Origin of the sequence: Pseudomonas sp. UBA5666 (assembly GCF_002420785.1) — a bacterium.
GTDB lineage: Bacteria > Pseudomonadota > Gammaproteobacteria > Pseudomonadales > Pseudomonadaceae > Aquipseudomonas > Aquipseudomonas fulva.
In genome coordinates this window covers 109684-164546 of the sequence record NZ_DIIQ01000025.1, presented here as the reverse complement: position 1 = coordinate 164546, position 54863 = coordinate 109684, and the positions used below count along the sequence as shown (strand labels likewise).

60 protein-coding genes and 1 riboswitch (2 of these 61 only partly in view) are annotated in these 54863 nt (G+C 63.2%); of the genes, 19 read left to right on the top strand and 41 right to left on the bottom strand.

The window, feature by feature from the left end:
- The 10 genes in view from B2Y33_RS13425 to cobO are tightly spaced (at most 1 nt apart) and all read right to left on the bottom strand, a layout consistent with a single transcriptional unit that may run on beyond the window.
- Positions 1-20 carry the 5' end (the start) of an adenosylcobinamide-GDP ribazoletransferase gene (locus B2Y33_RS13425; protein WP_027913934.1) on the bottom strand. It extends 703 nt beyond the left edge of the window, so 20 of the gene's 723 nt are visible here — the first part of the coding sequence; the start codon lies at positions 18-20; its stop codon lies beyond the left edge, outside the window.
- A gap of 1 nt (position 21) precedes the next feature.
- On the bottom strand, positions 22-588 hold the full coding sequence (gene cobC, locus B2Y33_RS13420) for an alpha-ribazole phosphatase family protein (RefSeq protein WP_027913933.1): 567 nt from the start codon (positions 586-588) through the stop codon (positions 22-24).
- Positions 585-1640: a nicotinate-nucleotide--dimethylbenzimidazole phosphoribosyltransferase gene (cobT, locus tag B2Y33_RS13415; RefSeq protein WP_027913932.1), complete on the bottom strand. Its 1056-nt coding sequence runs from the start codon at positions 1638-1640 to the stop codon at positions 585-587. Before cobT ends, cobC begins: the two co-directional genes overlap by 4 nt.
- Positions 1637-2158: a bifunctional adenosylcobinamide kinase/adenosylcobinamide-phosphate guanylyltransferase gene (cobU, locus tag B2Y33_RS13410; RefSeq protein ID WP_028686861.1), complete on the bottom strand. Its 522-nt coding sequence runs from the start codon at positions 2156-2158 to the stop codon at positions 1637-1639. The genes cobT and cobU overlap by 4 nt, the downstream gene beginning before the upstream one ends.
- A gap of 1 nt (position 2159) precedes the next feature.
- Complete coding sequence (locus B2Y33_RS13405; protein ID WP_110607021.1) at positions 2160-3614, bottom strand: cobyric acid synthase; 1455 nt, start codon at positions 3612-3614, stop codon at positions 2160-2162.
- Positions 3611-4603, bottom strand: a complete 993-nt coding sequence (gene cobD, locus B2Y33_RS13400; protein ID WP_206405794.1) for a threonine-phosphate decarboxylase CobD — start codon at positions 4601-4603, stop codon at positions 3611-3613. Before cobD ends, B2Y33_RS13405 begins: the two co-directional genes overlap by 4 nt.
- Positions 4596-5504, bottom strand: a complete 909-nt coding sequence (cbiB, locus tag B2Y33_RS13395) for an adenosylcobinamide-phosphate synthase CbiB (protein ID WP_027913928.1) — start codon at positions 5502-5504, stop codon at positions 4596-4598. Before cbiB ends, cobD begins: the two co-directional genes overlap by 8 nt.
- On the bottom strand, positions 5501-6151 hold the full coding sequence (gene bluB, locus B2Y33_RS13390; RefSeq protein ID WP_376743999.1) for a 5,6-dimethylbenzimidazole synthase: 651 nt from the start codon (positions 6149-6151) through the stop codon (positions 5501-5503). The genes cbiB and bluB overlap by 4 nt, the downstream gene beginning before the upstream one ends.
- Positions 6148-7443 carry a cobyrinate a,c-diamide synthase gene (locus B2Y33_RS13385; protein ID WP_206405793.1) on the bottom strand — a complete coding sequence of 432 codons (1296 nt, stop codon included), beginning with the start codon at positions 7441-7443 and terminating at the stop codon, positions 6148-6150. The genes bluB and B2Y33_RS13385 overlap by 4 nt, the downstream gene beginning before the upstream one ends.
- The gene (gene cobO / locus B2Y33_RS13380; RefSeq protein ID WP_027913925.1) at positions 7440-8051 is read right to left on the bottom strand and encodes a cob(I)yrinic acid a,c-diamide adenosyltransferase; all 612 of its coding nucleotides are present in this window, start codon (positions 8049-8051) and stop codon (positions 7440-7442) included. The genes B2Y33_RS13385 and cobO overlap by 4 nt, the downstream gene beginning before the upstream one ends.
- Positions 8052-8171: 120 nt before the next feature.
- Positions 8172-8392, bottom strand: a riboswitch (cobalamin riboswitch).
- Between the two features lie 153 nt (positions 8393-8545).
- On the opposite strand from cobO, the gene B2Y33_RS13375 reads away from it, so the two are divergent.
- Positions 8546-9862: a PQQ-dependent sugar dehydrogenase gene (locus B2Y33_RS13375; protein WP_206405792.1), complete on the top strand. Its 1317-nt coding sequence runs from the start codon at positions 8546-8548 to the stop codon at positions 9860-9862.
- A gap of 6 nt (positions 9863-9868) precedes the next feature.
- On the opposite strand, the gene B2Y33_RS13370 is transcribed toward B2Y33_RS13375, so the two are convergent.
- The 5 genes from B2Y33_RS13370 to B2Y33_RS13350 all read right to left on the bottom strand — a co-directional run bounded on the left by B2Y33_RS13370 (position 9869) and on the right by B2Y33_RS13350 (position 14364).
- Positions 9869-10408: a C40 family peptidase gene (locus tag B2Y33_RS13370; RefSeq protein ID WP_027913923.1), complete on the bottom strand. Its 540-nt coding sequence runs from the start codon at positions 10406-10408 to the stop codon at positions 9869-9871.
- 141 nt (positions 10409-10549) lie between these two features.
- The gene (locus tag B2Y33_RS13365) at positions 10550-11188 is read right to left on the bottom strand and encodes a C40 family peptidase (RefSeq protein WP_027913922.1); all 639 of its coding nucleotides are present in this window, start codon (positions 11186-11188) and stop codon (positions 10550-10552) included.
- A 126-nt stretch (positions 11189-11314) separates the two neighbouring features.
- Complete coding sequence (gene hda, locus B2Y33_RS13360) at positions 11315-12022, bottom strand: DnaA regulatory inactivator Hda (RefSeq protein WP_027913921.1); 708 nt, start codon at positions 12020-12022, stop codon at positions 11315-11317.
- Positions 12023-12181: 159 nt separating this feature from the next.
- A complete protein-coding gene (locus B2Y33_RS13355; RefSeq protein WP_042139556.1) occupies positions 12182-13285 on the bottom strand; it encodes an AI-2E family transporter in 1104 nt (367 codons plus the stop codon).
- A gap of 11 nt (positions 13286-13296) precedes the next feature.
- Positions 13297-14364, bottom strand: a complete 1068-nt coding sequence (locus B2Y33_RS13350) for a DUF2066 domain-containing protein (protein WP_206405791.1) — start codon at positions 14362-14364, stop codon at positions 13297-13299.
- A gap of 286 nt (positions 14365-14650) precedes the next feature.
- Here B2Y33_RS13350 and purM point away from each other — a divergent pair, with 286 nt between their 5' ends.
- From purM to B2Y33_RS13330, 4 genes are all read left to right on the top strand, one after another.
- Positions 14651-15709, top strand: coding sequence for a phosphoribosylformylglycinamidine cyclo-ligase (purM, locus tag B2Y33_RS13345; protein WP_027913919.1), 1059 nt, complete (start codon positions 14651-14653; stop codon positions 15707-15709).
- Positions 15709-16362, top strand: a complete 654-nt coding sequence (purN, locus tag B2Y33_RS13340; RefSeq protein ID WP_027913918.1) for a phosphoribosylglycinamide formyltransferase — start codon at positions 15709-15711, stop codon at positions 16360-16362. Before purM ends, purN begins: the two co-directional genes overlap by 1 nt.
- An 8-nt stretch (positions 16363-16370) precedes the next feature.
- Complete coding sequence (locus B2Y33_RS13335; RefSeq protein WP_028686870.1) at positions 16371-17081, top strand: DUF3108 domain-containing protein; 711 nt, start codon at positions 16371-16373, stop codon at positions 17079-17081.
- A 215-nt stretch (positions 17082-17296) separates the two neighbouring features.
- Positions 17297-17479 carry a hypothetical protein gene (locus B2Y33_RS13330; RefSeq protein ID WP_023534042.1) on the top strand — a complete coding sequence of 61 codons (183 nt, stop codon included), beginning with the start codon at positions 17297-17299 and terminating at the stop codon, positions 17477-17479.
- A 122-nt stretch (positions 17480-17601) separates the two neighbouring features.
- On the opposite strand, the gene B2Y33_RS13325 is transcribed toward B2Y33_RS13330, so the two are convergent.
- From B2Y33_RS13325 to cysM, 5 genes are all read right to left on the bottom strand, one after another.
- On the bottom strand, positions 17602-18141 hold the full coding sequence (locus B2Y33_RS13325) for a DUF2058 domain-containing protein (protein ID WP_023534063.1): 540 nt from the start codon (positions 18139-18141) through the stop codon (positions 17602-17604).
- Positions 18142-18167: 26 nt separating this feature from the next.
- Positions 18168-19001: a nucleoside triphosphate pyrophosphohydrolase gene (mazG, locus tag B2Y33_RS13320; protein WP_027913916.1), complete on the bottom strand. Its 834-nt coding sequence runs from the start codon at positions 18999-19001 to the stop codon at positions 18168-18170.
- Positions 19002-19086: 85 nt separating this feature from the next.
- Complete coding sequence (gene relA / locus B2Y33_RS13315) at positions 19087-21327, bottom strand: GTP diphosphokinase (RefSeq protein WP_027913915.1); 2241 nt, start codon at positions 21325-21327, stop codon at positions 19087-19089.
- Between the two features lie 96 nt (positions 21328-21423).
- Positions 21424-22782: a 23S rRNA (uracil(1939)-C(5))-methyltransferase RlmD gene (gene rlmD / locus B2Y33_RS13310; protein WP_206405790.1), complete on the bottom strand. Its 1359-nt coding sequence runs from the start codon at positions 22780-22782 to the stop codon at positions 21424-21426.
- The gene (gene cysM / locus B2Y33_RS13305; protein WP_027913913.1) at positions 22783-23682 is read right to left on the bottom strand and encodes a cysteine synthase CysM; all 900 of its coding nucleotides are present in this window, start codon (positions 23680-23682) and stop codon (positions 22783-22785) included.
- Positions 23683-23952: 270 nt separating this feature from the next.
- Here cysM and B2Y33_RS13300 point away from each other — a divergent pair, with 270 nt between their 5' ends.
- From B2Y33_RS13300 to B2Y33_RS13285, 4 genes are read left to right on the top strand one after another with little or no spacing between them, the layout of a single operon-like run.
- Positions 23953-26709, top strand: coding sequence for a response regulator (locus tag B2Y33_RS13300; RefSeq protein WP_027913912.1), 2757 nt, complete (start codon positions 23953-23955; stop codon positions 26707-26709).
- A 48-nt stretch (positions 26710-26757) separates the two neighbouring features.
- Positions 26758-27747, top strand: coding sequence for a 2-hydroxyacid dehydrogenase (locus tag B2Y33_RS13295; protein ID WP_206405789.1), 990 nt, complete (start codon positions 26758-26760; stop codon positions 27745-27747).
- 31 nt (positions 27748-27778) lie between these two features.
- Entirely contained in the window at positions 27779-28216 is a 438-nt protein-coding gene (locus B2Y33_RS13290; RefSeq protein WP_027913910.1) for a hypothetical protein, read from the top strand.
- Complete coding sequence (locus tag B2Y33_RS13285) at positions 28213-28617, top strand: META domain-containing protein (protein ID WP_027913909.1); 405 nt, start codon at positions 28213-28215, stop codon at positions 28615-28617. The genes B2Y33_RS13290 and B2Y33_RS13285 overlap by 4 nt, the downstream gene beginning before the upstream one ends.
- A 75-nt stretch (positions 28618-28692) precedes the next feature.
- Here the strand turns inward: B2Y33_RS13285 and B2Y33_RS13280 are convergent, their stop codons facing one another.
- The gene (locus B2Y33_RS13280; RefSeq protein WP_027913908.1) at positions 28693-29157 is read right to left on the bottom strand and encodes a TlpA disulfide reductase family protein; all 465 of its coding nucleotides are present in this window, start codon (positions 29155-29157) and stop codon (positions 28693-28695) included.
- 85 nt (positions 29158-29242) lie between these two features.
- On the opposite strand from B2Y33_RS13280, the gene arsC reads away from it, so the two are divergent.
- From arsC to B2Y33_RS13265, 3 genes are read left to right on the top strand one after another with little or no spacing between them, the layout of a single operon-like run.
- Positions 29243-29596, top strand: coding sequence for an arsenate reductase (glutaredoxin) (gene arsC / locus B2Y33_RS13275; RefSeq protein WP_027913907.1), 354 nt, complete (start codon positions 29243-29245; stop codon positions 29594-29596).
- Positions 29593-30198 carry an NAD(P)H:quinone oxidoreductase gene (gene wrbA / locus B2Y33_RS13270; RefSeq protein ID WP_027913906.1) on the top strand — a complete coding sequence of 202 codons (606 nt, stop codon included), beginning with the start codon at positions 29593-29595 and terminating at the stop codon, positions 30196-30198. Before arsC ends, wrbA begins: the two co-directional genes overlap by 4 nt.
- Positions 30191-30604, top strand: coding sequence for a DUF2069 domain-containing protein (locus B2Y33_RS13265; protein ID WP_104926476.1), 414 nt, complete (start codon positions 30191-30193; stop codon positions 30602-30604). The genes wrbA and B2Y33_RS13265 overlap by 8 nt, the downstream gene beginning before the upstream one ends.
- Before the next feature lie 25 nt (positions 30605-30629).
- On the opposite strand, the gene B2Y33_RS13260 is transcribed toward B2Y33_RS13265, so the two are convergent.
- Positions 30630-31301, bottom strand: a complete 672-nt coding sequence (locus B2Y33_RS13260) for a DNA-3-methyladenine glycosylase I (protein ID WP_028686875.1) — start codon at positions 31299-31301, stop codon at positions 30630-30632.
- Between the two features lie 3 nt (positions 31302-31304).
- Entirely contained in the window at positions 31305-32129 is an 825-nt protein-coding gene (gene ttcA, locus B2Y33_RS13255; RefSeq protein ID WP_023534071.1) for a tRNA 2-thiocytidine(32) synthetase TtcA, read from the bottom strand.
- Positions 32130-32297: 168 nt separating this feature from the next.
- On the opposite strand from ttcA, the gene B2Y33_RS13250 reads away from it, so the two are divergent.
- Positions 32298-32810 carry a SprT family zinc-dependent metalloprotease gene (locus B2Y33_RS13250; protein WP_255212322.1) on the top strand — a complete coding sequence of 171 codons (513 nt, stop codon included), beginning with the start codon at positions 32298-32300 and terminating at the stop codon, positions 32808-32810.
- A 79-nt stretch (positions 32811-32889) separates the two neighbouring features.
- On the opposite strand, the gene fpr is transcribed toward B2Y33_RS13250, so the two are convergent.
- Positions 32890-33669, bottom strand: a complete 780-nt coding sequence (fpr, locus tag B2Y33_RS13245) for a ferredoxin-NADP reductase (protein WP_023534074.1) — start codon at positions 33667-33669, stop codon at positions 32890-32892.
- A 121-nt stretch (positions 33670-33790) separates the two neighbouring features.
- Between fpr and B2Y33_RS13240 the strand changes: the two genes are divergently transcribed.
- On the top strand, positions 33791-34717 hold the full coding sequence (locus B2Y33_RS13240; protein WP_027913902.1) for a LysR family transcriptional regulator: 927 nt from the start codon (positions 33791-33793) through the stop codon (positions 34715-34717).
- 32 nt (positions 34718-34749) lie between these two features.
- On the opposite strand, the gene B2Y33_RS13235 is transcribed toward B2Y33_RS13240, so the two are convergent.
- From B2Y33_RS13235 to B2Y33_RS13225, 3 genes are all read right to left on the bottom strand, one after another.
- Complete coding sequence (locus tag B2Y33_RS13235; RefSeq protein ID WP_027913901.1) at positions 34750-35118, bottom strand: diacylglycerol kinase; 369 nt, start codon at positions 35116-35118, stop codon at positions 34750-34752.
- Between the two features lie 73 nt (positions 35119-35191).
- A complete protein-coding gene (gene erdR, locus B2Y33_RS13230; protein ID WP_027913900.1) occupies positions 35192-35842 on the bottom strand; it encodes a response regulator transcription factor ErdR in 651 nt (216 codons plus the stop codon).
- A gap of 175 nt (positions 35843-36017) precedes the next feature.
- Positions 36018-36728 (bottom strand): tRNA-uridine aminocarboxypropyltransferase, encoded by a 711-nt coding sequence (locus B2Y33_RS13225; protein WP_027913899.1) that lies wholly within the window; start codon positions 36726-36728, stop codon positions 36018-36020.
- Positions 36729-36938: 210 nt separating this feature from the next.
- On the opposite strand from B2Y33_RS13225, the gene B2Y33_RS13220 reads away from it, so the two are divergent.
- Complete coding sequence (locus tag B2Y33_RS13220) at positions 36939-37358, top strand: quorum-sensing-regulated virulence factor family protein (RefSeq protein WP_206405788.1); 420 nt, start codon at positions 36939-36941, stop codon at positions 37356-37358.
- 118 nt (positions 37359-37476) lie between these two features.
- A complete protein-coding gene (locus tag B2Y33_RS13215) occupies positions 37477-38586 on the top strand; it encodes a TIGR00730 family Rossman fold protein (RefSeq protein ID WP_049695539.1) in 1110 nt (369 codons plus the stop codon).
- A 15-nt stretch (positions 38587-38601) separates the two neighbouring features.
- Here B2Y33_RS13215 and recX read toward each other — a convergent pair whose 3' ends face one another.
- From recX to B2Y33_RS13200, 3 genes are all read right to left on the bottom strand, one after another.
- Complete coding sequence (gene recX / locus B2Y33_RS13210) at positions 38602-39069, bottom strand: recombination regulator RecX (RefSeq protein WP_027913897.1); 468 nt, start codon at positions 39067-39069, stop codon at positions 38602-38604.
- Between the two features lie 20 nt (positions 39070-39089).
- Complete coding sequence (gene recA / locus B2Y33_RS13205; protein WP_023534161.1) at positions 39090-40157, bottom strand: recombinase RecA; 1068 nt, start codon at positions 40155-40157, stop codon at positions 39090-39092.
- 102 nt (positions 40158-40259) lie between these two features.
- On the bottom strand, positions 40260-40742 hold the full coding sequence (locus tag B2Y33_RS13200; protein WP_027913896.1) for a CinA family protein: 483 nt from the start codon (positions 40740-40742) through the stop codon (positions 40260-40262).
- Between the two features lie 199 nt (positions 40743-40941).
- Between B2Y33_RS13200 and mutS the strand changes: the two genes are divergently transcribed.
- Positions 40942-43515 carry a DNA mismatch repair protein MutS gene (gene mutS, locus B2Y33_RS13195; RefSeq protein ID WP_023534160.1) on the top strand — a complete coding sequence of 858 codons (2574 nt, stop codon included), beginning with the start codon at positions 40942-40944 and terminating at the stop codon, positions 43513-43515.
- A 139-nt stretch (positions 43516-43654) separates the two neighbouring features.
- Complete coding sequence (fdxA, locus tag B2Y33_RS13190; RefSeq protein ID WP_023534129.1) at positions 43655-43978, top strand: ferredoxin FdxA; 324 nt, start codon at positions 43655-43657, stop codon at positions 43976-43978.
- A 654-nt stretch (positions 43979-44632) separates the two neighbouring features.
- On the opposite strand, the gene rpoS is transcribed toward fdxA, so the two are convergent.
- The 8 genes from rpoS to B2Y33_RS13150 all read right to left on the bottom strand — a co-directional run bounded on the left by rpoS (position 44633) and on the right by B2Y33_RS13150 (position 51807).
- Entirely contained in the window at positions 44633-45637 is a 1005-nt protein-coding gene (gene rpoS / locus B2Y33_RS13185) for an RNA polymerase sigma factor RpoS (protein WP_206405787.1), read from the bottom strand.
- Positions 45638-45745: 108 nt separating this feature from the next.
- Positions 45746-46603, bottom strand: a complete 858-nt coding sequence (locus tag B2Y33_RS13180; RefSeq protein ID WP_206405786.1) for a peptidoglycan DD-metalloendopeptidase family protein — start codon at positions 46601-46603, stop codon at positions 45746-45748.
- Positions 46604-46795: 192 nt separating this feature from the next.
- Positions 46796-47434: a protein-L-isoaspartate(D-aspartate) O-methyltransferase gene (locus B2Y33_RS13175; protein WP_161780410.1), complete on the bottom strand. Its 639-nt coding sequence runs from the start codon at positions 47432-47434 to the stop codon at positions 46796-46798.
- A 35-nt stretch (positions 47435-47469) separates the two neighbouring features.
- Entirely contained in the window at positions 47470-48219 is a 750-nt protein-coding gene (gene surE / locus B2Y33_RS13170) for a 5'/3'-nucleotidase SurE (protein WP_033694933.1), read from the bottom strand.
- On the bottom strand, positions 48207-49265 hold the full coding sequence (truD, locus tag B2Y33_RS13165; protein ID WP_028686878.1) for a tRNA pseudouridine(13) synthase TruD: 1059 nt from the start codon (positions 49263-49265) through the stop codon (positions 48207-48209). Before truD ends, surE begins: the two co-directional genes overlap by 13 nt.
- The gene (gene ispF, locus B2Y33_RS13160; RefSeq protein ID WP_027913891.1) at positions 49262-49735 is read right to left on the bottom strand and encodes a 2-C-methyl-D-erythritol 2,4-cyclodiphosphate synthase; all 474 of its coding nucleotides are present in this window, start codon (positions 49733-49735) and stop codon (positions 49262-49264) included. Before ispF ends, truD begins: the two co-directional genes overlap by 4 nt.
- 96 nt (positions 49736-49831) lie before the next feature.
- Positions 49832-50686, bottom strand: a complete 855-nt coding sequence (gene fghA / locus B2Y33_RS13155) for an S-formylglutathione hydrolase (protein ID WP_288633006.1) — start codon at positions 50684-50686, stop codon at positions 49832-49834.
- 8 nt (positions 50687-50694) lie between these two features.
- Positions 50695-51807, bottom strand: coding sequence for an S-(hydroxymethyl)glutathione dehydrogenase/class III alcohol dehydrogenase (locus B2Y33_RS13150; protein ID WP_023534027.1), 1113 nt, complete (start codon positions 51805-51807; stop codon positions 50695-50697).
- Between the two features lie 107 nt (positions 51808-51914).
- Between B2Y33_RS13150 and B2Y33_RS13145 the strand changes: the two genes are divergently transcribed.
- Entirely contained in the window at positions 51915-52808 is an 894-nt protein-coding gene (locus B2Y33_RS13145) for a LysR substrate-binding domain-containing protein (protein ID WP_145280653.1), read from the top strand.
- Between the two features lie 69 nt (positions 52809-52877).
- Here B2Y33_RS13145 and ispD read toward each other — a convergent pair whose 3' ends face one another.
- From ispD to eno, 3 genes are all read right to left on the bottom strand, one after another.
- The gene (gene ispD, locus B2Y33_RS13140; protein ID WP_027913888.1) at positions 52878-53585 is read right to left on the bottom strand and encodes a 2-C-methyl-D-erythritol 4-phosphate cytidylyltransferase; all 708 of its coding nucleotides are present in this window, start codon (positions 53583-53585) and stop codon (positions 52878-52880) included.
- Positions 53582-53863, bottom strand: coding sequence for a cell division protein FtsB (gene ftsB / locus B2Y33_RS13135; RefSeq protein ID WP_023534037.1), 282 nt, complete (start codon positions 53861-53863; stop codon positions 53582-53584). Before ftsB ends, ispD begins: the two co-directional genes overlap by 4 nt.
- Positions 53864-54021: 158 nt before the next feature.
- Positions 54022-54863, bottom strand: the 3' portion of a protein-coding gene (eno, locus tag B2Y33_RS13130; protein ID WP_023534096.1) for a phosphopyruvate hydratase. The gene runs 448 nt beyond the window's last position; 842 of the gene's 1290 nt are visible here — the last part of the coding sequence; its start codon lies off the right edge, out of view; its stop codon occupies positions 54022-54024.

The following is a 54863-nucleotide window of genomic DNA, read 5'->3' as shown; positions in this document are numbered from 1 at the left end:
GCAATCCAGAATGGCTGCATGCTAACCCTCCTCAACCAGCTGGCCATCCTCGCCGACTTGCAAGCGCACCCGTGCGCCATGGCCGACTTCCACCTGCAACAGCTGCGCCCTGGGCAGGCCCCGGGCGCGGGCCAGCAGCAGGCGCATGACACCCCCATGGGTGACCAGCAGTACGCGCTTGCCGGCATGCTGGCGGTACAACCCCTCGATGGCTGTCAGGACGCGCTGCGCAAACGCCTGGACCGGCTCGCCATTGGGCGGCGTATAGCCATAGGGGTCAGCCCAGAACTGCCCAAGCGCCTGTGCGTCGTGTTCCATGATCTGCAACGCCGTACGCCCTTCCCAATCGCCGAAATGCAGCTCTTGCAATGCAGGCTCGCGCTGCACGGGCAGGCCCAGCCTAGCGCCCAATTCATCGGCGAATCGGCCACAGCGCTGCAACGGCGAACTGACCAATGCCTGCCAAGGCCCTGCGTCGGCCACGGCAGCGCGCATTTGGGCCCAGCCCTTTTCGGTCAGGGCGTCATCGAGGCTGCCACGCAGGCCACCTTGCTCGGTTTCCCCGTGGCGCAGCAGGTCGAGCCTCATGCCGGGCGGTCCTCCACGGCAGCCTCGGCAAAGGTCGCCATCTGCGCGTGTAGCGCGCAGGCCAGCCGCAGCAAGGGCACGGCCAGCGCGGCACCGCTGCCCTCACCCAGGCGCAGCCCCAGGGCCAACAGAGGCTCGGCCTGCAAGGCGCTCAGCACCGCCTGGTGACCAGGCTCCGCACCTTGGTGGGCGAACAACAGCCAAGCGCGGCACTGCGGGTTGAGGCGCACGGCCACCAAGGCCGCCACGGTGCAGATGAACCCGTCCACCAGCACCGCCACACCCGCCTGGGCGCATGCGAGATAAGCGCCGACCAGCGCCGCCAGCTCGAAGCCCCCCACACAGCCCAGCGCACGCAGCGGCTCATCGGCCGCCAGGCGGTGCAAGGCCAGGGCTCGCTCGATGACGTACGCCTTGTGCTGCACGCCGGCGCTGTCCAACCCGGTGCCTGGCCCGCTCAATGTGGCTGGCGGACAGGCGAGCAGTACGCTGGCCAGCGCCGCCGCTGCGGTGGTGTTACCGATGCCCATTTCGCCGCCGATGAACAGCTGTGCACCGTGGGCCGCCGCCCGCAGCGCGCTGTCACGACCTGCCTGCAGGGCGGCTTGCAGTTGTGCCTCGCTCAGGGCGGGCTGTTGGGCAAAATTAGCCGTACCGGGGCCAAGGTGCATGTGGCGAACGCCCGGCAATGCGAGCGTCGGGTCGACAGTGCCGAGGTCGACCACCTCCAGGGTGGCGTGCAGTTGGCGCGCCAGTACGCTGATGGCTGCACCCCCACCGACGAAATTGCGCAACATCTGGCCTGTCACGGCCTGAGGGTACGCCGAAACGCCCTCCTCGACCACGCCGTGGTCGCCCGCGAACAGGCTGATGGCGACGTGCTCCAGCGACGGCCGTTCGCAGCCCTGCAGGCCTGCCAACTGAATGGCGAGCGCTTCGAGCTGGCCGAGCGAACCGGCAGGCTTGGTCAATTGTTGCTGCCGCTCGCGTGCTGCGGCCATGGCCGCCTCGTCAAGGGGCTGGCAGGGCATCTGCCACCAGACAGGGTTCATGATGCAGGTCCTTTGAGCGTGAGTGGGAGGCCGGCGACCGTGAGGATCACCTGCTGGCAGCGTTCGGCCACCGCCTGATGCACGACACCGGCCAAGTCGACGTAACGTCGCGTCAGCTCGCCCATGGGCACCACGCCCAGGCCGGTCTCGTTACTGACCAGGATGATGTGGCCGGGCAGGTGCTCAAGGCAGCCCAACAAGGCATCAAGCTCCTCGGCCAGCCGGCGCGGGTCGTCCAGCATGAGCAGGTTGGTCAGCCATAGCGTCAGGCAGTCCACCAGCAGGCAGCGGTCAACGGCCGCTTCGGCCTTCAGTACGGCGGCCAGGGCCAAGGGTTCTTCGATCAACCCCCACTCCACTGGCCGGCGCTGGCGGTGCAGCTGCACCCGCTCATCGAGTTCGCCGTCCAGCGGTTGACTGGTGGCGATATAGGTCACGGGCAGGCCGCAGGCGGCTGCCCGCTGCTCGGCCAGGCGGCTCTTGCCAGACCGGGCTCCGCCGATCACGAACGTACGCACGTCAAGGTACTCCACACAATTGGCGCAGGCGCTGGGTGTCCAGGTGCTTGTCCACCAGGTCAGCCAGGCGTTCGATGTCGCGCTCGCGCAAAGCCTCGTAGTCGATCTGTTGCACGTCTTCAAGCCCAGCCCAGCGCAGCAGGGCCGCGCAGGAGGCGCTGCCCTCGAACAACCCGTGCAGGTAAGTGGCCAACACCTGGCCGTCCGTGCTGATGGCACCCTCGCAGCGACCGTCGGCCAGGCGTATCGCTGGTTGCGCCAGCGCAGGGCCAGTGGTGACACCGGCATGGATCTCGTAACCGGTCACAGGCGATGCATCCAGGTGCAAGGTCCCGGCGACGTTGCGCAACTGCTTGTCGGCTTCCAGCACCGTGGCGTAGTCCAGCAGGCCGAGCCCGGGGCTGGAGCCTGCAGCGCCTTCCAGGCCCAGCGGATCGTGCACCTCGCGCCCAAGCATCTGCAGGCCGCCGCAGATACCGATCACCTTGCCGCCATAACGCAGATGGCGTTCGATGGCCTTGTCCCAGCCGCGCGCACGCAGTTGCGCCAGGTCGCCACGGACACTCTTGGAGCCTGGCAGGATGATCAGGTCCGCTGGCGGCACCGGTTGACCGGGGCCGATGAACTGCAGGTCGACCTGCGGGTGCAGGCGCAGCGGGTCGAAGTCGGTGTGGTTGCTGATACGTGGCAGCACAGGCACGATCACCTTGAGCACACGCTGCTGCTTTTCGCCCTGGCGCCGGTCGATGCCGTCCTCGGCTTCAAGGTGCAGGTCGGTGACGTACGGCAGCACGCCGAGCACGGGTTTGCCGGTGCGCTGCTCCAGCCAGTCGAGCCCGGGTTGCAACAGGGCGATGTCGCCCCTGAAGCGGTTGATGACGAACCCTTTGACGCGCGCCTGCTCGCTGGGCGACAGCAGTTCGAGGGTACCGACCAGGTGGGCGAACACACCCCCGCGGTTGATGTCGGCGACCAGAATCACCGGGCAGTCCACAGCCTCGGCAAACCCCATGTTGGCAATGTCGCCAGCCCGCAGGTTGATCTCGGCCGGCGACCCTGCGCCCTCCACCATGACCACCGGCCAGCCCTGGCTCAGGCGCTGGTGCGAGGCCAGCACGGCCTGCATGGCGATGGCCTTGTAATCATGGTAGGCAACCGCGTTCATGCTGGTCACCGCACGGCCATGGATGATCACCTGGGCGCCGGTGTCGCTGTTGGGTTTGAGCAGCACCGGGTTCATGTCGGTGTGCGGCGCCAGGCGACAGGCTTGGGCCTGCACCGCCTGGGCCCGGCCGATCTCGCCGCCGTCGGCGGTCACGGCGCTGTTGAGGGCCATGTTCTGCGGCTTGAACGGCACCACGCCGATGCCCTGGCGCAGCAGCCAGCGGCACAGGGCAGTCACCAGGGTGCTCTTGCCGGCGTCGGAGGTGGTGCCTTGCACCATCAGGGTCGTCATGTAAGGTCCTTGCGGTAGGCACTGAGGGCTTGGGCCAATCGTCGTTCGTCCGCCTGGCTGGGCGGTAACCCGAAACGCAGGGCCGCCGGCTGCTCGAACAGGCGCACCAGCACCCCGTGTCGTGCGAGGTGATCGTGCAACCGGGCGGCATGCTCGCACCGCACGTACTGGAACAGGTCACAGCCGCCGGCGGGCGCCAGCCCTGCATGGGACAGCAAAGCCGCCAGGCGTTCGCTGGCGCCTGCACAGCGCTGGCGCTGCAGCTGCTGCGTGGCCAGGTCGGTCAGGCTGGCCTGGGCCAGCACCCGGCTGGGGCCGTTGATGGTCCACGGGCCGAGCAATTCGGCCAGGCGCTGCAGCACGCTGTGCTCTGCGGCCACAAAGCCCAGGCGCACACCGGCCAGGCCGAAGAACTTGCCGAACGAGCGCAGCACTATCAAGCCCGGGCATTCGGCACGTTTGATCACAGTGTTTGCGGGGCTGTTGTCCATGAAGGCTTCATCGACCACCAGCCAGCCGCCGCGTGCTGCCAGGCGCTGATGCCACCCCAGCAGTGTGGGCGCAGGCACGACGCGGCCGGTGGGGTTGTTCGGATTGACCAAGACCAGCACGTCGAGGTTGTCGATCGCGTCGTCGACCTGGTGCTCATCCAGCTCAAGCAACGTGTGCCCAGTCCGCTGCCAGGCATAGAGGTGCTCGGCATAACAGGGTGTCAGCACTCCGACTCGGCTCGGGCTGCGTAACAGGGGCAGGGCCTGGATGGCAGCCTGTGAGCCCGCCACGGGCAGCAGTCGCGTGGCGCCGTAGTAGCTGCACGCCGCCTGCTCAAGGCCATCGTCTGTTTCCGGCAGGCGTGCCCAGGCTTCGATAGGGATCGGCGGTATCGGGAAGGACCAGGGCGCAATGCCACTGGACAGGTCCAGCCACTGCTCGCGGGCGATGCCATATTGCCGAACCGCACGCAGCAGCCGGCCTCCATGTTCAAGCATTCAAGTAAGCTCCCAGACACAACACCAACAGCCACAGCCATACCCCACGCTGCACCAGTGTCCAGCCGCCCTCGATGGCATCGGGGCTGGCCGCAGGGCCGTCGCCCAGGCGCGGGCGGTCGTGCAGTTGGCCGTGGTACACCGCCGGCCCGCCCAACTCGACACCCAGTGCCCCTGCCCCGGCCGCCATGACCGGGCCAGCATTGGGGCTGTCCCATAGCGGCCCCTGGCGGCGCCAGCAGGCCAGCGCCAGGCGGGTTTTGCCCAGCACTGCGTAGGTGAGTGCGACCAGGCGCGCCGGCACATAGTTAAGTACGTCATCGATACGCGCCGCGCACCAGCCGAAGCGCTCGAAGCGTTCGTTTCGATAGCCCCACATGGCATCGAGGGTGTTGCTCAGTCGATAAAGCACCACCCCTGGCGCCCCGGCCACGGCAAACCAGAACAAGGCGGCGAACACGGCATCGCTGCCGTTTTCCAGCACCGACTCGGTGGCCGCCCGCGCCACCGCCGTCTCGTCCAGCTCACGGGTTTCACGGCTGACCAGATACCCCACTCGCCGCCGTGCTTCTTCCAGATCGCCCTGGCGCAAGGCCGTGGCCACCGGCAGCACATGTTCGCCCAGGCTACGCAGCCCCAGGGCGCAGTACAGCGCCAGCACATCGACCAGCCAGCCGATCACCGGCAGCCAGGAGAGCATGAGGGCCAGCAAGGTCAGCGGCACCACGGCCAGGAACCAGGCGCTCACGCCATGACTGCGCCAACCGCGCCCGCCGGCATTGAAGCGCCGCTCCAGGCTGCTGGCCATGTTGCCGAAAGCAACCAGCGGGTGGCGCCGCCGCGGCTCACCGAGCAACGCATCCAGGGCCACACCGGCCACGCTCAGCAACGCCACGCTCATGCGCCTTCTCCCCACCGGTTTTCAAACAGCATCTCGTGCAACGGTCGTTCTTCGGCCCAGCTCTGCATGACCAGCATGGGCGCAGGATAGAATGCCGCCACCGGCCCCAGGCACAGCACGGCCACGGGTTTGGCGCCGCTGGGCATGCCAAGCAACGCTGCCAGCGCCTGGGGATCGAACAGCGATACCCAGCCCATGCCCAGCCCTTCGGCACGGGCGGCCAGCCACAGGTTCTGGATCGCGCAGGCGAGCGAGGCCAGGTCCATTTCAGGCAGGGTGCGGCGCCCGAAAATGTGAGGCTCACGGTTGTCCATCAAGGCGGCGACCCATAGTTCGGCGCAATCGTTGATGCCCTCTACCTTGAGCCTCATGAATTCGTCCGAGCGCTCGCCCAGCGCTTGTGCAGTCAACGCCCGTTCGGCCTCCACCAGGGCCTGGATGCGCCCACGCAGGGCCCGCTCGGTGATGCGGATGAACCGCCATGGCTGCATCAAGCCCACGCTCGGTGCCTGGTGGGCTGCGCTGAGTAACCGTGTCATGACCTGCGGCGCCACCTCCCCTTGAGCGAAATGGCGCATGTCGCGCCGCTCGCCGATGGCGCGGTAGACCGCGGCACGCTCCTGGTCGCTGAACGCATGCTCGTTCATGGGCAGAGCAGCGCTGCGGCTGCCTCCGGGTTGGAGGGGAAGTAGAAGTGCACGTAGGACGCGGTCAGGCGGCCCAGGCGATAGACCGCTTCGTTGCCGCGCCCACCGTTGGGGCTCAACCCACGTGCCAGCGGCTCGAGCGCGGTGCTGGTCAAGGAGTGGTGGTAGGTATGGCCGCGCAGTATGCCCTCGGGCAGTTCGACCGCCTGCAGAGCCAGGGCCGCCAGGCGCTTTTGCATGGTCGCCTCCCCCGGCAGCAACCCAAGCAACTCGACCCTGTCCCCGGCCACGTCGGTCAGTGCGTCGAGCAGATACAGCATGCCGCCGCATTCGGCGAGCAACGGCTTGCCCTGGGCATGATGGGCGCGGATGGCCTGGCACATCGAGGTGTTGCGCGCCAAGGCATGATGGTGCAGCTCGGGGTAACCGCCGGGCAGGTACAGGCTGTCCACTGGGGGCAATTCGACGTCATGCAGGGGGGAGAAGAACTGCACCTGTGCGCCTAGACGGCGCAACAGGTCCAGGTTAGCGCTATAGAGGAAGGCAAAGGCTTCGTCGCGGGCCACACCGATACGTACGCCCGCCAAGGTGGCCTGGGCGGGTAACGGATCGGCCGGTTCGAAGGTGACCGCCGGTGGCAAGGCGGCATCGCAACTGGCGCCCAATGCCTGGGCGGCAGCGTCCAGGCGTGCGTCCAGGTCGTTCAACTCGCTGGCCTGCACCAACCCCAGGTGACGGCTGGGCAGTTCGATGCCGCGCTCGCGGGACAAGCCGCCATACCAACGCAGGCCCTCGGTGAGGCTGCCTTCGAGCAGTTGCGCATGACGCAGGCTGCCCACCCGGTTGGCCAGCACCCCGGCGAACGGCAGATCCGGCTGATAACGCGCCAGGCCCAGGGCCAGCGCGCCAAAGGTCTGGGCCATGGCCGTACCGTCGATAACCGCCAGCACCGGCACGCCGAAGTGACGTGCCAGGTCGGCGCTCGAAGGGGTGCCGTCGAACAGCCCCATCACCCCTTCGATGAGGATCAGGTCGGCTTCACCTGCCGCCTCCCAGAGCAGCCGGCGGCTTTCCTCGGCACCGATCATCCACAGGTCCAACTGGCAGACGGGGGCATCGCTGGCGCGTTCGAGAATCATGGGGTCGAGAAAGTCAGGCCCGCATTTGAACACCCGCACCTTGCGGCCCAGATTGCGGTGCAGGCGCGCCAGCGCGGCAGTGACCGTGGTCTTGCCTTGGCCAGAAGCCGGCGCGGCAATCAGGACGGCGGGGCAATGGCGGGCCTGGCTCACAGCTCGACGCCCTTCTGGGCACGGATACCGGCCTGGAAGGCGTGCTTGAGCATGCCCATTTCGGTCACGGTGTCGGCCAGCTCGACCATTTCCGGCTTGGCCGCGCGACCGGTGACGATGACGTGCTGCATGGGGGGGCGAGCCTGGATGTCCGATAGCACCTGGTCCAGATCAAGGTAGCCGTGCTTGAGCGCAATGTTGAGCTCGTCGAGCACCACGAACTGCACCGCAGGATCCTGCAGCAGTTGCCTGGAGACGGCCCATGCCGCTTCTGCCGCCGCAATGTCACGCTGGCGGTCCTGAGTTTCCCATGTGAAACCCTCGCCCATCACGTGATAGCGCACCTGTTCGGGAAAGCGCCTGAAGAACAGCTCTTCGCCGGTACTGTTGCGGCCCTTGATGAACTGCACCACCCCGCACTGCATGCCGTGGCCCAGGGCCCGGGCCAGCATGCCGAAGGCCGAGCTGCTCTTGCCTTTGCCATTGCCGGTGAGCACCAGCAGCAGGCCGCATTCGTTGGGGGAATTGGCAATGCGTTCGTCGATGACCGCTTTCTTGCGCTGCATCCGTGCCAGATGGCGTTCGTCGCGCTCGGTGGCGTCGCTCATGGGAGGTTCTCCGCTGGCTGACACCACGATCGAGCGCCGTGTCAGGGAATGGGCAGGCAAACGGAGCGCGCGCAGGGGCATTGGCCAAGGCCAGTGGTCACCGCGCATCACCCTCCGTGATGCCGTTGGCAGTATCAGGCCGGTCTCCGGGCTCGTGAGCGGGCCGCTGGCCCTGACCTGCGCGCCTTCCCGGGTATGGTCACCCAGTGGCCCTGCGCGGCCGTCACTCACTTACCGTTGCGGGGGCAGCGCCGGAATCGCACCCTGTGGGCACTCACCGACTTCCCAGTTTCACCCTGGCCAGACGTTGCTGGCGGGGCACCTGAAACACGCGCGAAGGTTAGAGGGTTGCACCCGGAGCGTCAATCGACGCGGCTCGCCTGGCGGCGCAGGAGGGATGGCCGAGCCACCCGCGTCAGCCCCGCCGCCTGTGCGACTGAACCCGCCGCGTTCCACAGCCTCTGAATCAATAGAACCTGCCGAGGACGTCGACCATGAACCGCGTGGCACTGCCTGTTGCACTTCTTGTAAGCCTGGGCTTGGGTGGCTGCGGCGAAACGGCGCGCCTGACAGTGGCCGACGGCACCGGTCCTGCGCCGCAGTTGCCCTCCCCCGCCAAGACCCTGCTCCCCACCGTGAACATCGCGCCAGCCGTCGGCTGGCCCGCCGGGCGCATGCCTCAGGCTGCACCCGGGTTACAGGTGTCGCGCTTTGCCGGTGACCTCGACCATCCGCGCTGGCTGTACGTGCTACCCAATGGCGACGTGCTGGTGGCAGAAACCAACGCACCTGCCAAGCCCGAAGACGCCAAGGGTATCCGCGGATGGGCCATGAAGCGGGTCATGGCACGCGCGGGGGCTGCCGTGCCCAGCCCTGATCGCATTACCCTGTTGCGCGACGCCGACCAGGATGGCGTTGCGGAAATCCGCCATACCTTTGCCGACGGGCTGAACTCGCCCTTTGGGATGGCGCTGGTGGGCAATGATTTTTACATAGCCGATACGGACAAGCTGCTGCGTTTTCACTACCAGCCGGGGGCACGCCAGGTAACCGGCCCGGCAGAAGTAGTTACCCTGCTGCCAGCCGGCCCGTTGAATCACCACTGGACCAAGAATGTCATCGCAAGCCCTGATGGGCAGCGCCTCTACGTCACCGTGGGCTCAAACAGCAACGTGGGTGAAAACGGACTCGACCAGGAGCAGGGTCGCGCCGCAATCTGGGAGATCGACCCCAGCACCGGCAAGCACCGCCTGTTCGCCACCGGCCTGCGCAACCCTAACGGGCTCGCCTGGGAGCCTAACAGTGGCGCACTGTGGACGGCGGTCAACGAGCGTGACGAAATCGGCAGCGATCTGGTACCGGACTACATCACCTCGGTACACGCGGGTGGATTCTATGGGTGGCCCTACAGCTACTACGGCCAGCACGTGGATGAGCGCGTGCAGCCCCAGGACCCCGCCAAGGTCGCCCGAGCACAGGTACCCGACTATGCCGTTGGACCGCATACTGCTTCACTGGGATTGGCCTTCGCCGGGCCGGATGTGCTACCTGCTCGTTTTGGAGCAGGCGCATTGATTGGCCAGCATGGGTCCTGGAACCGCAAGCCCCACAGCGGCTACAAGGTGATATTCGTACCCTTCGACGCCTCAGGCAAACCGTCGGGCCGGCCCATGGACGTGCTCGACGGTTTTCTGGATGAAGGCGGCCAAGCCATGGGACGCCCGGTGGGGGTTGCCCTGGAGGGTCGCGGGGCCGTGCTGGTCGCGGACGATGTGGGCAATGCCATCTGGCGCGTCAGCAAAGCTCGGTAACCCGTCTCAGGGGTTCTGTGCCAGGTGCCCCTGAGGGATGACCCGCTTGGCCTGCAGGTAGGCCTTGGCCCAGTAGCTGTTGGACAAATAGTCCAAACGCACCGTACCGCCAGTGCGAGGCGCATGCACGAAGCGCCCGTCCCCTACATAAATGCCGGCATGGCTCACCTGCGAGCCGCCACTGGTCGCGAAAAACACCAGATCACCCGACTGCAAGGATTTCACATCCACGGTAGGCGCACGCATGCCGATCATCTCGCGCGTGGAGCGCGGCAGGCTGATGCCGGCGGCATCGCGGTAGACGTACTTGATCAGACCACTGCAGTCGAAACCTGAATCGGGCGTATTGCCGCCCCAGCGGTAGGGCGTGCCAACCAGACCAATGGCGCGAATCAGTACGTCATCGGCAGTGGGCGAGAAGCTGGGTTGGCTGTAGGTAACCTGGGGCTGCACAACCCGCACAGGGGCAGGCGCCTGAGGTTGGCTGGAGCAGGCCGCCAATAAGGCTGCCAGGGAAATGAAAGCGAAGCGCGCCATCGTTGTCATGGCCAAAACATCCTGTATGGGAACGCTGGGCCGCAGCGGGATAGAGTTGAGAAATTAGATTAGACGCTTTCTGTAAATACGCACGGCGTCGAGCTTTTTTGCAAAGCAGCGACGCCGTGGTTAGGACACATCAGATTGCCATTAGTTGCGCGCGATATGCGTCGGCGCCATGGCCAAGGCACGTTTGGCCTCGAGGAAGGTCTTGCTCCAGTAACGGTCACCGAGGCTATCGATGCGCACGCCCCCGCTACGACGGCTGCTGGAGTGAATGAACTGGTTGTCGCCCAGGTAGATGCCAGCATGACTGACACGACCACGGCCGTTGGTGCTGAAGAACAGCAGATCGCCAGGCTTGAGTTTGTTGCGTGCCACCTTCGGCGCATCGACGTTGATCATCTCGCGGGTAGAGCGCGGCAAGGTCATGCCTGCCTCTTCGCGGAACAGGTAGCCGATGAAGCCGCTGCAATCGAAGCCGGACTGCTCCGAGGTACCACCGAAGCGATAGCGGGTGCCGATCAACGACATGCCGCGCTCCAGAATGCTGTCGGCCAGCACTGGCAGCTGATAGGGCTTGCTGCTGGAGAAGACCTCCAGTTCATCGTCAGTAGCCACTTCCTGGGGTTCGCCAAACACTGACGAAGACGAGGCCTTGGCCTTGATCGCCGGCTGTACGGCGACCGGGGTGTGATCCTGGGGCTGGGATACCGGGCCTTGGGCCGCGCAGCCAAAAAGCAGGGTCACGAGTGCGAGTGGCACGAGGGGTGCGAAGCGCTTGAGCATGGGCACAACCGTGTCTGTAATCCTTTAGTGGGGTGGAACTATGCCCACTATAAGTTCCATTTGCAAATTTTATCGAAAAAGATGTGACTTTTCCGTGGGATGGCTCTGGCCCCGTGTTTTCAGGGGTCACCAGCCCAGGGTTTCCTTGAGGAAAGGAATGGTGAGTTTGCGCTGGGCTTGCAGAGATGCCTGATCGAGCCGTTCCAGCAGATCGAACAGCGCACTCATGCTGCGCGCGCCGCGGGTAAGGATGAAGTGACCCACTTCGTCGGTCAGGTGCAGGCCGCGCCTGGATGCCCGCAATTGCAAGGCACGTAGCTTGTCTTCGTCGGACAGCCCGCGCATCTGGAACACCAGGGCAAGGGTGAGGCGGGATTTCAGGTCAGGCAGCTTCACCGGCAATTCCCGCGGGGAAGCGGATGCTGCCAGCAGCAGCCGACGGCCACTGTCGCGCAAGCGATTGAACAGGTGGAACATGGCCTCCTCCCAGTCCGGCTTGCCGGCGATGACGTGCAGGTCATCGATGCACACCAGTTCGTACTGGGCCAGGTAGTCTAGAAGACCGGTACCGCGTTCGAGCAGCTGCGCCAAGGGCAGGTAGACGGCAGGCTCGCCCCGTTGCTGGAAGCGATGGGTGGCTGCTTGCAGCAGATGCGTGCGGCCCACGCCTTGTTTGCCCCACAGGTAGATGAGGCTCTCGGTCCAGCCGGCGTCGGCTTCGCAAAGCCGCTCGACATACCCCAACGCAGCGGCATTGGCGCCCGGATAGTAGTTGATGAAGGTGGCGTCGTCGCGCAGGCGCACACCCAGGGGCAACTGGATCGGTGGTTTCATGCTCGCGGGCGGTCGACAGGACCGCAGGGGGCCTTTTGTGGACAATCTGCAAAGTCTATACCTGCCAAGCGGGGTGCACAATGACGCCGCTGCAGAGTCCAAGCAAAATCAATGGGTTGCACTCTCCCAGCGCCAACCCGAGACTCACCTGCCGCCCTGTCACGGCTGATCGGGTGCGGGGGGATCGAGGGGGACTGGGACTGGAGCATCCCCTGCATACATGTCCGACTCCTTGTACAAGCCGTGCACGTGGCGCAGCAGCACCATGATGACCGCCGCCACCGGCAACGCGAGCAGCACGCCCGTGAAACCGAACAGCTCACCGCCGGCCAGGATGGCGAAGATCACCGCCACAGGGTGCAAACCGATCCGGTCGCCTACCAGTAGCGGTGTCAGCACCATGCCCTCGAGTGCCTGACCGACCATGAAGACCGCAACGATGCCGAGCATGGGATACAGATCGCCACCGAACTGAAACAGTCCTGCCACCAGCGCCGCGCCGATGCCAATGATGAAGCCCATGTAGGGGACGATGGCCGCCAGACCGGCCAGCATGCCGATCAACAACCCCAGTTCAAGCCCGACCAGCATCAAGCCTGCCGAGTAGATGATGCCCAACGCGACCATCACCAGCAGTTGCCCACGCACGAACGCACCCAGCACCTCGTGGCACTCGCTGGCCAGCTCGACGACTTTCGGCTCGCTCTGCCGCGGCAACAAGCTGCGCAACTTGGCCATCATCAAGTCCCAGTCACGCAACAGGTAGAACCCCACCACGGGGATCAGCACCATGTTGGCCACCCAGGCCATCAACGCCAGGCTGGAGGCCGTTGCCTGGGACAAGAGCATGCTGACGATATCGGTGGTCTGCCCCATGTGAGCGCCGATGGCCGCCTTGATCTTGTCGAATTTCCAGAACCCGTCGGCAAGGCCCAGGCGCCCCTGCACCCAAGGCAAGGCGACGTGTTCGAGCCAGTCAAGCACTTGCGGCGCCAGCGCATACAGGCGCACCAACTGCTTGGCCAGCATGGGGATGAGCACGAGCAACAGTGCAAGCATCAGCAACGTGAACAGCCCGAACACCACCACTACGCCCCAGGTCCGTGACAACCCCAGGCGCTCCAGGCGATCGACCAGCGGGTCGGCCAGATACGCCAGCAGAATGCCGACCAGAAAAGGTGTGAGAATGTTGTGCAGGCTATAAAGCAGGGCGATGACGATCAATGCCACGCCCAGCCAGATCCAACGACGCATGTCAGTCATGAACGACCCTCTTACCAACCAAAGCGCAAGCCATCGAACGTTTCGGCACCAGCCGCAGGCGACACTGGTGGCTCGTCTGGGGACGTACCCACTGGCCCAGGGCTCACCTGCGGCGCAGGTATCTGCTCGGCCGGGACTTCCCTGAGCTTGGCCAATGCCAGCTGAGCCCGTAGTTGTTCGCGGCTGGCGGTGACCGAATAGGTCAGCACGTCGCCGTCGACCCGCTTCAACTGCGCGCCGTAGGACTCCAGAACCCGGGCCAGCTCAGCGTAGCGCGGCAGGTTCATGCCCTGGACCTGCATCTGCACTTGGCCACCGGCCCCGGGTCGCGTCACGTAACGCGGTGCCAGCAGCGTACTCACCGCAAGCATCACGGCGTCGGCAAGCGCTGCTGGGTCCGCTCCTTCGGCGCTGCCCTGCTCGCGCTCACCGCCCAGCCACAATTGCCATTTACCTTGCCATTTGCCGTCGACCTGCTGGGCGTGCACAGCCAGCAGAGCATCGGCGCCGTAGCGCTGGGAGACTTCACGCAGCGGCCCCGGGTCCTTGGCGTCGATATGCTTGGCATCGGCCACCAATTGCTCTTGCAGATCGGCCAGAGGCAGGCGCAGCGGCAAGCCCCGGTGACGGGCCGCGCGCCGCAACGGCTGGGCGCTGGGCTGGCCGTCCCCTACCAAGCTGGTGCCGTCAACGCTCTCGACGAGCCACCAACCCAGAATCGACGGGCGATTGCTGCCCCACAGACTAAGGCCCGCCTTGCGCAGGGCACGTTCGGTGCTACCGGGGTCGAACTCGACCCGCACGGTTTCGGGCGGGCCAGCGTCGCTGCCCACCTGGTTGACGATCGGTTGCGGGTCCTTGCGCAGTGCGGCCAGCGCCGGGCTCTGCACGGCCTTGGAGTCGCCGGTCAGGCGCAGCACCAAGGTGTCGAAGGCCTGGCTGGTCGCCGCCGCACGCGCCTCGGCGCCCTGCCCGGCCACTGGCTCGCGTACCTGATAGAGGCCGGAGACGTTTTCGGCCTGGGCCGCGCCTGCGATCAACGCCAGACATCCCATGACCCAAGTAGTGAAGAAGCGCATCGTTGTGTCCTTGTGATCTGGAACGGCGAGTTTCAAGCTTCAGCGCTCACACCTCAAGCGGCACGGTTAAAGGTAGCACCGGCAAGGCCAGGCTTCTGGCGATCTTGCAGGGGCAAGGGCCCTAAATTCACCTGCCCGTCGGCCGGAGGATGGCCGCTGCCCGGCAACCCTGATAAAATCGCGCGCCTTCACAGACCACTGATGTCACGGTTAGCCGCTGCATGGCTGCCGGCCCTTGCCGTCAGGGTCGTTTTTACGAATCCCTCCCTCCTAAAGGCCTGGATCAATGAGCAAGCAACCCTCCCTGAGCTACAAGGACGCCGGTGTAGACATCGACGCCGGCGAAGCACTGGTCGAACGCATCAAGGGCGTGGCAAAACGCACCGCACGCCCTGAAGTCATGGGTGGCCTGGGCGGCTTTGGCGCCCTTTGCGAGATCCCGGCCGGCTACAAGCAGCCGGTGCTGGTCTCCGGCACCGACGGCGTGGGCACCAAGCTGCGCCTGGCGCTGAACCTGAACAAGCACGACAGCATCGGCCAGGACCTGGTCGCCATGTGCGTGAACGACCTGGTAGTTTGCGGCGCCGAACCGCTGTTCTTCCTGGATTACTACGCCACTGGCAAGCTGAACGTGGACGTGGCGGCTACCGTGGTCACCGGTATCGGCGCAGGTTGCGAACTGGCGGGCTGCTCGCTGGTCGGCGGCGAAACCGCCGAGATGCCGGGCATGTACGAAGGTGAGGACTACGACCTGGCGGGCTTCTGCGTAGGTGTAGTGGAAAAGGCCGAGATCATCGACGGCTCGCGCGTGGCCACCGGTGATGCGCTCATCGCTCTGCCATCCTCGGGCCCGCACTCCAACGGTTACTCGTTGATCCGCAAGATCCTCGAAGTCTCGGGCACCGACGTCGAAAGCACCCAGCTCGACGGCCAGCCACTGACCGACCTGCTGATGGCGCCAACGCGCATCTACGTCAAGCCGCTGCTGCAACTGATCAAGAACACTGGCGCAGTCAAGGCCATGGCCCACATCACCGGTGGCGGCCTGCTGGACAACATCCCGCGCGTATTGCCGGCCAATGCCCAGGCGGTCATCGACGTGGCCAGCTGGCAGCGCCCAGCCGTCTTCGATTTCCTGCAGGAAAAGGGCAACGTCGACGAGCATGAAATGCACCGCGTACTCAACTGCGGCGTGGGCATGGTGATCTGCGTAGGCCAGGACCAGGTCGAAACTGCCCTGAGCGAACTGCGCAACGCCGGCGAACAGCCTTGGGTCATCGGCCATATCACCGAGGCCGCAGAGGGCGCTGCTCAGGTCGAGTTGCAGAACCTCAAGGCACACTGATGCCGAGCAAGCCCTGCAATGTCGTGGTACTGCTGTCGGGTTCCGGCAGCAACCTGCAAGCGCTGATCGACAGCAGCGCCATCCCGGACAGCGCCGTGCGCATCGGCGCGGTCATCTCCAACCGCGCCGATGCCTACGGCCTGCAGCGCGCAGCCGCTGCCGGTATCGAAACCGCAGTACTCGACCATACCGAATTCGAAGGCCGCGAAGCCTTCGATGCGGCCCTGGTGGCGTGTATCGATGGGTTCGCCCCGGACCTGGTGGTGCTGGCGGGTTTCATGCGTATCCTCAGTGGCGGCTTCGTGCGCCACTACCAGGGTCGCCTGCTCAACATCCATCCTTCGCTGCTGCCTCGCTACAAAGGGTTGCACACCCATCGACGCGCCCTGGAAGCAGGGGATGCCGAGCATGGGTGCAGTGTCCATTTCGTCACCGAGGAACTCGATGGGGGCCCGTTGGTCGTACAGGCTGTCGTGCCGGTGGCACCCGATGACACGGTCCAAAGCCTGGCTCAGCGGGTTCACGCACAGGAACACGTCATCTACCCAATGGCTGTTCACTGGTTCGCCAACGGCCGCTTGCGTCTTGGCGAACAAGGTGCATTACTGGATGGCCAGCCCCTGTCGGCCAGCGGTCATTTGATTCGATCCTAGGAGATACTATGCGTCGCGCCCTGCTCTTGGCTCTTGCCGTGCTTGCCCTGCCCCTCCAGGCAGCAGACCTGAAGCCGTTCTCGGCCAGCTACACCGCCGACTGGAAGCAACTGCCCATGAGCGGCACCGCCGAACGTAGCCTGGTCAAGAATGCCGATGGCACTTGGGACCTGAACTTCAAGGCGTCAATGATGATCGCCAGCCTGACCGAGCAAAGCTCGTTGCGCCTGGAAAACGATACCTTGCTGCCGCAGCGTTACCACTTCGAGCGCGGCGGTCTTGGCAAGGCCAAGAAGGTCGACTTGAACTTCGATTGGGCTGCCAAGAAAGTGACCGGTAGCGATCGTGGCGATGCCATCACCCTGCCGCTCAACCGTGGGGTGCTCGACAAGTCGTCCTATCAACTTGCGCTGCAGCACGATGTCGCCGCAGGCAAGAAGAGCATGACTTATCAGGTGGTCGATGGTGACGAGATCGATACCTATGACTTCCGCGTGCTGGGCACCGAAAAAGTCACCACCAAGACCGGCCAGGTGGATGCCGTCAAGGTCGAACGTGTGCGTGATCCAAGCCAGAGCAAGCGCATCACCGAGCTATGGTTTGCCAAGAACTGGGACTACCTGCTGGTGCAATTGCGCCAAGTGGAAACCGATGGCAAGGAATACGTGATCGTCCTGCAGGACGGCACGGTCGATGGCAAGTCGGTCAAAGGTAACTAACGTTCGAGGTTGTCGGCGTTTAGCCGTAATCAACGCAAAGCCCCGCCCTGTGCGGGGCTTTTCTTTGGCCGGGCATAAGGCAGTCGCGGCAGGGCATGCCATGGCTACATGAAACTTGTTTCATGACCGTTTTATTTACTTAGGCTGCTAACAAACTCTATAAATAAGGCGTGCGACAGACTGTCGCACCCAACCCGAAAAAGTGGAGTTTAACGATGACAGTTCAAGTGACCGAACGCGACGAATCGAAAATGTCCCACGAAGGCCTGGCCGCAGGCGTGCGGATCTGGGATGTGCACCAGCAGGGCCAGTTGGTCGGGATGTTCCACAACGAGCACGAGGCGCAACAGTACCGTGTCGAACTGGAAGACCTGGAAAAGCAGCGCACGACGCAGTGACAACGATCTTCAGAAAAACCATGACGTGAATAGTCGTCGTGGTGCCAGGGGCCGCCTCGCGGCCCAGCGCACACAATGCGGCCCTGCCTAACCGATTCACGATCAGACAGGGCCTTGCAGCGTTACCACATCAGATCGTCAGGGATCTTGTACGCCGCATACGGATCGTCGTCATCGGCTTCCTCGACATGGGTATTGAGCAGTAATACCCGGCCCGGGTCGCGTTCCTGAATCTTGACGGCAGCCTCGCGGGGAATGACTTCATAGCCGCCCCCGTAGGACACCACCGCCAGCGCACCATTGCTCAACTTGCTGCGCATCAGGGCGTTGACCGCGATACGTTTGACCTTTTTGTCGTCGACGAAGTTGTAGTAATCCTCGGTCGTGAGCTTGGGCAGGCGGGTCGCTTCGATCAGTTGCTTGATCTGCGCGGCGCGTGCCTTCTTTTCGGCTTTTTCCTGCTGTTCACGGTTGAGCGCCTGATCACGCTTGGCCTTTTCAGCCATGGCTTCCTTGGCCAGCCGCTGCTGGGTATCGTCCACGTCGACCTGGCCTTTGTGCTCCAGGCGCTTCTGTTTCTTTTCAGCCTTGTTGGCCTGAGAAACCTGTTTCTGGTTGACCAGCCCGGCTTTGAGCAATTGGTCGCGAAGGGAAAGGCTCATGAATGTTCACTCACTTATGCAACAGCTCAGCCGCAGCTGGGCAGGTTCTTTTCCTGACGCTTGGCTTCACCCCAAAGGGTGTCCAGCGCATCAAGGTTACAATCTTCAATGGCAGTGCCGCTGTCACGCAACGCCTGCTCGATAAAGCGAAAACGTCGTTCGAACTTGCGATTGGCTCGGCGCAAGGCGTTTTCAGGGTCATGTTTCAAGTGACGCGCCAGGTTGACCACCGCGAACAGCAAATCGCCTACTTCGTCTTCCAGCGCATCGTTGTCCCCGTCGGCCATGGCCTGCAACACTTCGCCGAGTTCCTCACGCACCTTGTCCACAACCGGCAAGGCCTCGGGCCAGTCGAAACCGACGGTGGCCGCACGTTTTTGCAGTTTGGCCGCCCGGGACAAGGCAGGCAATGCCGTCGGCACATCGTCGAGCAACGACAGCTGCTCTGGTCGGCTTTTTTGCGCCCGCTCCTGCGCCTTGATTTCTTCCCAGCGTGACTTGACCTGCGCATCGCTCAGGCTGGGCGTCTCCAGCGGCGCATACAGGTCCCCGGTCGGAAAGACATGCGGGTGGCGACGAATAAGCTTGCGGGTGATGCCATCCACCACGCCGTCGAACGCGAAACGGCCCTCCTCCCGAGCAAGCTGGCTGTAGTAGACCACCTGGAACAGCAGATCACCCAACTCGCCTTGCAAGTCCTCGAAATCGCCGCGTTCGATGGTGTCCGCCACCTCGTAAGCTTCTTCGAGGGTGTGCGGGACGATGCTGGCATAGTCCTGCTTCAGGTCCCAGGGGCAGCCGTAGTGCGGGTCGCGCAAGCGAGCCATGAGGTGAAGCAGGTCCTGGAGGGTGTAGGTCATTCAGGCAAGTCCTTGACGGTCGGGCTTGGCGGGCAAACCGGCCCCACAGGTGAGGCGGTCTACCCGCAAATCGTGCACACGTGGTTCAGGGCGTACGATTACGCCGTGTCTCGATGATGTTCGGCAACTGCGAGATACGCCCCAGCAAGCGCCCAAGGGCGTCCAAACCGGGAATCTCGATGGTCAGCGACATCAGCGCCGTGTTGTCTTCCTTGTTCGAGCGGGTGTTGACCGCCAGCACGTTGATCTTCTCGTTGAGCAGCACCTGGGAGACATCGCGCAGCAAACCGGGGCGGTCATAGGCACGGATGACGATATCGACCGGATAGGTCTGTACCGGTATCGGCCCCCAGCTGACCTGGATCATGCGCTCTGGCTCTTTGCCGGCCAGCTGCAACACCGAGGCGCAATCCTGGCGGTGGATGCTCACCCCGCGCCCCTGAGTGATGTAGCCGACGATGGCATCGCCAGGCAAGGGCTGGCAGCAACCGGCCATCTGCGTCAGCAGGTTGCCCACGCCCTGGATCTGGATGTCGCCACGCTTACCCCCACGCGGCCCACTGGGCTTGCGCGGCACCAGTTCGATCTGCTCGATGCGCTCAGGCTCCAGCAGCTGTTGCGCCGCGTTGACCAGGTGCGCCAGGCGCAGGTCCCCAGCCCCCAGGGACGCAAACATGTCCTCGGCCGTCTTGACGTTGGTCTTCTCGGCCAGGCGCTCGAAGTCGACCTGCGGCAGGCCCAACCGGCTGAGCTCGCGTTCGAGCAGCGTCTTGCCGGCGGCAACGTTCTGGTCGCGCGCCTGCAGCTTGAACCAGTGCACGATCTTGGCCCGCGCGCGCGAGGTGGTGACATAGCCCAGGTTCGAGTTCAGCCAGTCACGGCTCGGGTTGCCATGCTTGCTGGTGATGATTTCGACCTGCTCGCCAGTCTGCAGGCTGTAGTTGAGCGGCACGATGCGCCCGTTGATCTTGGCACCCCGGCAGTTGTGGCCGATCTCGGTGTGTACCCGGTAGGCGAAGTCCAGGGGCGTCGCCCCTTTTGGCAGGTCGATGGCGTGACCGTCCGGGGTGAATACGTACACCCGGTCGGGCTCGATGTCGACCCGCAGTTGCTCGGCCAGCCCCCCGATGTCGCCCAGTTCTTCATGCCACTCCAGTACCTGGCGCAGCCAGGAAATCTTTTCTTCGTAGTGGTTTGAGCTGGGCTTGACGTCGGTGCCCTTGTATCGCCAGTGGGCACAGACGCCAAGCTCCGCTTCCTCGTGCATGCCGTGGGTGCGGATCTGCACTTCCAGCACCTTGCCTTCCGGGCCGATCACAGCCGTGTGCAGGGAGCGGTAGCCGTTTTCCTTGGGGTTGGCGATGTAGTCGTCGAATTCCTTGGGGATGTGACGCCACAAGGTGTGCACGATACCCAGGGCGGTGTAGCAGTCGCGTATCTCGGGGACCAGCACCCGCACGGCGCGCACGTCGTAGATCTGGCTGAATTCCAGGCCCTTGCGCTGCATCTTGCGCCAGATCGAGTAGATGTGCTTGGCGCGGCCACTGATGTCCGCCTTCACCCCGGTGGCCAGCAGTTCGTTCTGCAACTGGTTCATGACATCGCTGATGAAGCGTTCACGGTCCAGGCGGCGCTCGTGCAACAGCTTGGCGATCTGCTTGTACTGCTCGGGCTCGAGGTAGCGGAACGACAGGTCTTCCAGTTCCCACTTGATATGCCCGATACCCAGACGGTGGGCCAGGGGGGCGTAGATGTCGAACACTTCCCGCGCCACCCGCAGGCGCTTCTCGTCGTCAGCGGACTTGACCGCCCGAATGGCACAGGTGCGTTCGGCCAGCTTGATCAACGCCACGCGAACGTCGTCGACCATCGCCACCAGCATCTTGCGCAGGTTCTCGACCTGCGCCTGGGAGCCGAGCACCAGCGACTGGCGGGGGCTGAGGCTGGCACTGATCGCAGCCATGCGCAGCACGCCATCGATCAGCTTGGACACGACCGGCCCGAAGCGCTGGCTGACTTCGGCCAGGGTGACCTTGCCTTCTCGCACAGCGCGGTAGATGACCGCCGCTACCAGGGAGTCCTGGTCAAGCTTGAGGTCCGCGAGGATCTCGGCGATCTCAAGCCCTGCCTGATAGCTCGACGTACCATCGGCCCAGGAATGCTTGGCCGGGTTGCCCTTCTTCTCGACTTCCTGGGCAAACTCGCAGGCCTCTTTGAGCGCTGCGCGGTCGAGCGCCGAATCGACGCTGACCACATGGTCCAACCACGCTTCGAGATTGATACTGCCGTCGGTATTGACCGGCTGGTGCACTCTCACCTGTACCATCTTTGTTTTACCTTTCCATACAGCGCACCCTGCGGGTGCACTGGCAATCACCGCACGGCTGCCATTCCCTGGAAGCCGCACCAAGGGGCCAGCTGGCTAGCCCACTTCGAATAACGCCATGGCTTCGACATGCGCCGTTTGAGGAAACATGTCGAGAATCCCGGCCCTTGTTAACCGGTACCCCTGCCCGACCAGCACTTGGGCGTCTCGCGCCAGCGTGGCCGGGTTGCACGATACATAGACCAGCCGCTTGGCCCCAAGACGGGCGATGCCTTGCACCACCTCCCATGCACCGTCGCGCGGTGGGTCCAAGAGTACCGCAGAAAAGCCCTCGGCGGCCCATTCCATGCCCATCAACGGCTGCGATAAATCGGCCTGAAAAAACTGCGCGTTATGCACATCGTTGCCGCGGGCGTTGGCCGCCGCGCGATCGACCATGGCCTGCACGCCCTCTACCGCCACCACCTCACGAGCGTGCCGTGCCAGCGGCAAGGCAAAATTGCCCAGGCCGCAGAACAAGTCCAGTACCCGCTCTTCGGGCTGCGGAGCGAGCCAGGCCAGGGCCTGCTCGATCATGGCGGTATTGACCTGGGCATTGACCTGCACGAAGTCGCCGGGGCGCCAGTCCAGCTGCAGCTGCCAAGGCGCCAGGACGAAACCCAACGGCCCAGTGGCATCCACCGGCTGCGGCTCGCCTTCACCCTGCAACCACAGCTGCGCGTTGGCCTCGGCGCAGAACGCCTGCAAGCGCGCTACATCGTCGGGCGGCAACGGCGCGACATGACGCACCAGCACCGCCTCGGCCGTCCCGCTGAACAGTTCCACATGGCCCAGGGCCTGGGGCTTGACCAACGAGCGCAGCACCGTAGGCAAGTGACGCAGGATCGACTGCAAGGGCTGTACCAGCACCAGGCAATCATCGATGGCAACGATGTCCTGACTGGCCTGCGCCCTGAAGCCGACGGCCAACTGGCGGGTCTTGGGGTCCCAGCGCACGGCCACACGGGCGCGACGACGGTAGCCGAAAGCGGCCCCGGTCAAGGGCGCGGCCCACTGCTCGGGCTGCACACCGGCCACCCGTTGCAGTTGCTCGGCCAGGGTGCGCTGTTTGAGCGCTAGCTGGGCCTCGTGGGGCAGGTGCTGAAGGTTGCACCCCCCGCACTGGCCGTAGTACTTGCACGGGGCTTCGCGGCGCTCGGGACTGGCCTGGAGCACCCGCTCCAGCCGCGCCTCGACCACTTTGCCACGGGCATTGAGCACCCTCGACTCGACCTCCTCGCCTGCCAGGGCGCCGGTGACGAACCAGGTGCGCCCTTCATGGAAGGCAATACCGCGACCGTCCCCTGACAGGCGCTCGACGACCAGGCGTTGCTTCTTGCCCACGGGAACCTGGGGACTACGATTGCCACCGGCTGGCTGAAAGCGCAGACCGCTGTTGGTTTTCTTCTTGGACATTTAGCTCGGATCGAACAGGCCAGTGGACAGGTAACGGTCGCCGCGGTCGCAGATGATGGCCACCAACGTGGCATTTTCCACTTCCCGGGACAGGCGCAGCATGGCGGCGACTGCACCACCGGAAGACACGCCGCAGAAAATGCCCTCTTCACGAGCAAGCCTGCGCATGGTCTGCTCGGCCTCGTCCTGGGACATGTCGACGATGCGATCGACCCGGGCTGCGTCGAAGATTTTTGGCAGGTATTCCTGGGGCCAGCGGCGAATACCCGGAATGGCCGCGCCTTCCATCGGCTGCAAGCCGACGATCTGCACCGCAGGGTTCTGCTCCTTGAGGTACTGCGAGCACCCCATGATGGTCCCGGTGGTGCCCATCGAACTGATGAAGTGGGTAACGCGCCCCTGGGTCTGCTGCCAGATTTCCGGGCCGGTACTGGTGTAGTGCGCAATCGGGTTGTCACCATTGGCGAACTGGTCGAGCACCACGCCACGGCCGTCGGCTTCCAGCTGCTGGGCCAGGTCGCGGGCCCCTTCCATGCCCTCTTCCTTGGTCACCAGGATCAGCTCGGCGCCGTAGGCTGCCATCGCCGCCTTGCGTTCGGCCGTGGAGTTGTCGGGCATGATCAGGATCATCTTGTAACCCTTGATTGCCGCCGCCATGGCCAAGGCGATGCCGGTGTTGCCGGAGGTGGCTTCGATCAGCGTATCGCCGGGTTTGATCTGACCGCGCGATTCTGCACGGGCGATCATCGACAGCGCGGGGCGATCCTTGACCGAGCCGGCAGGATTGTTGCCCTCGAGCTTGAGCAGCAAGGTATTGCTGGTCTGGCCAGCCAGGCGCTGCAGGCGAACCAGGGGCGTATTGCCGACGCAATCGGCGATGGTTGGATACTGCAAGGTCATGGTGTCTTTCACAATCCGGACGGCAGGGGCGACCATCATACCGGCAAACCCTGCTTCGCCATATCACGCAATCTGAGGTGCATATAGCTGCAAGCTATAAAGCCTGTGCAATGCCTTGCCCACGCACTGCGCAGGCCCTGTAGACCCATGCCAATGCGCAGGCTGCCCATGCGCACGGAGTTAACTCGTGCAATGGCTGGCGAGGCGGAGTAACGTCCCCGCTTGGCCGCCTTGCAAGGCGGCATCCAGGCACATTGACAGGAGGCGAGTGTGCTCGACCGTTTGGGAATTCGCAGCCGTGTGCTGTTGCTGGCGCTGCTGCCAGCCGGATTGATGGCCTTGGTACTGGGCAGCTATTTCACCTGGCTGCAACAGAGCGACCTGCGCACGCAATTGCTGCAACGGGGCAAGATGCTGGCCGAGCAGCTGGCGCCGCTGGCAGCCCCGGCCATGGCCCGCAAGGCGCCTGCACAACTGGAGCGCATTGCCGCGCAGACCCTCGAACAGGCCGACGTACGCGCCGTCGCCTTCCTGACACCGGACCGTAGTCGGCTGGCCCATGCCGGCCCGAGCATGCTCAACCAACCGCCCAGCGGCGGCAGCGGCACCCAGTTGCTACAACGCAGTGGCAACGATGCCACTCGCTACCTGATGCCGGTGTTCGGCCACCACCGCGACCTGGCCACCGACGCCGTGCCTGCCGAAGCCGAACGCTTGCTGGGCTGGGTAGAAATCGAACTGTCCCATGACGGCACCTTGCTGCGCGGCTACCGCAACCTCTTCACCACGCTGCTCCTGATCCTGGCCTGTTTGGTGGTCAGCGGGCTGCTGGCCCTGCGCATGAGCCGTGCCATCAACACCCCGATCGAGCGCATCAAGCATGCCGTCAACCAGCTCAAGGACGGCCACCTGGAGGAACGCCTGCCGGCCATGGGCAGTCACGAGCTGGACGAACTGGCCCACGGCATCAACCGCATGGCCGAGACCCTGCACAGTGCCCACGAAGAGCTGCAGCACAGCATCGACCAGGCCACCGAAGACGTCCGGCAAAACCTTGAAACCATCGAGATCCAGAACATCGAGCTGGACATGGCCCGCAAGGAGGCCCTGGAAGCCAGTCGGATCAAGTCGGAATTTCTGGCCAACATGAGCCATGAAATCCGCACGCCGCTCAACGGCATTCTGGGCTTTACCCACCTGCTGCAGAAAAGCGAGCTGATGCCACGCCAGGTGGACTATCTGAACACCATCGAGAAGTCAGCTGACAACTTGCTCGGGATCATCAACGAGATTCTCGATTTCTCCAAGATCGAGGCGGGCAAGCTGGTGCTCGACAGCATCCCCTTCAACCTGCGCGACCTGATCCAGGACACCTTGACCATCCTGGCGCCGGCGGCCCATGCCAAGCAGCTTGAGCTGCTGTGCCTGATCTACCGCGATACGCCCTCCTCGCTGATCGGTGACCCGCTGCGGCTCAAGCAGATCCTCACCAACCTGGTCAGCAACGCGATCAAGTTCACCCGCGAAGGCACCATCGTCGTGCGTGCCATGCTCGAGGACGAGCACGAGGACAGCGCCCAGTTGCGCATCAGTGTCCAGGACACCGGCATCGGCCTGTCGCCTCAAGACGTACGTACGCTGTTCCAGGCCTTCAGCCAAGCTGACAACTCCCTGGCCCGCCAGCCAGGTGGCACTGGCCTGGGGCTGGTGATCTCCAAGCGCCTGATCGAGCAGATGGGTGGCGAGATCGGCGTCGACAGTACCCCTGGCGAGGGCTCGCAATTCTGGATCAGCTTGAACCTGCCCAAGGCGCACGACGATGCCGAGGAGCTCCCTTTGCAGCCCTTGCTCGGGCGTCGCGCCGCCATCGTCGATGGCCACGAACTGGCGCGGCAGGCTCTGGAGCACCAATTGCAGGACTGCGGCCTGAGCGTCTGTGTCTTTACCTCCTACGAGCAACTGGTGCAGGCGGTGCAAGCTGCCAGCCAGGCGGGGCAGCCGTTCGACTTCGCCGTGCTGGGCGCCAACGTGGGCTCCCTGGCGCCCGAACAACTGGGCCAGTACTACCAGCACCTGGAGCGGCATCATTGCCAGTGCGTGGTGCTGTGCCCCACCACCGAACAGGCGCTCTATCACCCTTACCTGTCCAATGGCCACGGTCAGCTGTTGTCCAAGCCATCCTGCACACGCAAGCTGCGTCGCCTGCTGCTGGAAATGGTCCAGCCCCGCCGGTTGCAGGGCGAGGTCAGCGCCATGGCGGGCCAGCAGCGCCAGCCAAAGGTGCTGTGCGTGGATGACAATGCGGCCAATCTCTTGCTGGTGCAGACCTTGCTGGAAGACCTGGGCGCCCGGGTGACGGCTGTCGACAATGGTTACGCGGCGGTACAGGCCGTGCAGAGCGAACCGTTCGACCTGGTACTGATGGACGTGCAGATGCCTGGCATGGACGGACGCGCCTGTACCGAACAGATTCGCCTCTGGGAAAACACCCAGAGCGGCAACCCGTTGCCGATCGTTGCGCTGACCGCCCACGCAATGGCCAATGAAAAACGCGCCTTGCTCCATGGCGGCATGGACGACTACCTGACCAAGCCGATCAGCGAGCGGCAGCTGGCACAGGTGGTGATGAAGTGGACCGGCCTGAGCCTTGGCCCGTCGCCGCAGATGCCGTCGGGCCTGCCCACCGGGCCTGACGAGTTGAAGGTGCTTGACCATGACGAAGGCCTGCGCCTGGCGGCAGGCAAAGCCGATCTGGCCGCCGACATGCTGAGCATGCTGCTGGCCTCGCTGGAAGATGACCGCGCCGCCATTCTGGGTGCGCGTGAAGCGCATGACCGTCATACGCTCATCGAGCAGGTGCACCGGCTCAACGGCGCTTCTCGCTACTGCGGTGTACCTCAACTACGTGCCGCCTGCCAACGCAGCGAAACCCTGCTCAAACAGGACAGCCCCTTGGCTGGGGAGGCGCTCGATGAACTGGACAACGCGATCAGCCGGCTGGCAGCCGAGGCCAGGCTGAGTATTTGAAGGCACCCGCCCTTTCCACCGACCAGTGCCCATGCACAAGGAGCCACCATGCGCGCCCTGCTCTTCAGCAGTCAGCACTATGACCAGGAGAGTTTCACCCAGGCCGCCCTAGGCGGCGGCGTGGCACTGCACTTTCAGTCCGCCCGACTTACGGCCGATACCGCGCCGCTGGCCCAGGGCTTTGATGTGGTCTGCCCCTTCATCAACGACGAGCTCGACGCGACGGTGCTGCAATGCCTGGCGCGCGGTGGTACGCGCCTGGTGGCGTTGCGTTCGGCGGGGTACAACCATGTCGACCTGGCTGCGGCCAAGCGACTGGGGATAGACGTGGTGCGCGTGCCGGCCTACTCGCCCCAAGCCGTGGCCGAGCACGCCGTGGCGCTGATACTGGCGCTCAATCGGCGCTTGCATCGGGCCTACAACCGCACACGGGAAGGCGACTTCACCTTGCACGGCCTGACCGGTTTCGACTTGCATGGCAAGACCGTCGGGGTGGTCGGCACCGGCCAGATCGGCGCGGCCTTCGCGCGCATCATGGCTGGCTTCGGCTGCCAACTGCTGGCTTACGACCCCAGCCCCGACCCGCAGCTTGAGGCCTTGGGCGTGCGCTACATGAGTTTGCCAGCGTTGCTGGGCCAGGCACGCATCATCAGCCTACACTGCCCGTTGACGCCAGGCACCCGGCACCTGATCAACGCGCAGAGCCTGGCGCACCTGCAACCTGGCGCCATGCTCATCAATACCGGGCGCGGGGCGCTGGTCGATACGCCGGCATTGCTCGATGCGCTCAAGAGCGGCCAGCTGGGCTACCTGGGCCTGGACGTCTACGAAGAAGAAGCCAAAGTGTTCTTCGAAGACCGTTCGGACCTGCCCCTGCAGGACGATGTGCTGGCGCGCCTGCTGACATTCCCCAATGTGATCGTGACTGCCCATCAAGCCTTCCTCACCCACGAGGCCTTGCAGGCCATTGCCCAGACGACCCTCGAGAACATTGCCAGCTGGGCGGCAGGCAGGGCGCAGAACCTGGTGACCGGTTAATGCTAGGATACGCGGCATTTAGGGAGGACCCATGGTCGAACACGATTTTCGTTACACCCTCTTCAACCCGCAGCACACGCTGATCGAATGCCGCGCCCTGGTGCCTGGTCGCTACCAGGTCACAGGCAACGGCGGCTCGATGCACAAGGGCGATACCCTGCTGGTCACCCTCAAGGGCAGCAAGGACTTGACCATGCGCCTGACCGTGGACAGCGTCCGGCACCTGATCAACCCGCGTGGACAGTGGGTTGCCGTGGCCAACGGGCCGGTCTTCCACGAACTGGAGATTCTGGCCTGGCAAGTGGCGTGCGACAGCTGCGATGCGGTACTGGATTTCGAATTTGCGGTCGATGCCAAGCTGGGCAAAGCAGCGCGTCAGCCTGCAGCCAACGCCCGCATCGCCGAACTGGGCTGGGCAAGCCAGGACGCCCGGCACCTCTGCCCCCGTTGCCAGGAGCCTGCACAATGAAACACCTGCTCACCAGCGCACTGATCGTCACCGGCCTGATTGGCTGCGCGACAGCCCCTTCGGACCTGCAGCAAGACCGCAGCTACGTACTGGAGTGGATCGGGGAGCGCCCCCTGCTCGACGACAGCCACTTGAGCATGACCCTTGGCAGCGACGGGCGCGCCTACGGCAATGCAGGCTGCAATCACTGGTTCGCGGCCTACACCCTCGACGGCGGGCGCTTGAGTTTTGGCAGCGTCGGCAGCACCCGCAAGCTGTGTGCACCGGCCTTGATGGAACAGGAAAAACGCTTCCTGCAGGCCCTTGGCAAGGTAACGCGCTGGGACTTGGCGCCCGATCAGCAACTGCGCTTGTGGCCAACCGACGGCAAGCCGCTGCGCCTGTGGCCTGAAGAGGGCTGATCAGGCGGCCCGTTACCCACGGGGCCTGGCCTGGCGTGACAGGTCAGCGCCCCGTTCGCACCGCCCGTGCCAGCGTTAGCCCTGTTTCAGGGCCTTGATTTTGGCCTTCAAGCCTTCAAGCGTCTGCTCACCGAGCAACTGCTCACGCACCTTGCCCTTGTCATCGATGATGTAGGTCACCGGCAGCGCTTCGCTGCGGGGCAGGTCGTAGCGCTCGGCGGGGTCCTGGGCCAGCACGGTGAAACCGATGCCCAGCGTGTCGGCCGCCTGCTTGAGGTCCGCGCCTTGCAGGCCATCGAAATTCACCCCTACCACCTTGATGCCGTCAGCGGCCCATTGCTTGGCAGCGGCATTGAGCTCGGGAATTTCGGTGCGGCAGGGCCCGCACCACTCCGCCCAGTAGTTGAGCACCAGCCAGTGCCCATCCAGGTGTTCGGCCTTTACCGTGTTGCCATGCTGGTCCACGCCATAATCGGCACCGCAGCCACCAAGCAACAGGCTCGCGGTGATGGCCATTACTGCTGCCAGACGCCTTGCCATGGGTCAATCCTTCTCGAGTTTTAGAGCAAATGGGACAGTCGCTGCGGTTAGAATACCGGTCACACCTTGCCGGATGCGACCCCACATGACTGACCTGACGCTCTATCATAACCCGCGCTGCTCCAAATCCCGCGGCGCGCTGGATCTGCTCGAGGCCCGCGGCCTGGCGCCTACCGTGGTGCGCTACCTGGAAACACCCCCCGATGTGGCCACGCTCAAGGCGCTGTTGGACAAGCTGGGCATGCCGCCCCGTCAACTGTTGCGTACGGGCGAGGACGACTACGCTCAACTGAACCTGGCCGACCCGACACTCAGCGACGCCCAGCTGATCGACGCCATGGCGACCCATCCCAAGCTGATCGAGCGGCCAATTCTGGTAGCCGGCGACAAGGCCGTGATCGGCCGCCCACCCGAAAAAATCCTGGAGATCCTGCCGTGAGCGAACCTTACATCCTGGTGCTTTACTACAGCCGCCATGGCTCGACCAGCGAGATGGCCCGGCACATCGCCCGTGGCATCGAGCTGGGCGGCATGGAAGCACGCCTGCGCACCGTACCGGCAGTGTCCAGCGAATGCGAGGCGGTCGCGCCCGACGTGCCGACCAGTGGCGCACCCTACGCCACCCTCGACGACCTGCGCCACTGCTCGGGGCTGGCCCTGGGCAGCCCTACCCGCTTCGGCAACATGGCCGCTGCGCTCAAATACTTTCTGGACGGTACCAGCCCCTTGTGGCTGGGCGGCGAGCTGGTGGGCAAGCCCGCCGGTGTGTTCACCTCCACCGCGAGCTTGCACGGTGGCCAGGAGAGCACCCTGCTGTCGATGATGCTGCCCTTGCTGCACCACGGCATGTTGGTACTGGGCCTGCCCTACAGCGAGTCAGCCCTGATCCAGACCCGTGGCGGCGGCACACCTTACGGGGCAAGCCACCACGCCGGCGCCGACGGCAAGCGTGACCTCGATGAGCACGAAATCGCCTTGTGCCGCGCCCTGGGGCAACGCCTGGCGACCACGGCCAAAGCTTTGGAGACCACGCGTGGCTAAGGCGCGAAAACCGCTGCCTGCGCAAGCATGGCTGGCACCCCGGGTGCGGGTGACGCGGGCGCTGAGCTTGGCCTTCGTGCTGGGGTTGATCGCGCTGCTGGTGGTCAACAACCTGTGGTTCGCCAACCTGCATGGCGCGCGGGTGAGCGTGATCCTGGCCATCGAACTGCTGCCACTGCTGCTGGTATTGCCAGGCATGTTAAGCGCCAGCGCCCGGGCTCATGCCTGGGCCTGTTTCGTGGTCAACATCTACTTCATCAAGGGGGTGGTGGCAGCGTTCGATCCTGCCCGGGCGCTGTCTGGCTGGCTTGAGCTGTTGCTCAGCCTGGGGCTGTTCACGGCTGCGCTGCTGTATGTGCGCTGGAAGTTCCAGTACCAAAGGCGCCTGGACGGCGAAGGCAACTGATGGGGGGCGGGCCCGCCCCGCCGGCTCAGTGATTGACGGTGTGGGCCAGCATCACCGACAGCTGGCATAACGGCCGGCCGCTTTGTTCGTGCCACTGGTTGAAGGCGTCCTGCACCAGGGCCAGGTCGCGCTGGCTGGTGGGCTTCTTATCGATGACCTTCTGAGCGATCAGCGCTGCCGACATATCGTCGGTAGGCACGAAGGTGTCCTTGCCGACCATGCGCAGGAAACGTGGCGCGGACAAACCGCCCAACTGGTTGCCGTGCTTGGTCAGGTATTTCCACAAACCCACGATATCGGTGACTGGCCAATCGGCGATGAAGTCGCCGAAGCTGCCCCACTGTTTTTCGATGTCCAGCACCATCTGGGCGTTGCGCGGCACGCTCTTGAGCTTGCCCAGGTGCCGGATGATGCGGGTGTCCTGCATCAGCCGCTCAAGGTGCTCGGCACTCATCAGCACGACCTTTTCCGGGTCGAAGCCGAAGAACACCTGCTCGAAGGCCGGCCACTTGGCGTCCACCAGGCTGTGCTTGAGCCCGGCGCGAAATACACGCAGGGCAAGGGTCGACAAGTAGCGATCAGCGCTGGTCGCCCTTAGCTGCTCCGGGCTACGGGGGTGCGGCAAGGCCGCCTCCAAGGCGCGGGCAGAGCCGAAGCGGTTCAGGCAGAACTCGTGCAACCACTGATAATCACGCATGAGTCAGATGTTCACCACGTCAAGAAAACGCGGGGTGGCGTTTTCATCGATCGTCAGGCTGGTGAAATCGAAGAGATTGCGGTCGGCCAACTGCGACGGCGCAACATTCTGCAGGGCGCGGAAGATGCTTTCGGTACGACCTGGGTGCTTGCGCTCCCATTCGACCAGCATGTCCTTGACCACCTGACGCTGCAGGTTCTCCTGCGAGCCGCACAGGTTGCAAGGGATGATCGGGAACGCCTTCATGTCCGAGTACGCCTGGATATCTTTCTCGCTGCAATAGGCCAGCGGACGGATCACCACGTTACGGCCGTCGTCGGCACGCAGTTTTGGCGGCATGCCTTTGAGAGCACCGTTGAAGAACATGTTGAGGAAGAATGTTTCGACGATGTCGTCACGATGATGGCCCAGCGCCATCTTAGTGGCGCCGATTTCATCGGCGAAGGTGTACAAGGTACCGCGGCGCAGGCGCGAGCAGAGCGAGCAGGTGGTCTTGCCTTCCGGGACCAGCTCCTTGACCACCGAGTAAGTGTCCTTCTCGACGATGTGGTACTCGACGCCCAGTTCCTTGAGGTAGGCCGGCAGCACGTGCTCGGGGAAGCCCGGCTGCTTCTGGTCCATGTTCACCGCCACGATCTGGAACGAGATCGGCGCCACCTTCTGCAGGTGCAACAGAACATCGAGCATGGTGTAGCTGTCCTTGCCGCCGGACAGGCAGACCATGACCTTGTCGCCATCCTCGATCATGTTGTAGTCGGTGATGGCTTCGCCGGCGAGACGACGCAGGCGTTTTTGCAGTTTGTTCTGGTTGACCGAAAGGGTGCCCATAGCGCTTGAATCCGCGAGGTGTGACAAAAGCCGGCTATTTTACGCACAATTCCAGCAGGGCTGTAGGCATTCCGACAAAGACTTCAGGGCGATCACGCTCGAATAACCCGCCGTGTGACCAATGGCTGGGTGAGCGCACTGCCGCTGCGGCATAATGGCCGCAAGAGGATTCATTGCCCCATGCCCGAACTGCTCATCCAACGCGTTGAAACCTGCTATCAGCAAGCTGAACGGTTTTTCGATCGCGCCTTCCCCCGCCCGCAGATCAGTTTCAAGCTGCGCGGGCAAAAAGCCGGGGTCGCTCACCTGCACGAAAACAAGCTGCGTTTCAACCTGCAGCTCTACCGCGAGAACCACGAAGACTTCCTGCGCCAGACCGTGGCGCACGAGGTCGCCCACCTGGTCGCACACCAGGTCTTCGGCGAAGGTATCCAGGCCCACGGGCAGGAGTGGCAGTTGATCATGCGCGGCGTCTACGAACTACCGCCCGCGCGCTGTCACAACTACGCCGTCAAGCGCCGCGTGGTGACCCGCTACCTCTACCGCTGCCCCTGCCCCTGCCCGCAAAGCGAGTTTGCGTTCACGGCGCAGCGGCATGCGCTGGTAGGGCAAGGCCGTCGGTACCTGTGCAAACGTTGCAGGCAGCTGCTGGTCTACAGCGGCCAGACGCGGGTCGAATAGCGGCCTGAGTGATGAAGCAGGCAAAAAAACGGTCCGTTGACGCGGGGTCAACGGACCGTCTGGTCATGCTGAGCGCGCCTTACTTCTCGACGAACGCTCGCTCGATCAGGTAATCGCCCGGCTCGCGCATGCGTGGGGAGATTTTCAGGCCGAAGCTGTCCAGCACTTCGCTGGTCTCATCGAGCATGCTCGGGCTGCCGCAAATCATCGCGCGGTCATCCTGCGGGTTGATCGGCGGCAGGCCGATGTCGCTGAACAACTTGCCGCTGCGCATCAGGTCGGTCAGACGGCCCTGATTCTCGAAAGGCTCGCGGGTAACGGTCGGGTAATAGATCAGCTTTTCGCGTACGGCATCGCCGAAGAATTCGTTCTGCGGCAAGTGCTCTGTGATGAACTCACGGTAGGCCACTTCGTTCACGTAGCGCACGCCGTGGACCAAGATCACCTTCTCGAAACGCTCGTAGGTTTCAGGGTCCTGGATCACGCTCATGAACGGCGCCAGGCCAGTGCCGGTGCTGAGCAGGTACAAGTGCTTGCCAGGGTTGAGGTCGTCGAGCACCAGCGTACCGGTAGGCTTCTTGCTGATGATGATCTCATCGCCTTCCTTCAGGTGCTGCAGCTGCGAGGTCAGCGGGCCGTCGGGCACCTTGATGCTGAAGAACTCCAGGTGCTCCTCCCAGTTCGGCGAGGCGATGGAGTAGGCGCGCATGAGCGGACGGCCGGAGTCCTGCTGCAGGCCGATCATCACGAACTGACCGTTCTCGAAGCGCAGCCCCGGATCACGGGTGCACTTGAAGCTGAACAGCGTGTCGTTCCAGTGGTGCACACTGAGGACACGTTCGTGGTTCATGTTGCTCATCTAATGGGGCTCCTGAAAAAAGTCGCAGCGCGCACGAGGCGCAGAGTTGCGCGATAGTTTAGGGGCAGCGACAATATCTGTTAACTGGATTATCAAGATATGTGTTATCGGTTATATCGATATGCGATTCACACTACGTCAACTGCAGGTCTTCGTGGCCGTCGCCCAGCACCAGAGCGTTTCACGCGCTGCCAGCGTGCTCGCGCTGTCGCAGTCGGCTGCCAGCACCTCCATCACCGAGCTTGAGCGCCAGAGCAGTTGCCAGCTGTTCGACCGCGCGGGCAAGCGCCTGAGCCTCAATGCCTTGGGTCACCAGTTGCTGCCACAAGCTGTGGCGTTACTGGACCAGGCCAAGGAGATCGAGGACCTGCTCAACGGCAAGTCAGGCTTCGGCTCCCTCGCCGTGGGCGCTACGCTCACCATTGGCAACTACTTGGCAACCCTGCTGATCGGCAGCTTCATGCAGCGACATCCCGAAAGCCAGGTGAAGCTGCACGTACAAAATACCGTGCATATCGTGCAGCAAGTTGCCCACCACGAAATTGACCTGGGTCTGATCGAAGGTGATTGCAATCATCCGGACCTTGAGGTGCAGCCTTGGGTGGCGGATGAACTGGTGGTGTTCTGCGCCCCTCAACATCCATTGGCCAGGCAGGGCCGCGCCGACATCGCCACGCTGGCCCGTGAGGCCTGGATCCTGCGCGAGCAAGGCTCGGGCACGCGCCTGACGTTCGACCAGGCCATGCGGCACCACCGCGCACAGCTGGACATCCGCCTGGAACTGGAGCACACCGAGGCCATCAAGCGCGCCGTGGAATCGGGCCTGGGCATCGGATGCATTTCACGCCTCGCCCTGCGCGATGCCTTTCGCCGAGGCAGCCTGGTGGCAGTGGAAACACCCGAGGTGGACTTGATGCGCCAGTTCTACTTCATCTGGCACAAGCAGAAATACCAGACCTCGGCGATGCGCGAGTTTCTGGAACTCTGTCGCCACTTCACAGCTGGCGTCACGCGCAGCGACGAGATCGTGCTGCCGCCCATCGCCTGAGCCGTCCAGGCGCTGCGCCCCACGGTGCAGCTCTACAGCAGGATCACGCCCCACACGATCGCCACCATGCACAACGACACCAGCTGGGCAGCGCTGCCCATGTCCTTGGCGTTTTTCGACAACGGGTGGCGTTCGAGAGAAATGCGATCGATCGCCGCCTCCACCGCCGAATTGAACAGCTCGACGATCAGTCCAAGCAGGCACACCGCGATCATGATCGCCCGCTCCGCACGGCTTACCGGCAACCAGAATGCAACAGGCACCAGCACGACGTTGAGCAGCACCAGCTGGCGGAACGCAGCCTCGCCCTTGAAGGCGGCGCGCAGCCCGTCCAGGGAATAGCCTGCGGCGTTGAGGATTCGTTTCAGGCCAGTCTGGCCCTTGAAAGGTGATGGCGTCATGAGGTTCGCTTAGCTACAAAAAGGCCGGCAGACTAGGCTGGCAAGGGTCAAAAAAGCGTGAAGCCACGTACAGTCAGGTGCTGGCAACCGATTCAAGTTGTTGCAGCAACAAAGCGGCCTGGGTGCGCGTGCGCACGCCCAGTTTGCGGAAAATGGCCGTCACATGGGCCTTGATGGTAGCTTCGGACACACTCAGCTCGTAGGCGATCTGCTTGTTAAGCAAGCCCTCGCAGACCATGGTCAGCACCCGAAACTGCTGCGGCGTGAGGCTAGCGAGGCCTTCGCTGGCAGCCTTCGCTTCGGCAGGCACATCGACCTTCTCGAACGCCTGCGGTGGCCACCACACGTCGCCATCGAGCACTTTGCGCACCGCATCCTGAATCACTTCAAGGGTGCTCGATTTGGGAATGAACCCGCTGGCGCCGAACTCGCGGGACTTGACCACGACCGCAGCCTCCTCCTGCGCCGAAACCATCACCACCGGTATCTGCGGGTACTGCCCGCGCAGCAGGACCAATCCGGAAAAACCATAGGCACCCGGCATGTTCAGGTCCAGCAGCACCAGGTCCCAGTCTGCCTTCTCGCTCAGGCGGTTTTCCAGCTCGGCGATACTTGCCACTTCCACCAGGCGCACGTCCGGGCCCATGCCCAGGGTTACGGCCTGGCGCAGTGCACCGCGAAACAGCGGGTGGTCATCGGCAATCAGGATTTCATATGTGGCCATCGATCTAAGGATCCTGTTCTGTACCAAGGGCCCGTCGACACGGGCACGTTGGCGGGAATCGGCGCCAAGGATGCCGAGCGGCAACGGCAAAGGTCAAGCCAGCCTGCCAGTCGTTCAACCCGCCTCGGCGGCATGCCGGCCATTATGAACCAAAGCCGGTAGGCTGCCCCTTGGACTATAGGAAGGTATGCAGGCGCTGGTGAACAGCATCCTGCTCATCCAGAGGCAGGCGACGCTTGCCACTGAGGTAGTGCAAGCTGAAGACGTCCAGATAGGCATCCAGTGCCTGTGAGGCGAGGTGGTCCCCAGCCAGGTCCAGGCACATCGCGGCTACTTCCGCCGTGCAGAAGTGGTCATCGCGCCGCGAGCGGCGCAGGCGGTAGCGCGACATCTGCTCGGGCTGCAGGCTCAGCACCGGAAAACGCTCCAGGTACGGACTTTTGCGGAACATCTTGCGCGCCTCGGTCCAGGTGGCGTCGAGCAGGATGAACAATGGCCGCTTCTCAGGCGAGCGCACCACGTCCGTCACGACGCGCTCCGGCGCCACGAATTCACCCGGGAACACGATGTACGGCTGCCATTGCGGGTCATCGAGCAATGCCAGCAAGCCTTCGTTTACCGAGGTTCGCAGCCAGCCGAAGGCTGATGTGTCTTCGATCAGGTCAGCGATGAGCCAGCCGGTGTTGGTTGGCTTGAGCGGCTCGGTATCGTGCATCAACAGGCAGATGCCCGACTCGGCACTGACACTGGGCTTCCAGTCACACAGGCAATGCGTGGCGATGACCCGGCAGCCCGGGCAACGCTCGGCACGTGAGCCGCGTGCGACGAAGGGTTTGTTGCTGCGTGCCAGGCGTTCGGCGCGCAGCCGTGCGACGGCATGACTCATGCCGGCACGCGGTGCAGAAGAGAGGTGGCAGTCACAGCAATTGCTCGATTGAAAACGGCCGGCAGTTTACCAGAATGCTGGCCAGTTGCTGTGCAGACGACCAGTGCGCCCCTATACTCGCGATTTCAAGCGCCATACGGGCGGCAGCGATTACGGAACGCCGCCTGTCCTTGCCTGTCCAAGCGCCAGTCACCGAACCAGGAGAGATCCATGCTGCGCCTTATCGCCCCCGCCCTGAGCTTGCTGCTCGCATTGCCACTTGCAGCCCAGGCGGCTTCCAAGCAGGACTATGACCTGAACACGATGCTGCAAAAGGTTGCCAAGGAAAGCAGCGTCGGCACACCCCGCGCCATCAACGAAGACATTCTCGACCAAGGCTATACCGTCGAAGGCAAGGCCCTGATCAATCATCTCAGCGTACGCGCCGACCATGCTGCGCGCATGCAGGCCAACCCTGAGCAGGTGCGTAGCCAGTTGGGCGACAGCGTTTGCCGCAACAGCGGGTTCCGCAACCTGATGTCCAAGGGCGCAGTGATGGTGTACCGCTTCACGGTCTACAAGACCAATCAGCCGTTGATGGATCAGGCCTTCGACAGCGCCAGCTGCGATGCCGGTAACAAGAAGAAGTAAATCTTCGAATACCGCTCAAGCCCCGTTCGGGCGCCCTCATGCGCCCGACGCCCTGATACGGGCTGGGCGTGACCGGTGCTAAAGGGCTAGATTGATAAGGTGCAGAAGGAGAAGTTGCATGCCCTATCAATCGAATGACCTGCTTTCCAGCCACTTCCGCGATCATGACATCGACCTGAGCTACATCGACGCGCAACTCGAACGCGTAGCCCCCGATAGCCCCAACCTGCCCCTCTATCGCGACATGATGCTGACGGTCCTGCGCATGGCCCATGACGATGCCGACCGCTGGAGCACCAAGATCACCCTGCAAGCACTGCGCGAACTCGACCAGTCCTTTCGCGCACTGCGTCGCCACAAGCATCGCCGCAAGGTCACCGTCTTCGGCTCGGCGCGTACGCCGCTGGAGCACCCCATGTATGCCCTAGCCCGTGAGCTGGGTGCTGCGCTGGCCCGCTCGGACCTGATGGTCATCACCGGGGGTGGTGGCGGTATCATGGCCGCCGCCCATGAAGGTTCAGGCGCCGACAACAGCCTTGGCTTCAACATCACCCTGCCCTTCGAGCAACATGCCAACCCAACGATAGACGGCACCGACAAGCTGCTGTCGTTTCACTTCTTTTTCATTCGCAAGTTGTTTTTCGTCAAGGAAGCAGACGCGCTGGTGTTGTGCCCCGGAGGGTTCGGTACGCTCGATGAGGCACTGGAAGTGCTGACGCTTATCCAGACAGGCAAGAGCCCGCTGGTACCGGTGGTGCTGTTGGACTCGCCGCAGGGTACTTTCTGGCAGGACTGCCTGACGTTCATTCGCCATCAGTTGCAAGACAACCGCTACATCCTCCCAGGCGACCTCAAGCTGCTGCGCCTGGTGCACAGTGCTGACGAAGCTGTCGAGGAAATCAATCAGTTTTACCGAAACTACCACTCCAGCCGCTGGCTGAAACGCCAGTTCGTCCTGCGCATGCACCGGCCACTCACGCCCGAAGCGTTGCACGCAATTGGCGAGCGGTTTAGTGATCTCTGCCTGAGCGGCAGCTTCGAGCAAACGCCTGACAGCAATGTCGAAAACGAGACCGGGGATTTTGGGCACCTGACACGCCTGAGCTTCGCTTTTACCGGCCGTGATCAAGGCCGACTGCGAGAGCTGGTGGACTTCATCAATCTGCCGCAACATTGGGCTGTTGCGCCACCGACCTGCCTTGAACAGCGTTTGCCGGATCTATCCTAGGCGCAGGCTGTGCGCTCAGTCGTCCCAGCCTCGACCACTAAGCAGCCTGCCAATCATGTCCATGGGGAAACCGCGATAGGCGAGGAAACGCATTTGCTGCGCACGCGCCTTGGGGTCTTCAGGGCGTTGCCCGGCATATTTGCGCTGCCATACTTCAAACAGCCGCTCGCCCCAGTCAATTTGACTCTCGCGAAGCGCCGCGTCGATATCACCACGCGCCAAGCCGCGCTGCCCGAGCTCCTCACGGATTCGGGCAGGGCCATAACCTGAACTGGATCGATAGCGAATGAAGCTTTCCAGATAACGAGCTTCACTCAGCAAGCCTTCGTCGCTCAGCCGATCGAGCTCAGGCTCGATCAGCGTCTGCAACGCCCCGCGCTGAAGTAACTTGCGGGTCAATTCCACGCGACCATGCTCACGTCGCGCAAGCAGGTCCATGGCTGCCCGCCGAATGGCGACGGGAGTGTCGAGTACGGCAGGCATGTTCGGCTACGGTCGCGTGATCAATAGCCAGCTTCGGCTTCGGCCACGTCACCCGCATCGGCCTGTGCGGCTGCAGCCTTGGCAGCAGCGGCTACAGCACCGGCATTGAGCAGCTTGTCGCGGATCTGCTTCTCGATTTCGCTACCGATAGCGGGATTCTCATGCAGGTACTTGGCAGCATTCGCCTTGCCCTGACCGATCTTGTTGCCTTGGTAGCTGTACCAGGCGCCCGATTTCTCGACCAGGCCCTGAGACACGCCCAGGTCGATGATTTCACCGTTACGGTAGATACCCTTGCCGTACAGAATCTGGAATTCCGCTTGACGGAACGGTGGCGCCACCTTGTTCTTGACGATCTTGACGCGGGTTTCACTACCCACCACCTCGTCGCCTTCCTTGACTGCACCGGTGCGGCGGATGTCCAGGCGAACCGAGGCATAGAACTTAAGTGCGTTGCCGCCGGTGGTGGTTTCCGGACTACCGAACATCACGCCGATCTTCATACGGATCTGGTTGATGAAGATAACCAGGCAGTTGGCGTTCTTGATGTTACCGGTGATCTTGCGCAGCGCCTGGGACATCAGACGAGCCTGCAAGCCCACGTGCATGTCACCCATTTCGCCTTCGATTTCAGCCTTGGGTACCAGCGCCGCCACGGAGTCGACGATGATGACGTCGACCGCGTTGGACCGTACCAACATGTCGGTAATTTCCAGCGCCTGCTCACCCGTGTCAGGCTGCGAAACCAGCAGGTCGTCTACGTTGACGCCCAGTTTGCCAGCGTACTCCGGATCAAGAGCATGCTCGGCATCGACGAACGCACAGGTGGCGCCACTTTTCTGGGCTTCGGCGATGACCGAGAGCGTGAGCGTGGTTTTACCTGACGATTCCGGGCCGTAGATTTCGACGATACGGCCTTTTGGCAGACCGCCGATACCCAGGGCGATGTCCAGCCCCAGAGAGCCGGTGGAAATGGAAGGGATGGCTTGGCGCTCATGGTCGCCCATGCGCATGACCGCGCCCTTACCGAATTGACGTTCGATTTGACCCAGGGCCGCAGCCAAGGCGCGCTTCTTGTTGTCGTCCATTGAAATCCTCACGTGTTCGACTTGGCCCTGATGGCCGGATAACTGTATAAGTAGCCAGTATTATTCCACAGGCGAGCGTTCGAGCAAACCCCCGATTTCGATTTAACCGATGCCAAGCTGTAACAAGCCTTCTAAGGCGGCGATGACGGTCTGGCGCCGCACGGCCTCGCGGTCGCCGTCGAACTGACGACGCTCGCTGACGACCTGCTGGCCATCGCTCCAGGCCAACCATACAGTCCCCACGGGCTTGTCGGCCGAACCGCCGCCGGGGCCGGCCACTCCGCTGACCGCCACGGCAAAGCGGGCGCCGCTGGCCAGCTGCGCGCCCTTGACCATGGCCTCGACCACCTCCTGACTTACGGCGCCCACCTGCCCGAACAACGCTTCGGGCACCCCGAGCTGACGCGTTTTTTGCCGGTTGGAATAGGTCACGTAGCCGGCTTCGAACCAGGCCGAGCTGCCGGCAATCCGGGTAATGGCCTCGGCAATGCCGCCGCCGGTACAGGATTCGGCGGTGCTCACATGCGCCCCCAGGCGTTGAAGGTGGTCACCCAGGCGAGTGGCGAGTGTGGTAATCGGGTCCATGCGAGGGCTCCTTGTAGACTGACTACTACCCTATCACCCCAATAGAGAAGCTTGCCCGGCAAACGTTCAGGTTTTCCAAGCCCCTGGCGCGGCACCCATGGTGGGCAGGCACGGCGTTCGGCGCCTGCATCGCACCGAAAAAGCCTGTACCATTGCCGGTTTACCCTTGCCAACCAGATCACCCGCTGTAAGGCCGACCATGTCCGATCTCTCCGCACATACCCCAATGATGCAGCAGTACTGGAAGCTGAAAAACCAGCATCCGGACCAGCTGATGTTCTATCGCATGGGCGACTTCTACGAGATCTTCTATGAAGATGCGAAAAAGGCCGCCAGCCTGCTGGACATCACCCTGACCGCGCGCGGGCAGTCCGCCGGCCAGTCCATTCCCATGTGCGGGGTGCCGTTTCATTCCCTCGAGGGTTACCTAGCCAAGCTGGTCAAGCTGGGCGAATCGGTGGTCATCTGCGAGCAGATCGGCGACCCGGCCACCAGCAAGGGGCCGGTCGAGCGCCAGGTCGTGCGCATCATCACGCCAGGTACCGTCAGCGACGAAGCGCTGCTCGATGAGCGCCGTGACAACCTGATCGCAGCGCTGCTGGGCGACGAGCGCCTGTTTGGCCTGGCCGTGCTCGACATCACCAGCGGTCACTTCGGCGTCCAGGAGATCAAAGGCTGGGAAACCCTGCTGGCTGAACTGGACCGCCTCAACCCGGTCGAGCTGCTCATCCCGGATGACTGGCCACGCGACCTGCCTGCCGAGAAACGCCCCGGTGCGCGTCGCCGAGCGCCCTGGGACTTTGACCGCGACTCGGCGCGCAAAGCGCTCTGCCAACAATTTGCCACCAAGGACCTCAAGGGCTTTGGCTGTGACAAGCTGACCCTGGCCATCGGCGCCGCCGGCTGCCTGCTGGCCTATGCCAAGGAAACCCAGCGTACGGCCCTGCCGCACTTGCGCAGCCTGCGTCACGAGCGCCTGGACGACACCGTCATCCTCGACGGGGCCAGCCGTCGCAACCTGGAGCTGGACGTCAACCTGGCAGGTGGGCGTGACAATACCCTGCAATCGGTCGTCGATCGCTGCCAGACGGCCATGGCCAGCCGCCTGCTGAGCCGCTGGCTGAACCGTCCGCTGCGCGACCTCAAGGTCATACAGGCCCGCCAGGATTCGATCCGCTGCCTGCTCGACAGCTACCGGTTCGAAAAGCTGCAACCCCAGCTCAAGGAAATCGGCGATATCGAGCGCATCCTGGCCCGTATCGGCTTGCGCAACGCCCGCCCACGCGACCTGGCGCGGTTGCGAGACGCACTGGGCGCCCTGCCCGAGCTGCAGAATGCAATGACCGAGCTCGAGGCGCCGCACCTGGCACGCCTGGCCGCGATCACCGGCACCTACCCGGAGCTGGCCAGCCTGCTGGAGCGTGCGGTGGTCGACAACCCGCCTGCCGTGATCCGTGATGGAGGCGTGCTCAAGACCGGCTACGACAGCGAGCTCGACGAGCTACTGGCCATCAGCGAGAACGCCGGGCAGTTCCTGATCGACCTCGAGGCGCGTGAGAAGGCGCGCACCGGCCTTGCCAACCTCAAGGTCGGCTACAACCGTGTGCATGGCTATTTCATCGAGCTGCCTTCCAAGCAGGCCGAGCAGGCGCCGGTCGACTACATCCGCCGGCAGACCCTCAAGGGCGCCGAGCGTTTCATCACGCCGGAACTCAAGGCATTCGAGGACAAGGCGCTGTCGGCCAAGAGCCGCGCCCTGGCCCGGGAAAAGATGCTCTACGACGCGCTGCTGGAGACCTTGATCAGCCACTTGGCGCCACTGCAGGACAGTGCCGCCGCCCTGGCCGAACTGGACGTGCTCAGCAACCTGGCAGAGCGTGCCCTGAACCTGGACCTGAACTGCCCACGCTTCGTCGACGAGCCGTGCCTGCGCATCGAGCAGGGGCGTCACCCGGTGGTCGAGCAGGTGCTCACCACGCCGTTCGTGGCCAACGACCTGGGCCTGGACGACAGTACCCGGATGCTGATCATCACCGGGCCGAACATGGGTGGTAAGTCCACGTACATGCGCCAGACCGCACTGATCGTGCTGATGGCGCACATCGGCAGCTTCGTTCCAGCAGCGCGCTGCGAGCTGTCGGTGGTCGACCGCATCTTCACCCGCATTGGCTCGAGCGACGATTTGGCAGGCGGGCGCTCCACCTTCATGGTGGAAATGAGCGAAACCGCCAATATCCTGCACAACGCAACCGACCGCAGCCTGGTGCTGATGGACGAAGTTGGCCGCGGCACCAGTACCTTCGATGGCCTGTCGCTGGCCTGGGCAGCAGCCGAACGCCTGGCGCGCCTGCGGGCCTACACCTTGTTCGCTACCCACTATTTCGAACTGACCGTGTTGCCCGACAGTGAGCCGCTGGTGGCTAACGTGCACCTCAATGCAACGGAGCACAACGACCGTATCGTGTTCCTGCACCACGTGCTGCCAGGGCCTGCGAGCCAGAGCTATGGCCTGGCGGTTGCGCAACTGGCAGGTGTACCGGCGGTGGTCATCCAGCGCGCCCGTGAGCACCTGTCACGCCTGGAAACCACCAGCCTGCCGCACGACTCGACTCAGGTCACAAAAGCGCAGGATGCACCACAAGTGCCGCACCAGAGCGACCTGTTCGCCAGCCTGCCTCACCCAGCCATCGAGAAACTGGGCAAGCTGCAGCTTGATGACATGACACCGCGCCAAGCTATCGAAATGCTATATCAACTAAAGAACCTGTTATAACGGCAGCCATGACAAGCTGGTAGAATCCGCCGCGGTTTGCTGGTACTGCACGGTTATTAGCCTGGCCTGCAGCCAAAACCCGCAAACCGCGCGGCCCGAGAGGAAGGGCCGCCGCCGTCGCCTGAGGAGAGAACTAGAAATGACCTTCGTCGTCACCGACAACTGCATCAAATGCAAATACACCGACTGCGTGGAAGTCTGTCCGGTGGACTGCTTCTACGAAGGCCCGAACTTCCTGGTCATCCACCCGGATGAGTGCATCGACTGTGCACTGTGCGAACCAGAGTGCCCGGCACAAGCCATTTTCTCGGAAGACGAAGTGCCATCGGGCATGGAGAACTTCATCGAGTTGAACGCCGAACTGGCTGAAATCTGGCCCAACATCACCGAGCGCAAGGATGCCCTTCCTGATGCTGAGGAGTGGGACGGCAAGCCAGGCAAGATTGCCGACTTGCAGCGTTAACGTCGCATGAAAAAACGAAAAGGCCCGCAAGGGCCTTTTTGTTTAGCGCGAAAAACCTGCATGCAAACGTAGCCGCCGCCACGCGGGTTCTGGCAGAGCTGTTCACAAGCGTCATGCAGTCTGGCGCTGGAATCGAAAAGCTCAGATCCTGAAAAAAAGGCAAAAAAAAGGGGCGGTTTGACCCGCCCACATTTTTTTCCGTAGTCCCTGCTTGTCCTGTACATCGTCCTGATGAAATCGCTTCTTGCGATGTCCTTGGCGCTCTTCCTGAGTGCCTGTGCGTGTCCGTGTGCACAGTTCGAATACTAGCGATCTGAGCAGGATGTGCAACGCGTCCTCCTCACAGAATGTTGCGACCTACAAACTTTCACACATCTAAATACTTCAGCTTTTTCAATGACTTAAGAAAAGGTTGCTTTTGAAAACGACAATGATTTACCGCCACACCCTTCAAAGGCTTACGCAACGAGTAAGCAAAGGCTTACAGGCCGAACTGTCAGGGTGAGCACATCGCTGAGTACGCCTGTGAATCTGCAAACCGGGCCGAGCACCGCTCACCGCAGAGAACGGATCGACAGCACGGCTCCCCAAACCCCAAACGCAAAAACGCCCCTTTTTATCGGGGCGTTTCTGTACGCAGCGTAAGACCAGGGACTAACGAAAAAGCGATTCGCTGGATAAGCCGTTCTTTTCCAGAATCTCACGCAGGCGCTTGAGCCCCTCGACCTGTATCTGCCGCACCCGCTCGCGGGTCAGGCCGATTTCCAGACCGACGTCCTCCAACGTACTGCTTTCGTGTCCACGCAAGCCGAACCGACGCACCACCACTTCACGTTGCTTGTCGGTCAGCTCACCGAGCCACTGATCGATGCTCTGCGACAGGTCATCGTCCTGCAGCAACTCGAACGGGTCAGTGGGGCGATCATCCGTCAGGGTGTCGAGCAGCGTCTTGTCCGAGTCAGGGCCCAGAGACACGTCCACGGAGGACACCCGCTCGTTGAGACCCAGCATGCGCTTGACCTCGGCAACCGGCTTCTCCAGCAAGGCGGCGATCTCTTCGGGCGAAGGCTCGTGATCCAGCTTCTGGGTCAGTTCGCGCGCCGCGCGCAAGTAAACGTTGAGTTCCTTGACCACATGAATGGGGAGGCGAATGGTGCGGGTCTGGTTCATGATCGCCCGCTCGATAGTCTGCCGAATCCACCAGGTGGCATAGGTCGAGAAACGGAAGCCCCGCTCAGGATCGAACTTCTCCACTGCGCGAATCAGCCCAAGGTTGCCCTCCTCGATCAGATCGAGCAATGACAACCCCCGGTTCACGTAGCGGCGAGCGATTTTCACCACCAGGCGCAGATTGCTTTCGATCATGCGCTTGCGGCCGGCAGGGTCGCCCTTTTGCGACAAGCGCGCAAAATGCACTTCTTCTTCCGGCGAAAGCAGAGGCGAAAAGCCAATCTCGTTGAGGTACAACTGAGTCGCATCGAGGGCGCGGCTGTAATCGATGTACTTGTGTTTAAGTGAAGAGCCTGATTTGGCCCTGGTCCGAACCGAAGGTACAGCAGGTTCGTCTGACACCACATCCGTTTCCAAAACGATGCCCGTCTCCATGAGGAGGACGTCATCGTCGATGTCAAACTCCGGCGCTTCTTTGCTGAGAGCCATTGTTATAGTCCTTTGCTGAGTTCGAACTCAGACTCAAGCGGCGCCTTTCTCCTTGGCAGCGCTGGAGCCTGTCCCCTCCATGTCAGCGGAACAGACCGGAAACAACAATCAACGGCGTGGCAGGAACTGGAGCGGATCGACGGGTTTGCCCTGACGGCGAATTTCGAAATGCAACTTCACCCGATCTGTGCCTGTAGACCCCATTTCAGCAATCGACTGCCCTGCCTTGACCTGCTGCCCCTCCCGTACCAAGAGCCTGCGGTTGTGGCCGTAGGCACTGACATAGGTATCGCTGTGCTTGATGATGATCAGCTCGCCGTAGCCCCTCAAACCACTCCCGGCGTACACCACTGATCCACTGGCCGCAGCAAAAACAGGCTGTCCCAAATCACCGGCGATATCAATGCCTTTATTCAAACTACCGTTTGAAGCAAATTTGCCGATCAAAACCCCGTTCGCCGGCCAGGTCCAGCCACCGGCCGCACGTTCGGCGGCAGGCACGGTAGCGACTACCGGCGTGCTCGCCGAGCTGGATGTGGTGACGGTCTTGGTGGTCGTGGCAGGAGTAGAGGCCGTGGCACCTACAGGACGGCGGGTGACCGTGGTTCGGCTGGACGAGGACGGGCTGGCCACTACGGTGGTGCTGCCCGAGGCCCCGCTACTGAAGCGAATCGGCTGGCCAGGGCGAATGGTATACGGCGGGGCGATACCGTTGCGGGCCGCCAACTCCTTGTAGTCCCAGCCATAGCGAAACGCGATGGAGAACAGCGTATCGCCTGGCTTGACCACATACTGACCGGAGGTCACGGTAGGCCGTTTGGGCGCGCTGCTGTTGCGGTCGACGACACGCGCATTGTTGCTGCCGGAGCTCGAGCACCCCACCAACAGTGTGCCCATGGCCAGTACCAGCACCAGGAGCCTGAGACCCGAGCTGTCCTTGCGCTGCCGAAAGACTGTGTGACCCACCCGCGCTCCCCTCATGGTGCCGAAAACGTTTCAAGACATGAATGCAATATTGTTGCAATTATAACGAAGCTCGCCAGTCTTGGCAGGCGGCTGCAACACACTTGCGCAACGTGCGTGCACCGCCAGATAGACAGGTCGATCCTGCAAGAATTCGACGCAGGTGCAAAAATAGCCCGTCGATGCCCCGATGAATCAGGTTACCGGCCCATTGAGCAGAGGCACGAAGCGTACCGCCCCAAGCACACGGCGTGAAAACCCATGCTCTTCTCGGACGATGAGCATCAGCTGCTGCACTTCACCGGGTGAACCCACTGGAATCACCATCCGCCCGCCCGGCGCCAGTTGGTCGAGCAGCGCCTGGGGCACTTCCGAAGCAACGGCGGTCACGATGATGCCATTGTAGGGGGCCAGTGCCGGCCACCCCTCACACCCATCGCCCCACCGAAACACCACGTTGCGCAGGTTCAGCTCCACCAGGCGTTCCTTGGCGCGGTCCTGCAAGACCTTGATGCGCTCGACCGAGAACACCCGCTCGACCAGTTGCGCCAGCACGGCGGTCTGGTAGCCAGAACCGGTGCCGATCTCCAGGACTTTATCCAGCGGACCCGCCTCGAGCAGCAATTCGCTCATGTGCGCCACCATGAACGGTTGCGAGATGGTCTGGTTGTGGCCGATGGGCAGCGCGGTATCTTCATAGGCGCGATGGGCCAGTGCCTCGTCCACGAACAGATGGCGTGGCGTGCGGCGAATCACATCGAGCACCTGGGGGCTGGACACGCCCTCCTCGCACAGCCGCTGGATCAGGCGCTCGCGGGTGCGCTGGGACGTCATGCCGATGCCCCGACGCAACATATCGTCCTCACGCATCAAAGCAAGCCCTCCAGCCAGCCATCGAGCTGCTCGAAAGCGTCGTTGAAGGTGCGGTCGAGCTGCAACGGGGTGATGGAAACGTAGCCTTGCATCACGGCATGGAAGTCAGTGCCCGGGCCGCCGTCCTCTGCATCGCCGGCGACTGCGATCCAGTAACCTTCCTTACCACGCGGGTTGACCACTTTGGTGGGTGCCGCGGCCCGCGCCCGATGGCCGAGTCGCGTCAGCTGGATGCCACGAATGCGCTCGAGCGGCAGGTTGGGTATGTTGACATTGAGCACGGTGCGCGGCGGCAGCGTCAGGCGCGACTGTGCCTCGACCAGGCGACGGGCAATATGAGCCGCGGCGGGAAGGTTGTCCGGTTGGCGCGAAAGCAGTGAGAACGCCAGCGACGTACCGCCCAGGAAACGACCCTCCAGCGCAGCGGCCACGGTGCCCGAGTACAGCACGTCATCGCCCAGGTTGGCCCCCAGGTTGATGCCCGACACGACCATGTCTGGCGTATACGGCAACAGCCCGTTGAGCCCCAGGTGCACGCAGTCGGTCGGCGTACCATTGAGGCTGATGAAGCCGTTGGCCAGCGTCTGCGGATGCAGCGGCCGGTCCAACGTCAGCGAGCTGCCGGCGCCGCTCTTGTCTTGGTCAGGTGCAATGACCGCGCACTGCGCGTAATCGGCAAGCGCAGCGTGCAGCGCGGCGATGCCTGGTGCGGTCACACCGTCGTCGTTCGAAATCAGAATACGCATGGGCTGTCCGTCTGCCCTGCCGACACCAGATCCACCACCTCGCGCACCACGACGGTGGCGAAGCATCCGGCCGGAAGGACGAATTCCAGTTGCAGGATATCAGGCTCGGGATAATGCCACGTAAGGCCAGCAATAGGGAGCCGCAGAATACGCCGTTCGTGATCCATGCCCGCCTTTGCCAACCACTGGCACAGCGCGGGCTGGGCAGCACCGACCGAATTTTCCAATGCCCGGGTTCGACCGCTGGCTGGCGAATCGCCCTCGCCCCACAGGGGGCCTGTAGGGTGCAGGTCGAGAACGGCCAGGCGAGGATCAGCGCATTCAGCTTCAGCAGCCGGAAAAAAGCTGCGGCTGTCGGTGAATGCCAGCAGATCGCCCACTTGCGCACTGGCCCAGCTGCCATCGGCTACCCGTGCGGCCAGGACCTGGTTGAACAGGTAGCTGCGACCGGCTGAAAGCAGGCGCGAGCGAACGTTACGTTGCTCAGGCAAGGCCTGGCGCTCGGCCCAGGCCAGGGCGTCATGCACATTGCCGCCGGCATGCCCGAAGCGCTGGGTACCGAAGTAATTGGGCACGCCGTTGGCTTTGAGCTGGGCCAGGCGCGCGTCGACTGCCTGATGATCGGCTGCCAGCTGGGTCAGGCGCAGCGTGAAGCCATTGGACGAATGCGCGCCGCGCTGCAACTTGCGCTGGTGGCGCATCTGCTTGAGGACGCGCAGATTGGCATCCTCGGCCCGCGACAGGTCGGGGTCGGCCTTGCCCGGCAAATGCAGGCTGAACCACTGGCGGGTCAAGGCCTGGCGGTCCTTGAGCCCGGCGTAGCTGATCGCGCGCGCAGGCACCCCCGCGGCCCTTGCAAGCCGGCGGGCCGCTTCCTCGGTATTGAGCTCACGCTTTTCCACCCATAGCCACAGGTGCTCGCCCTGGCCAGACAGCGGGATATCAAGCACTTCGTCGACCTGAAAATCTTCGGCAACGGCCTTGAGCACAGCCGTACCGAGCGCTTGCCCCGATGCCTGTGGGCCCAACAGATCCAATTCGGTCATGCTGGCAGCAACAGGGCAACCGCATGCACGGCGATCCCCTCCTCGCGCCCGGCGAAGCCGAGCTTTTCGGTGGTGGTGGCCTTGACGTTGACCTGGTCCAGGCCCACTTTGAGGTCGTCGGCGATGCGCTGGCGCATGACCTCGATGTGGGGTGCCATCTTCGGCGCCTGGGCAATGATGGTGGCGTCGACGTTGCCGACTTGCCAGCCCTTGGCCCGAACGACATCCAGCACATGACGCAGCAGCACGCGGCTGTCGGCGCCCTTGAACTGCGGGTCGGTGTCGGGGAAGTGCTTGCCGATATCACCCAGCGCGGCGGCGCCGAGCAATGCGTCGCTCAGGGCATGCAGCAGCACGTCACCATCGGAATGGGCCAGCAGGCCGTACTTGTGGGGGATACGCACCCCGCCCAGGGTAATGAAATCACCGTCGCAAAACCGGTGCACATCGTAGCCGTGGCCAATACGCATAAGAAAACGCCCTGAATGAGTCAGGGCGTGATTCTACCTGCATTTGCAACGCCAAGGTGCAGAGCCGGCCAACGTCGCCGGCTGGCTGCCCTGCGGCTACACCCGGCCCAAAACCACCGCGTGATGGCGCAGGTGTTCCTCGATGAAGCTGGCGATGAAGTAGTAGCTGTGATCGTAGCCCGGTTGCAGACGCAGGGTCAGCTCATGACCGCCTTTGCGCGCCGCCTGCTCCAGGGCTTCGGGCTTGAGCTGCTTTTCGAGGAAGTCGTCGCGATCGCCCTGGTCCACCAGCAACGCAGGGCACTGCCCCGACGGGGTTTCGGCCAGCAACACGCTGGCATCCCACTCACGCCAGCGCGTGCGCTCTTCACCCAGGTAGCGGCTGAAGGCCTTTTCGCCCCAAGGGCAATCCATCGGGTTGCAGATCGGCGAAAACGCCGACACCGAGCGATAGCGGCCTGGGTTGCGCAATGCGCAGACCAGGGCGCCGTGCCCGCCCATGGAATGCCCACTGATGCTGCGCTCGCCGGAGGCCGGGAAATGCGCCTCGATCAGGGCTGGCAGCTCCTGCACCACGTAGTCGTGCATGCGGTAGTGCTGAGCCCAGGGTTGCTGCGTGGCATTGAGGTAGAAGCCAGCACCCAGGCCAAAGTCCCAGGCACCGTCGGGATCACCGGGTACCTGCTCGCCGCGAGGGCTGGTATCGGGCGCCACGATGATCAGCCCCAGCTCTGCGGCCAGGCGCTGGGCGCCGGCTTTCTGCATGAAGTTCTCGTCGTTGCAGGTCAACCCGCTGAGCCAGTACAGGACCGGCAGCTTTTCGCCCTGCTCGGCCTGGGGTGGCAGGTAGACGGCGAAGACCATGTCGCAACCCAGCACCTTGGAGGTGTGGCGGTAACGCTTGTGCCAGCCGCCGAAGCTCTTCTGGCAGGAAATATTGTCCAGGGTCATGGCAAGCCTCAGAAGTGGATGACGCTGCGAATGCTCTTGCCTTCGTGCATCAGGTCGAAGGCCTTGTTGATGTCCTCCAGGCCCATGGTGTGGGTGATGAAGGTATCCAGCGGAATCTCGCCCTTCTCGGACATTTCCACGTAGCTAGGCAGTTCGCTGCGGCCACGCACGCCGCCGAACGCCGAACCGCGCCAGACGCGTCCGGTGACCAGTTGGAATGGCCGGGTGGCGATTTCCTGACCGGCGCCAGCGACACCGATGATGACCGACTCGCCCCAGCCCTTGTGGCAGCACTCCAGGGCCGCACGCATCAGTTGCACGTTGCCGATGCACTCGAAGGAGAAGTCCACGCCGCCGTCGGTAAGGTCGACGATCACTTCCTGGATGGGGCGATCGTACTCCTTGGGGTTGATGCAATCGGTAGCGCCCAGCTGGCGAGCGATTTCGAACTTGGCCGGGTTGATGTCGATGGCGATGATGCGCGAAGCCTTGGCCTTGACTGCACCAATGATGGCCGACAGGCCGATGCCGCCCAGGCCGAAGACGGCGACGGTATCACCCGGCTGCACCTTGGCGGTGTTCAGCACGGCGCCAATACCCGTGGTCACGCCGCAACCCAGCAGGCAGACCTTCTCCAGCGGCGCTTCTTTCTGGATCTTGGCCACCGAGATTTCCGGCAATACGGTGTATTCGGAGAACGTCGAGGTGCCCATGTAGTGGAACAGCTGCTGACCCTTGTAGGAGAAGCGCGTGGTGCCGTCGGGCATCAGGCCCTTGCCTTGGGTGGCACGGATGGCCTGGCACAGGTTGGTCTTGCCAGACAGGCAGAATTTGCACTTGCCACACTCGGGCGTGTACAGCGGAATCACATGATCACCCACCGCCACCGAGGTCACGCCCTCGCCCACGGCTTCGACGATGGCACCGCCTTCGTGGCCGAGGATGGACGGGAAGATGCCTTCGGGGTCAGCACCGGACAAGGTATAGGCATCGGTGTGGCACACGCCGCTGGCGACCACGCGCAGCAATACCTCGCCAGCCTTGGGCATGGCCACATCGACTTCAACGATTTCCAAGGGTTTCTTGGCTTCGAATGCTACGGCAGCGCGGGACTTGATCATCGCAGGGGCTCCAGACAGGTCAATGAAATCGGCAGACAGTGTAATTCACCCGCAATTGCTGAATAATCGGGTGAAAGACAAAACATTATTGCTGTACAGGGATAATCATGAGCAACCGCTGGGAGGGCATCGATGAGTTCGTGGCGGTGGCCGAGTTGGGGCAGTTCACGGCGGCCGCTGAACGGCTGGGCGTATCCTCGTCCCATGTGAGCCGGCAGATAGCGCGCCTGGAAGAACGCGTGCAGACGCGTTTGCTGTACCGCAGCACGCGAAGGGTTACGCTCAGCGAGGCCGGACAGACGTTCTTGCAGCACTGCCAGCGCCTGCAGGATGGGCGTGAGGAAGCGCTGCGGGCAATGGGCGACCTGGCCAGCGAGCCCAAGGGGCTGCTGCGCATGACGTGCGCCGTGGCCTACGGCGAGCGCTTCATCGTGCCGTTGGTGACCCGTTTCATGGTGTTGTACCCGCAGTTGAGGGTGGACGTCGAACTGAGCAACCAGACCCTGGACCTGCTGCACGAAGGCATGGACCTGGCCATCCGCCTCGGTCGCCTGGCCGACTCGCGCCTGATCGCGACGCGCCTTGCGCCCCGGCGCATGTACGTGTGCGCCTCGCCGGGCTACCTGGCGCGCTATGGCAGGCCCCACAGCCTGTCGGAACTGGCCAGGCACAACTGCCTGATAGGCAGCTCGGATGTATGGGCATTGCAAATGGAGGGGCGTGAAATCAGCCAGCGTGTTCAGGGCAACTGGCGGTGCAACAGCGGCCAGGCGGTGCTGGATGCGGCGCTCCAGGGCATCGGTTTATGCCAACTGCCGGATTACTACGTGCTCGAACACCTGCACAGCGGCGCATTGGTCCCGCTGCTGCAAGCCCACCAACCCCCCAATACGGCAGTATGGGCCTTGTACCCGCAACAGCGGCATTTGTCGCCCAAGGTGCGGCGCCTGGTGGACTATCTGAAAGAGGGCTTGGCAGGTCTGCCTGAGTACCGGGCATGACCGGCGCTCAGTCAGAATGGCGGGTGGTGGGAGCCTGACTCAATCACCGGGGAGTTGAACGGGGCCCTGTCAACGCCGCCCATTCCAGCGTTGGCGCAGCCACTCCAGGTCTTCGGGGCGCGTAACCTTGAGGTTGTCACTGCGGCCTTCGATCAGCCGTGGCGACTGACCGGACCATTCGATGGCCGACGCCTCATCGGTCACCACCACATCCGAGACCAGGCACTCGGCCAGCGCCCGATGCAGCGCCCCTAAACGGAACATCTGCGGCGTATAGGCTTGCCAGATGGTGCTGCGGTCAACCGTGGCGCTGACGCGCCCATGGCCGTCGGATTTTTTGAGCGTATCGCGAGCAGGTACCGCCAACAGGCCGCCCACCGGATCATCTGCCAATTCGGCCAGCAGCTTGTCCAGGTCACTGCGTGCCAGGTTGGGCCGCGCCGCATCGTGCACCAACACCCAGTCATCATCTTGCGCGCCCTGAGCGTGCAACAGCAGCAAGGCATTGAGTACCGAGTCAGCACGCTCGCGCCCCCCGGCAGCCCGGCGGATGCGCGGGTCGCTGGCGCACCCAAGGCCGGGCCAGTAAGGGTCATGTTCAGCGATGCTGACCACGACCCCCTTGAGGGCGGGGTGATCGAGAAAACACGCCAGGCTGTGCTCGATGATGGTCTGCCCCGCCAACGACAGGTATTGCTTGGGGCGATCGGCAGCCATGCGGGCGCCCACTCCCGCCGCAGGGATCACGGCCCAGAAGGCCGGCAAGCGCTCACTCATTTCTGTGGCAACTGAAAGAGGGTTTCGCCTTCCTTGACCATGCCAAGCTCGTGGCGGGCACGTTCTTCGACGGTTTCCATGCCTTTTTTCAACTCCAGTACTTCGGCGTCGAGCACACGGTTACGCTCCAGCAGCCGCTCGTTCTCGGCATGCTGCTCGTCAATCTGCTGCTTGAGCTCGGCCACCTGCGCCAGGCTGCCATTGCCTACCCACAAACGGTATTGCAGGCCGCCCAGCAGCAGAAGCAGGACCAGGAACAACCAATAAGGACTGCGCATCAAGATATCCAGGTTGAAAGACCCTGTTGGTTCAGGGTCTCAGATAGCACGAAGCCTGGCCGAGGCCAGGCTTCTCAAACAGAAACCCGATGGAACGTAGGAAGTTACGGTACGAACGTTCCTACAGCTCCGGCTGCTGTCTTTTTACCATCTCTTGCTTAGCCGCGAAACTCGGTACGGCCACGGTAAACCGCCTTGGCACCCAGTTGCTCTTCGATGCGCAGCAATTGGTTGTACTTCGACACGCGGTCGGAGCGGCACAGCGAACCCGTCTTGATCTGACCGGCCGCAGTACCCACAGCCAGGTCGGCGATGGTGGAGTCTTCGGTTTCACCCGAGCGGTGGGAGATCACGGCGGTGTAACCGGCAGCCTTGGCCATCTGGATGGCTTCCAGGGTCTCGGTCAGCGAGCCGATCTGGTTGAACTTGATCAGAATCGAGTTACCGATGCCCTTCTCGATGCCTTCCTTGAGGATCTTGGTATTGGTCACGAACAGGTCGTCACCGACCAGTTGCACCTTCTCGCCGATCTTGTCAGTGAGGATCTTCCAGCCAGCCCAATCGGACTCGTCCAGGCCATCTTCGATCGAAATGATCGGGAAGCGCTCGGTCAGGCCTTTGAGGTAGTCGGCAAAGCCTTCGGCGTCGAACGACTTGCCTTCGCCGGACAGGTTGTACTTGCCGTTTTCATAAAACTCGGAGGCGGCGCAGTCCAGGGCCAGGGTCACGTCGGTGCCCAGTTTGTAGCCGGCTTTCTCGACGGCTTCGGCGATGGCGCCAAGGGCGTCTTCGTTGGAGGCCAGGTTAGGGGCGAAACCGCCTTCGTCACCCACGGCAGTGTTCAGGCCACGGGCCTTGAGCACGGCCTTGAGGTGATGGAAGATCTCGGTCCCCATGCGCAGGCCGTCGGAGAAGGTCTTGGCGCCCACTGGCTGAACCATGAACTCCTGGATATCGACGTTGTTGTCGGCATGCTCGCCACCGTTGATGATATTCATCA

Coding starts and splice junctions, on each gene's coding strand:
- B2Y33_RS13355 (WP_042139556.1), bottom strand. CDS start 13,285: ATGACTGACATGCGTCGTTGGATCTGGCTGGGCGTGGCATTGATCGTC.
- B2Y33_RS13260 (WP_028686875.1), bottom strand. CDS start 31,301: ATGCGTGATTATCAGTGGTTGCACGAGTTCTGCCTGAACCGCTTCGGC.
- ttcA (WP_023534071.1), bottom strand. CDS start 32,129: ATGGGCACCCTTTCGGTCAACCAGAACAAACTGCAAAAACGCCTGCGT.
- B2Y33_RS13175 (WP_161780410.1), bottom strand. CDS start 47,434: ATGACGTCCCAGCGCACCCGCGAGCGCCTGATCCAGCGGCTGTGCGAG.
- B2Y33_RS13365 (WP_027913922.1), bottom strand. CDS start 11,188: ATGCTCAAGCGCTTCGCACCCCTCGTGCCACTCGCACTCGTGACCCTG.
- B2Y33_RS13405 (WP_110607021.1), bottom strand. CDS start 3,614: ATGACGACCCTGATGGTGCAAGGCACCACCTCCGACGCCGGCAAGAGC.
- recX (WP_027913897.1), bottom strand. CDS start 39,069: ATGCCTGCCGTACTCGACACTCCCGTCGCCATTCGGCGGGCAGCCATG.
- mazG (WP_027913916.1), bottom strand. CDS start 19,001: ATGACCTACACCCTCCAGGACCTGCTTCACCTCATGGCTCGCTTGCGC.
- B2Y33_RS13150 (WP_023534027.1), bottom strand. CDS start 51,807: ATGATCAAGTCCCGCGCTGCCGTAGCATTCGAAGCCAAGAAACCCTTG.
- cobD (WP_206405794.1), bottom strand. CDS start 4,603: ATGCTTGAACATGGAGGCCGGCTGCTGCGTGCGGTTCGGCAATATGGC.
- arsC (WP_027913907.1), top strand. CDS start 29,243: ATGACTGACCTGACGCTCTATCATAACCCGCGCTGCTCCAAATCCCGC.
- ispF (WP_027913891.1), bottom strand. CDS start 49,735: ATGCGTATTGGCCACGGCTACGATGTGCACCGGTTTTGCGACGGTGAT.
- purN (WP_027913918.1), top strand. CDS start 15,709: ATGCCGAGCAAGCCCTGCAATGTCGTGGTACTGCTGTCGGGTTCCGGC.
- B2Y33_RS13285 (WP_027913909.1), top strand. CDS start 28,213: ATGAAACACCTGCTCACCAGCGCACTGATCGTCACCGGCCTGATTGGC.
- mutS (WP_023534160.1), top strand. CDS start 40,942: ATGTCCGATCTCTCCGCACATACCCCAATGATGCAGCAGTACTGGAAG.
- fdxA (WP_023534129.1), top strand. CDS start 43,655: ATGACCTTCGTCGTCACCGACAACTGCATCAAATGCAAATACACCGAC.
- purM (WP_027913919.1), top strand. CDS start 14,651: ATGAGCAAGCAACCCTCCCTGAGCTACAAGGACGCCGGTGTAGACATC.
- B2Y33_RS13335 (WP_028686870.1), top strand. CDS start 16,371: ATGCGTCGCGCCCTGCTCTTGGCTCTTGCCGTGCTTGCCCTGCCCCTC.
- surE (WP_033694933.1), bottom strand. CDS start 48,219: ATGCGTATTCTGATTTCGAACGACGACGGTGTGACCGCACCAGGCATC.
- B2Y33_RS13225 (WP_027913899.1), bottom strand. CDS start 36,728: ATGAGTCATGCCGTCGCACGGCTGCGCGCCGAACGCCTGGCACGCAGC.
- B2Y33_RS13200 (WP_027913896.1), bottom strand. CDS start 40,742: ATGGACCCGATTACCACACTCGCCACTCGCCTGGGTGACCACCTTCAA.
- rpoS (WP_206405787.1), bottom strand. CDS start 45,637: ATGGCTCTCAGCAAAGAAGCGCCGGAGTTTGACATCGACGATGACGTC.
- B2Y33_RS13235 (WP_027913901.1), bottom strand. CDS start 35,118: ATGACGCCATCACCTTTCAAGGGCCAGACTGGCCTGAAACGAATCCTC.
- cysM (WP_027913913.1), bottom strand. CDS start 23,682: ATGACCTTGCAGTATCCAACCATCGCCGATTGCGTCGGCAATACGCCC.
- bluB (WP_376743999.1), bottom strand. CDS start 6,151: ATGAACGAGCATGCGTTCAGCGACCAGGAGCGTGCCGCGGTCTACCGC.
- relA (WP_027913915.1), bottom strand. CDS start 21,327: ATGGTACAGGTGAGAGTGCACCAGCCGGTCAATACCGACGGCAGTATC.
- B2Y33_RS13290 (WP_027913910.1), top strand. CDS start 27,779: ATGGTCGAACACGATTTTCGTTACACCCTCTTCAACCCGCAGCACACG.
- fpr (WP_023534074.1), bottom strand. CDS start 33,669: ATGAGCAACATGAACCACGAACGTGTCCTCAGTGTGCACCACTGGAAC.
- B2Y33_RS13370 (WP_027913923.1), bottom strand. CDS start 10,408: ATGACAACGATGGCGCGCTTCGCTTTCATTTCCCTGGCAGCCTTATTG.
- truD (WP_028686878.1), bottom strand. CDS start 49,265: ATGACCGAATTGGATCTGTTGGGCCCACAGGCATCGGGGCAAGCGCTC.
- hda (WP_027913921.1), bottom strand. CDS start 12,022: ATGAAACCACCGATCCAGTTGCCCCTGGGTGTGCGCCTGCGCGACGAC.
- B2Y33_RS13350 (WP_206405791.1), bottom strand. CDS start 14,364: ATGCGCTTCTTCACTACTTGGGTCATGGGATGTCTGGCGTTGATCGCA.
- ispD (WP_027913888.1), bottom strand. CDS start 53,585: ATGAGTGAGCGCTTGCCGGCCTTCTGGGCCGTGATCCCTGCGGCGGGA.
- cobO (WP_027913925.1), bottom strand. CDS start 8,051: ATGAGCGACGCCACCGAGCGCGACGAACGCCATCTGGCACGGATGCAG.
- ftsB (WP_023534037.1), bottom strand. CDS start 53,863: ATGCGCAGTCCTTATTGGTTGTTCCTGGTCCTGCTTCTGCTGCTGGGC.
- B2Y33_RS13240 (WP_027913902.1), top strand. CDS start 33,791: ATGCGATTCACACTACGTCAACTGCAGGTCTTCGTGGCCGTCGCCCAG.
- B2Y33_RS13215 (WP_049695539.1), top strand. CDS start 37,477: ATGCCCTATCAATCGAATGACCTGCTTTCCAGCCACTTCCGCGATCAT.
- B2Y33_RS13295 (WP_206405789.1), top strand. CDS start 26,758: ATGCGCGCCCTGCTCTTCAGCAGTCAGCACTATGACCAGGAGAGTTTC.
- cobC (WP_027913933.1), bottom strand. CDS start 588: ATGAGGCTCGACCTGCTGCGCCACGGGGAAACCGAGCAAGGTGGCCTG.
- fghA (WP_288633006.1), bottom strand. CDS start 50,686: ATGACCCTGGACAATATTTCCTGCCAGAAGAGCTTCGGCGGCTGGCAC.
- B2Y33_RS13375 (WP_206405792.1), top strand. CDS start 8,546: ATGAACCGCGTGGCACTGCCTGTTGCACTTCTTGTAAGCCTGGGCTTG.
- rlmD (WP_206405790.1), bottom strand. CDS start 22,782: ATGTCCAAGAAGAAAACCAACAGCGGTCTGCGCTTTCAGCCAGCCGGT.
- recA (WP_023534161.1), bottom strand. CDS start 40,157: ATGGACGACAACAAGAAGCGCGCCTTGGCTGCGGCCCTGGGTCAAATC.
- erdR (WP_027913900.1), bottom strand. CDS start 35,842: ATGGCCACATATGAAATCCTGATTGCCGATGACCACCCGCTGTTTCGC.
- B2Y33_RS13280 (WP_027913908.1), bottom strand. CDS start 29,157: ATGGCAAGGCGTCTGGCAGCAGTAATGGCCATCACCGCGAGCCTGTTG.
- B2Y33_RS13325 (WP_023534063.1), bottom strand. CDS start 18,141: ATGAGCCTTTCCCTTCGCGACCAATTGCTCAAAGCCGGGCTGGTCAAC.
- cbiB (WP_027913928.1), bottom strand. CDS start 5,504: ATGAGCGTGGCGTTGCTGAGCGTGGCCGGTGTGGCCCTGGATGCGTTG.
- B2Y33_RS13145 (WP_145280653.1), top strand. CDS start 51,915: ATGAGCAACCGCTGGGAGGGCATCGATGAGTTCGTGGCGGTGGCCGAG.
- B2Y33_RS13330 (WP_023534042.1), top strand. CDS start 17,297: ATGACAGTTCAAGTGACCGAACGCGACGAATCGAAAATGTCCCACGAA.
- B2Y33_RS13220 (WP_206405788.1), top strand. CDS start 36,939: ATGCTGCGCCTTATCGCCCCCGCCCTGAGCTTGCTGCTCGCATTGCCA.
- cobT (WP_027913932.1), bottom strand. CDS start 1,640: ATGAACCCTGTCTGGTGGCAGATGCCCTGCCAGCCCCTTGACGAGGCG.